This window comes from Variovorax sp. 01T432 (genome assembly GCF_056398605.1).
Genome location: NZ_JBFTPS010000011.1, coordinates 112,786 through 159,028 on the forward strand (window position 1 = coordinate 112,786; position 46,243 = coordinate 159,028).

49 protein-coding genes (1 of these 49 cut by a window edge) are annotated in these 46,243 nt (G+C 68.4%); 24 read left to right on the top strand and 25 right to left on the bottom strand.

Annotated features, from left to right (window positions below; translation table 11 throughout):
• The 6 genes from AC1DNF_RS11540 to AC1DNF_RS11565 all read left to right on the top strand — a co-directional run.
• Nucleotides 1-1,643: the 3' portion of a monovalent cation/H+ antiporter subunit D gene (locus AC1DNF_RS11540; RefSeq protein WP_478148718.1), read on the top strand. It extends 58 nt beyond the left edge of the window; the window shows 1,643 of its 1,701 coding nt (coding positions 59-1,701); its start codon lies beyond the left edge, outside the window; it ends in the stop codon at nt 1,641-1,643.
• A complete protein-coding gene (locus AC1DNF_RS11545; RefSeq protein ID WP_478148769.1) occupies nt 1,643-2,134 on the top strand; it encodes a Na+/H+ antiporter subunit E in 492 nt (163 codons plus the stop codon). The genes AC1DNF_RS11540 and AC1DNF_RS11545 overlap by 1 nt, the downstream gene beginning before the upstream one ends.
• Nucleotides 2,131-2,409: a K+/H+ antiporter subunit F gene (locus AC1DNF_RS11550; protein ID WP_478148719.1), complete on the top strand. Its 279-nt coding sequence runs from the start codon at nt 2,131-2,133 to the stop codon at nt 2,407-2,409. Before AC1DNF_RS11545 ends, AC1DNF_RS11550 begins: the two co-directional genes overlap by 4 nt.
• A gap of 16 nt (nt 2,410-2,425) precedes the next feature.
• Complete coding sequence (mnhG, locus tag AC1DNF_RS11555) at nt 2,426-2,770, top strand: monovalent cation/H(+) antiporter subunit G (protein WP_478148720.1); 345 nt, start codon at nt 2,426-2,428, stop codon at nt 2,768-2,770.
• Between the two features lie 333 nt (nt 2,771-3,103).
• On the top strand, nt 3,104-4,549 hold the full coding sequence (locus tag AC1DNF_RS11560; protein ID WP_478148721.1) for an MFS transporter: 1,446 nt from the start codon (nt 3,104-3,106) through the stop codon (nt 4,547-4,549).
• Nucleotides 4,550-4,656: 107 nt separating this feature from the next.
• The gene (locus tag AC1DNF_RS11565) at nt 4,657-4,875 is read left to right on the top strand and encodes a hypothetical protein (protein ID WP_478148722.1); all 219 of its coding nucleotides are present in this window, start codon (nt 4,657-4,659) and stop codon (nt 4,873-4,875) included.
• Between the two features lie 6 nt (nt 4,876-4,881).
• Here the strand turns inward: AC1DNF_RS11565 and AC1DNF_RS11570 are convergent, their stop codons facing one another.
• The 3 genes from AC1DNF_RS11570 to AC1DNF_RS11580 all read right to left on the bottom strand — a co-directional run bounded on the left by AC1DNF_RS11570 (nt 4,882) and on the right by AC1DNF_RS11580 (nt 8,530).
• On the bottom strand, nt 4,882-6,105 hold the full coding sequence (locus AC1DNF_RS11570) for an NAD(P)/FAD-dependent oxidoreductase (RefSeq protein ID WP_478148723.1): 1,224 nt from the start codon (nt 6,103-6,105) through the stop codon (nt 4,882-4,884).
• A gap of 179 nt (nt 6,106-6,284) precedes the next feature.
• A complete protein-coding gene (locus AC1DNF_RS11575; protein WP_478148724.1) occupies nt 6,285-7,613 on the bottom strand; it encodes an L-type lectin family protein in 1,329 nt (442 codons plus the stop codon).
• Nucleotides 7,614-7,678: 65 nt separating this feature from the next.
• A complete protein-coding gene (locus AC1DNF_RS11580; RefSeq protein WP_478148725.1) occupies nt 7,679-8,530 on the bottom strand; it encodes an L-type lectin family protein in 852 nt (283 codons plus the stop codon).
• A 306-nt stretch (nt 8,531-8,836) separates the two neighbouring features.
• On the opposite strand from AC1DNF_RS11580, the gene AC1DNF_RS11585 reads away from it, so the two are divergent.
• Nucleotides 8,837-9,976, top strand: coding sequence for an FAD-dependent monooxygenase (locus AC1DNF_RS11585; RefSeq protein ID WP_478148726.1), 1,140 nt, complete (start codon nt 8,837-8,839; stop codon nt 9,974-9,976).
• A 27-nt stretch (nt 9,977-10,003) separates the two neighbouring features.
• Nucleotides 10,004-11,644: a (2,3-dihydroxybenzoyl)adenylate synthase gene (locus AC1DNF_RS11590; protein ID WP_478148727.1), complete on the top strand. Its 1,641-nt coding sequence runs from the start codon at nt 10,004-10,006 to the stop codon at nt 11,642-11,644.
• 48 nt (nt 11,645-11,692) lie between these two features.
• Here AC1DNF_RS11590 and AC1DNF_RS11595 read toward each other — a convergent pair whose 3' ends face one another.
• Nucleotides 11,693-12,100, bottom strand: a complete 408-nt coding sequence (locus AC1DNF_RS11595) for an MAPEG family protein (RefSeq protein ID WP_478148728.1) — start codon at nt 12,098-12,100, stop codon at nt 11,693-11,695.
• Between the two features lie 213 nt (nt 12,101-12,313).
• Here AC1DNF_RS11595 and AC1DNF_RS11600 point away from each other — a divergent pair, with 213 nt between their 5' ends.
• Nucleotides 12,314-13,210: a hypothetical protein gene (locus AC1DNF_RS11600; RefSeq protein WP_478148729.1), complete on the top strand. Its 897-nt coding sequence runs from the start codon at nt 12,314-12,316 to the stop codon at nt 13,208-13,210.
• Between the two features lie 43 nt (nt 13,211-13,253).
• Nucleotides 13,254-14,147, top strand: coding sequence for a RibD family protein (locus AC1DNF_RS11605; RefSeq protein WP_478148730.1), 894 nt, complete (start codon nt 13,254-13,256; stop codon nt 14,145-14,147).
• A gap of 119 nt (nt 14,148-14,266) precedes the next feature.
• Here AC1DNF_RS11605 and AC1DNF_RS11610 read toward each other — a convergent pair whose 3' ends face one another.
• Genes AC1DNF_RS11610 through AC1DNF_RS11625 form a run of 4 tightly spaced genes read right to left on the bottom strand, consistent with a single transcriptional unit; the run spans nt 14,267 to nt 17,665 of the window.
• The gene (locus AC1DNF_RS11610; protein WP_478148731.1) at nt 14,267-15,154 is read right to left on the bottom strand and encodes a class I SAM-dependent methyltransferase; all 888 of its coding nucleotides are present in this window, start codon (nt 15,152-15,154) and stop codon (nt 14,267-14,269) included.
• Nucleotides 15,151-16,215: a glycosyltransferase family 4 protein gene (locus AC1DNF_RS11615; protein ID WP_478148732.1), complete on the bottom strand. Its 1,065-nt coding sequence runs from the start codon at nt 16,213-16,215 to the stop codon at nt 15,151-15,153. Before AC1DNF_RS11615 ends, AC1DNF_RS11610 begins: the two co-directional genes overlap by 4 nt.
• Nucleotides 16,215-16,628: a 6-pyruvoyl trahydropterin synthase family protein gene (locus AC1DNF_RS11620; RefSeq protein WP_478148733.1), complete on the bottom strand. Its 414-nt coding sequence runs from the start codon at nt 16,626-16,628 to the stop codon at nt 16,215-16,217. The genes AC1DNF_RS11615 and AC1DNF_RS11620 overlap by 1 nt, the downstream gene beginning before the upstream one ends.
• Nucleotides 16,629-16,666: 38 nt before the next feature.
• On the bottom strand, nt 16,667-17,665 hold the full coding sequence (locus AC1DNF_RS11625) for a zinc-dependent alcohol dehydrogenase (RefSeq protein ID WP_478148734.1): 999 nt from the start codon (nt 17,663-17,665) through the stop codon (nt 16,667-16,669).
• A 43-nt stretch (nt 17,666-17,708) separates the two neighbouring features.
• On the opposite strand from AC1DNF_RS11625, the gene AC1DNF_RS11630 reads away from it, so the two are divergent.
• The 4 genes from AC1DNF_RS11630 to AC1DNF_RS11645 all read left to right on the top strand — a co-directional run bounded on the left by AC1DNF_RS11630 (nt 17,709) and on the right by AC1DNF_RS11645 (nt 21,032).
• Complete coding sequence (locus AC1DNF_RS11630) at nt 17,709-18,491, top strand: CDP-alcohol phosphatidyltransferase family protein (protein WP_478148735.1); 783 nt, start codon at nt 17,709-17,711, stop codon at nt 18,489-18,491.
• On the top strand, nt 18,488-19,084 hold the full coding sequence (locus AC1DNF_RS11635; protein ID WP_478148736.1) for a YceI family protein: 597 nt from the start codon (nt 18,488-18,490) through the stop codon (nt 19,082-19,084). The genes AC1DNF_RS11630 and AC1DNF_RS11635 overlap by 4 nt, the downstream gene beginning before the upstream one ends.
• Nucleotides 19,085-19,089: 5 nt before the next feature.
• Nucleotides 19,090-20,751, top strand: a complete 1,662-nt coding sequence (locus AC1DNF_RS11640; protein ID WP_478148737.1) for a sulfatase-like hydrolase/transferase — start codon at nt 19,090-19,092, stop codon at nt 20,749-20,751.
• 62 nt (nt 20,752-20,813) lie between these two features.
• On the top strand, nt 20,814-21,032 hold the full coding sequence (locus tag AC1DNF_RS11645) for a hypothetical protein (protein WP_478148738.1): 219 nt from the start codon (nt 20,814-20,816) through the stop codon (nt 21,030-21,032).
• 35 nt (nt 21,033-21,067) lie between these two features.
• Here AC1DNF_RS11645 and AC1DNF_RS11650 read toward each other — a convergent pair whose 3' ends face one another.
• The 8 genes from AC1DNF_RS11650 to AC1DNF_RS11685 form a co-directional block, all read right to left on the bottom strand.
• Entirely contained in the window at nt 21,068-22,048 is a 981-nt protein-coding gene (locus AC1DNF_RS11650; RefSeq protein ID WP_478148739.1) for a hypothetical protein, read from the bottom strand.
• Nucleotides 22,049-22,157: 109 nt separating this feature from the next.
• Nucleotides 22,158-23,165: an XdhC family protein gene (locus AC1DNF_RS11655; RefSeq protein ID WP_478148740.1), complete on the bottom strand. Its 1,008-nt coding sequence runs from the start codon at nt 23,163-23,165 to the stop codon at nt 22,158-22,160.
• Between the two features lie 3 nt (nt 23,166-23,168).
• Nucleotides 23,169-23,747: a CoxG family protein gene (locus tag AC1DNF_RS11660; RefSeq protein ID WP_478148741.1), complete on the bottom strand. Its 579-nt coding sequence runs from the start codon at nt 23,745-23,747 to the stop codon at nt 23,169-23,171.
• Nucleotides 23,748-23,793: 46 nt separating this feature from the next.
• Nucleotides 23,794-24,942 (bottom strand): vWA domain-containing protein, encoded by a 1,149-nt coding sequence (locus AC1DNF_RS11665; RefSeq protein WP_478148770.1) that lies wholly within the window; start codon nt 24,940-24,942, stop codon nt 23,794-23,796.
• Nucleotides 24,943-25,001: 59 nt separating this feature from the next.
• Complete coding sequence (locus tag AC1DNF_RS11670; RefSeq protein WP_478148742.1) at nt 25,002-25,931, bottom strand: AAA family ATPase; 930 nt, start codon at nt 25,929-25,931, stop codon at nt 25,002-25,004.
• Between the two features lie 9 nt (nt 25,932-25,940).
• A complete protein-coding gene (locus AC1DNF_RS11675) occupies nt 25,941-26,732 on the bottom strand; it encodes an FAD binding domain-containing protein (protein ID WP_478148743.1) in 792 nt (263 codons plus the stop codon).
• A gap of 20 nt (nt 26,733-26,752) precedes the next feature.
• Entirely contained in the window at nt 26,753-29,182 is a 2,430-nt protein-coding gene (locus tag AC1DNF_RS11680) for a xanthine dehydrogenase family protein molybdopterin-binding subunit (protein WP_478148744.1), read from the bottom strand.
• A gap of 10 nt (nt 29,183-29,192) precedes the next feature.
• Nucleotides 29,193-29,687: a (2Fe-2S)-binding protein gene (locus tag AC1DNF_RS11685; RefSeq protein WP_478148745.1), complete on the bottom strand. Its 495-nt coding sequence runs from the start codon at nt 29,685-29,687 to the stop codon at nt 29,193-29,195.
• A 131-nt stretch (nt 29,688-29,818) separates the two neighbouring features.
• On the opposite strand from AC1DNF_RS11685, the gene AC1DNF_RS11690 reads away from it, so the two are divergent.
• The 3 genes from AC1DNF_RS11690 to AC1DNF_RS11700 all read left to right on the top strand — a co-directional run bounded on the left by AC1DNF_RS11690 (nt 29,819) and on the right by AC1DNF_RS11700 (nt 32,644).
• Nucleotides 29,819-30,952: a helix-turn-helix domain-containing protein gene (locus tag AC1DNF_RS11690; protein WP_478148746.1), complete on the top strand. Its 1,134-nt coding sequence runs from the start codon at nt 29,819-29,821 to the stop codon at nt 30,950-30,952.
• A 165-nt stretch (nt 30,953-31,117) separates the two neighbouring features.
• Nucleotides 31,118-32,278 (top strand): ABC transporter substrate-binding protein, encoded by a 1,161-nt coding sequence (locus AC1DNF_RS11695; RefSeq protein ID WP_478148747.1) that lies wholly within the window; start codon nt 31,118-31,120, stop codon nt 32,276-32,278.
• Between the two features lie 45 nt (nt 32,279-32,323).
• Nucleotides 32,324-32,644, top strand: a complete 321-nt coding sequence (locus tag AC1DNF_RS11700) for a thioredoxin family protein (protein WP_478148748.1) — start codon at nt 32,324-32,326, stop codon at nt 32,642-32,644.
• 7 nt (nt 32,645-32,651) lie between these two features.
• Here AC1DNF_RS11700 and AC1DNF_RS11705 read toward each other — a convergent pair whose 3' ends face one another.
• Nucleotides 32,652-33,233 carry a TetR/AcrR family transcriptional regulator gene (locus tag AC1DNF_RS11705; protein ID WP_478148749.1) on the bottom strand — a complete coding sequence of 194 codons (582 nt, stop codon included), beginning with the start codon at nt 33,231-33,233 and terminating at the stop codon, nt 32,652-32,654.
• Nucleotides 33,234-33,342: 109 nt separating this feature from the next.
• Between AC1DNF_RS11705 and AC1DNF_RS11710 the strand changes: the two genes are divergently transcribed.
• Nucleotides 33,343-33,810, top strand: a complete 468-nt coding sequence (locus AC1DNF_RS11710; RefSeq protein ID WP_478148750.1) for a nuclear transport factor 2 family protein — start codon at nt 33,343-33,345, stop codon at nt 33,808-33,810.
• Between the two features lie 20 nt (nt 33,811-33,830).
• On the opposite strand, the gene AC1DNF_RS11715 is transcribed toward AC1DNF_RS11710, so the two are convergent.
• On the bottom strand, nt 33,831-34,598 hold the full coding sequence (locus AC1DNF_RS11715; RefSeq protein ID WP_478148751.1) for a TOBE domain-containing protein: 768 nt from the start codon (nt 34,596-34,598) through the stop codon (nt 33,831-33,833).
• 73 nt (nt 34,599-34,671) lie between these two features.
• On the opposite strand from AC1DNF_RS11715, the gene modA reads away from it, so the two are divergent.
• The 3 genes from modA to modC are packed head-to-tail and all read left to right on the top strand — an operon-like array spanning nt 34,672 to nt 37,233.
• Complete coding sequence (gene modA, locus AC1DNF_RS11720; protein ID WP_478148752.1) at nt 34,672-35,442, top strand: molybdate ABC transporter substrate-binding protein; 771 nt, start codon at nt 34,672-34,674, stop codon at nt 35,440-35,442.
• A 16-nt stretch (nt 35,443-35,458) separates the two neighbouring features.
• Nucleotides 35,459-36,133, top strand: coding sequence for a molybdate ABC transporter permease subunit (gene modB, locus AC1DNF_RS11725; RefSeq protein WP_478148753.1), 675 nt, complete (start codon nt 35,459-35,461; stop codon nt 36,131-36,133).
• Between the two features lie 5 nt (nt 36,134-36,138).
• The gene (gene modC / locus AC1DNF_RS11730; RefSeq protein ID WP_478148771.1) at nt 36,139-37,233 is read left to right on the top strand and encodes a molybdenum ABC transporter ATP-binding protein; all 1,095 of its coding nucleotides are present in this window, start codon (nt 36,139-36,141) and stop codon (nt 37,231-37,233) included.
• A 37-nt stretch (nt 37,234-37,270) separates the two neighbouring features.
• Here the strand turns inward: modC and AC1DNF_RS11735 are convergent, their stop codons facing one another.
• The 6 genes from AC1DNF_RS11735 to AC1DNF_RS11760 form a co-directional block, all read right to left on the bottom strand.
• Nucleotides 37,271-37,648 carry a nuclear transport factor 2 family protein gene (locus tag AC1DNF_RS11735; protein WP_478148754.1) on the bottom strand — a complete coding sequence of 126 codons (378 nt, stop codon included), beginning with the start codon at nt 37,646-37,648 and terminating at the stop codon, nt 37,271-37,273.
• 177 nt (nt 37,649-37,825) lie between these two features.
• Nucleotides 37,826-38,449, bottom strand: coding sequence for a substrate-binding domain-containing protein (locus AC1DNF_RS11740; protein WP_478148772.1), 624 nt, complete (start codon nt 38,447-38,449; stop codon nt 37,826-37,828).
• Between the two features lie 3 nt (nt 38,450-38,452).
• Complete coding sequence (locus AC1DNF_RS11745; RefSeq protein ID WP_478148755.1) at nt 38,453-38,626, bottom strand: hypothetical protein; 174 nt, start codon at nt 38,624-38,626, stop codon at nt 38,453-38,455.
• Nucleotides 38,627-38,630: 4 nt separating this feature from the next.
• Nucleotides 38,631-39,425: an ABC transporter substrate-binding protein gene (locus AC1DNF_RS11750; protein ID WP_478148773.1), complete on the bottom strand. Its 795-nt coding sequence runs from the start codon at nt 39,423-39,425 to the stop codon at nt 38,631-38,633.
• Nucleotides 39,426-39,454: 29 nt separating this feature from the next.
• Complete coding sequence (locus tag AC1DNF_RS11755) at nt 39,455-40,150, bottom strand: ABC transporter ATP-binding protein (protein WP_478148756.1); 696 nt, start codon at nt 40,148-40,150, stop codon at nt 39,455-39,457.
• Entirely contained in the window at nt 40,147-40,899 is a 753-nt protein-coding gene (locus AC1DNF_RS11760) for an ABC transporter permease (RefSeq protein ID WP_478148757.1), read from the bottom strand. The genes AC1DNF_RS11755 and AC1DNF_RS11760 overlap by 4 nt, the downstream gene beginning before the upstream one ends.
• Nucleotides 40,900-41,030: 131 nt before the next feature.
• Here AC1DNF_RS11760 and AC1DNF_RS11765 point away from each other — a divergent pair, with 131 nt between their 5' ends.
• Entirely contained in the window at nt 41,031-42,134 is a 1,104-nt protein-coding gene (locus tag AC1DNF_RS11765) for a substrate-binding domain-containing protein (protein ID WP_478148758.1), read from the top strand.
• A 3-nt stretch (nt 42,135-42,137) separates the two neighbouring features.
• On the opposite strand, the gene AC1DNF_RS11770 is transcribed toward AC1DNF_RS11765, so the two are convergent.
• On the bottom strand, nt 42,138-43,430 hold the full coding sequence (locus AC1DNF_RS11770) for an SUMF1/EgtB/PvdO family nonheme iron enzyme (protein ID WP_478148759.1): 1,293 nt from the start codon (nt 43,428-43,430) through the stop codon (nt 42,138-42,140).
• Between the two features lie 184 nt (nt 43,431-43,614).
• Between AC1DNF_RS11770 and AC1DNF_RS11775 the strand changes: the two genes are divergently transcribed.
• Both AC1DNF_RS11775 and AC1DNF_RS11780 read left to right on the top strand, forming a co-directional pair.
• On the top strand, nt 43,615-44,220 hold the full coding sequence (locus AC1DNF_RS11775) for a TRAP transporter small permease subunit (protein WP_478148760.1): 606 nt from the start codon (nt 43,615-43,617) through the stop codon (nt 44,218-44,220).
• Between the two features lie 13 nt (nt 44,221-44,233).
• Nucleotides 44,234-46,030, top strand: coding sequence for a TRAP transporter large permease (locus AC1DNF_RS11780; protein WP_478148761.1), 1,797 nt, complete (start codon nt 44,234-44,236; stop codon nt 46,028-46,030).
• The last annotated feature ends 213 nt before the right edge of the window (nt 46,031-46,243 follow it).

A 46,243-nucleotide genomic window follows, 5' to 3' on the forward strand; every position in this document is an offset into this window, starting at 1 on the left:
TCGCGGTACCGATCCTGGTGCCGATGCTGACGGCCGCGCTGATGCTCCTGCTGGGCGAGCATCGCCGCCGCCTCAAGTCGGCCCTGAGCGTGATCTCCGGGCTGGTCGGCCTCCTGGCCGCGCTCGCGCTGCTGCGCTGGGTCAACGCGGTCGATACCGGCGGCGGACCGGGCTCCATCGGCGTCTACCTGCCGGGCAACTGGCGCGCACCCTTCGGCATCGTGCTGGTCGCCGACCGGCTGTCGACGCTGATGCTCGTGCTGACCGGCGTCATCGCCCTTGCCGCCTCGATCTATTCCACCTCGCGCTGGGACCGCGCGGGCGTTCACTTCCACCCACTGCTCCAGCTTCAGCTGATGGGGCTCAACGGCGCCTTCCTGACCGGCGACCTGTTCAACCTCTTCGTCTTCTTCGAGGTCATGCTCGCCGCGTCCTACGGCCTGCTATTGCACGGCTCCGGCCGCTTGCGCGTGCAGGCCGGCCTGCACTACGTCGCGATCAACCTCGCCGCGTCTTCGCTGTTCCTGATCGGTGCGGCCCTGCTCTACGGCGTGACCGGCACGCTCAACATGGCGGACCTGGGCATTCGCATCGCGCAGCTCGCCCCGGCCGATCGTGGCCTCGTGCACGCGGCGGCCGCCATCCTCGCGACCGCCTTCTTCGCGAAGGCCGGCGCATGGCCCCTCAACTTCTGGCTGGTACCCGCCTACAGCGCCGCGGTGTCGCCGGTGGGCGCCGTGTTCGCGCTCCTGACCAAACTCGGCATCTACACCGTGCTGCGCCTCTGGACCGTTCTGTTCGGGCCCGACAGCGGCGACTCCGCGCAATTCGGCCAGGCGGTGCTGACGGGCGTCGGCCTCGCCACGCTCTTCGTCGGCGCGCTCGGCATCGTCGGCACGCAACGGCTTTCGAATCTTGCGGGATTCAGCATGCTGGTTTCCGCCGGCACCCTGCTGGCAGCCGTCGGACTCGGGCAGCCGGCCGTGTGGGCCGGCGCGCTCTACTACCTGCTGACCTCGACACTGGCCGCGAGCGCCTTCTTCCTGCTGATCGACATGATCGAACGCTGGCGCAACGCCGGCATGAGCATCGCGCCACACGAGGCGGCCGGCAGCGCGCCTTTCCTCTCGGCGGACCTGCGCCGCCTCGACGACGTGAACCTCGACGACGAAGCGCAGGCACTCTACGGCCGCGCCATCCCCGCGGGCGTGGCCTTTCTCGGCCTCAGCTTCGTCATCTGCACGCTGCTCCTGGCCGGCCTGCCTCCGCTGTCGGGCTTCGTCGCCAAGTTCGCGATGCTCAAGGGCTTGCTCGATGCCGGGCACATCACGGCGAGTGCGTGGACCTTCACGGCGCTGCTGATCCTTTCGGGCTTCTTCTCGCTGATCGCGTTGAGCCGCACCGGCATCCGCCATTTCTGGACCCAGCCGCACGCGACCCTGCCTTCGTTGCCCGCCCTCGAGGTGCTCCCGGTTGCCGCGCTGCTGGCGGCATGCCTCGCCCTCACCGTGATGGCCGAACCCGTGATGCAGCACGCGGCAGCCACGGCCGAGGACCTGCGCTCGCCCGCCGCCTACCGTGACGCCGTGCTGCGCGCGCGGCAGGTGCCCAGCCCCGGAGCGCCATCTGGAGCCGCCCAATGATGAAACGCTGGATTCCCTCTCCGCCGCTGTCGCTCGCGCTCTTCGTCGTCTGGCTGCTGCTGAACCAGTCGCTGGACGCAGCGAGCCTGCTGCTCGCGGCCATCCTCGCGCTCGCCGTGCCCGTGCTGACACAGGGACTGCGGCCCGCCACGGTGCGGATGCGCCGGCCGGGGCTGGCCTTGCGCCTGGCCGGCGTGATCGCCTTCGACCTCGTCCAGTCGGCGTTGACTGTGGCCCGCCTGCTGTTGACCCGGCGCGGCGCCGGCATGAAGCCAAGCTTCGTGCGCGTGCCGCTCGAGCTTCGCGACCCCAATGCGCTGGCCGTGCTCGCGATGATTCTCTGCCTCACGCCCGGCACCGCCTGGGGCGAGATCAGCTTCGACCGCACGATCTTGCTGATCCACGTCTTCGACGTGGAGGACGAACAAGCATTCATCGCGCTGGTCAAGTCGCGCTACGAACACCCGCTGATGGAGATCTTCGAATCATGACCACGGTTCTCTTCTGGGCACTCAAGCTCGCTCTTCTCCTGTTGGCCGTGGCAATGTTGTGCGCGCTCGCGCGGCTGCTCATCGGACCCACGGCGCAGGACCGCGTGATGGCGCTCGATTGCCTCTACATCAACGGCATGCTCATGATGCTGGTGCTCGGCATCGTCTATGCCAGCAATGTCTATTTCGAGGCGGCGATGCTGATCGCGCTGTTCGGCTTCGTCGGATCGACTGCGATGGCGAAGTTCCTGCTGCGCGGCGAGGTCATCGAATGAATTGGAGAGCATCGTCATGACCGACTTCATCAACGGCCCGCTGCCGCTGTGGGCGGAGATCCTCACCGCCGGGTTCGCCGTGCTCGGCGCCGCGTTCGCCGCCATCGGCTCGTTCGGCCTCGTGCGGCTTCCCACCTTCTTCCGCCGCATTCATGCGCCCACGCTCGGCGCCACGGTGGGTGTGTGGTGCATGACGCTGGCCACCGTCATCTATTTCTCGGTGCAAGGCTTCAGCCTGTTCCTGCATGCGGTGCTGATCGCGCTGTTCGTCGCCCTCACGGCGCCGATCACGACGATCTTCCTCATGCGCGCGGCGCTGTTCCGCGAGCGACAGAAGGGCGGCGACGTACCGCCGGCCTGAGACGGGTCAGACGCGGGCGAGGTACCTCAGACAAACGCCGACCGCGACCGCCACCGCCATGATGAACAGCATCCGGCCCCAGCGAACCACGGGCTGACTCGGACGCTGTCGGTACTCCATGCGCTGAAGTCCCGAAAACGTGGTGTCAGGCTTCTCCCTGGCCCAATCGTGAAAGTTATCTCTTTCAGTGTTCATGTAGTAAATTCTAACTACATTTACATCCGCAAGCATAGTCCCCGACGAGTCCACTGCGCATGTGGACGCCGTTCATTCAGTCTGCTAAGGTTTGTGGATGGCGTACACAAACACTGCGCTCCGACGATGAAAGAACACATGGATAGCCGCAAGCGCTGGCTGGCGCTCATGGTCTTGTGCCTGGGCGTGCTCATGATCGTGCTCGACACCACGATCGTCAACGTCGCCCTGCCGTCGATCCGCGAGGATCTCGGCTTTTCCGAGACCTCGTTGGTCTGGGTGGTCAATGCATACATGCTGAGCTTCGGCGGCTTCCTGTTGCTGGGCGGAAGGCTGGGCGACCTTTACGGCCACCGGCGGCTCTTCCTGCTGGGCATCACGCTGTTCACAGTCGCCTCCCTGGCTTGCGGGCTTTCGAACTCGCAGGCGCTGCTGGTCGCCGCACGCGCGGTGCAGGGCCTGGGCGGCGCGGTGGTCTCGGCCGTCGCGCTCTCGTTGATCATGAATCTTTTCACCGAGCCGGCCGAACGCGCCAAGGCGATGGGCGTCTACGGCTTCGTCTGCGCGGGCGGAGGCAGCATCGGCGTGCTGCTGGGCGGCCTCCTGACCGACCTTCTGAGCTGGCACTGGATCTTCCTGGTCAACCTGCCCATAGGCGTGGCGGTCTACGCGCTCTGCACGAGCCTGCTGCCGGACGTGCGCGGTCAGGCGGCCGGCGAAAGACTGGACATCGGCGGCGCTGTGACGGTGACGAGCGCACTGATGCTCGCCGTCTTCGCGATTGTCAACGGCAACGAGGCCGGCTGGACCTCCGCACGGACCCTGGCGCTGCTTGCAACGGCAGCGGCACTGCTTGCCGTCTTCCTCCTCATCGAGTCGCGCGTGCAGCATCCGCTCATGCCGCTTCGCCTCTTCGGGCTGCGCAACGTGGCAACCGCCAATGTCGTCGGCGTGCTGTGGGCCGCGGCGATGTTCGCGTGGTTCTTCATCTCCGCCCTCTATCTGCAGTTGGTGCAAGGCAAGAGCCCAATGCATGTCGGGCTTGCCTTCCTGCCGGCCAATCTCATCATGGCTGCCTTTTCGCTCGGGCTCTCGGCCAGACTGGTGATGCGTTTCGGCCAGCGGGCGCCGCTCGCGCTCGGCCTGCTGCTGGCAGCCATCGGGCTGGCCCTGTTCGCCCGCGCGCCAGTGGATGGCAGCTTCCTCGCGGACGTCCTGCCCGGCATGACACTGCTCGGCATCGGTGCCGGCATGGCACTGAATCCCCTGCTGCTGGTCGCGATGAGCGACGTCGAACCGGGCGAATCCGGCCTAGCCTCGGGCGTCGTCAACACGGCCTTCATGATGGGTGGCGCGCTCGGCCTGGCGGTGCTCGCCAGCCTCGCCGCGGCGCGCACCGAGCGGCTTATAGGCGCCGGCGCAACGCCGCTCGCGGCGCTCAACGCGGGCTACCATGTCGCCTTCCTCATGGGTGCCGCCTTTGCTGCCGCGGCGGCCGCCCTCGGCGCGATGCTGCTGCGAAGCCCTGCCCCTGCAGGCGCGCCGCCAGAAAAGCAAGGCATGCGCCCGGCGCGAGGCCGTTGAACAGGCCCTGCGCAGGCAGCGGACGCGGAAGATCCGACGCACAAGGCACGACCGAACATCGGCGTTGACCTACAGAAAATCCGGGCCGGCGCGCTCACCATGAACGCATGAAGAACCCGATCAAACTCGTCATCGATGAGCAGGCGCCCGGATCGTTTGTCTGGACGCTGTTGGAAACGGACACCAGCGGCGATCCGCGCAAGGTGCTGAAAGCGGCGGAGTACGGCGCCGACTCTTACGAGGCCGCACTGGCCGCGGGCACCCGCGTGATGGACGCCGAGATCCGCCATGCCCACGCGCCGCAACGCGGCCAGGTCACGCACTGATCCGGATCAGGCCAGGTGCGTTTTCAGCGGCACGGCCGGATCGGCCGCGACCGCCGGTTCGGGGCTGCGCCCGGCCTCGAGGAGCTTGCGGCTCATCATGTGATCGACCGGCGCATTGACCGATTCGACGCAGCGCAGCTGGCCGTCCACATAGTGCAGCAGCGAGAAGGATGAGGGATTGGCACCCGGGCGCCGCACCGTGTGCGCGCCGGCCGTGCCTTCCGCGGGCACCAGCCCCGCCATTTGCAGACGCATGCTGCCTTGATCCGACCAGAACCACGGCACCGCGTCGTGCGGGCGCTTGGCCCCGGTCAGTGTGGCGACCGCCGTGCGCGCCTGATCATTCGCGTTCTGCACCGACTCCAGGCGCAACGCCTGCCCAGCCCGACGGTCCGGAAAGCGAGTGCAATCGCCGATGGCGAGCACGGCTTCATCGCTCGTCTGCATGTAGGCATCGACCACGATGCCGTCGGCGCATTCGAGCCCCGCGGCTTGCGCCAGCGCCGTCTCCGGAACGGCGCCGATGCCGAGCAGCATCAGGTCGACCGGCAGCACTTCCCCGTCCACGTCGATTGCCGCAAGGCGCCGCCCTTCCGTCCGCCATTCGCAACTGCCCACCGCGATCCTGATGTCCATTCCGGCGGCACGGTGCGTCGCCAGCACATGCTCCGACAGGGCCGGCGACACCGCGCGGCTAAGCAGTCGCGGCGCGCTCTCGATCACCGTGACGGACTTGCCCATCGCCAACGCCGTCGCCGCCACTTCAAGCCCGATGAAGCCACCGCCGAGCACAGTGATCTTCTGCGCCGTGGCGAGCAAGGTACGAAGCTGCGCGGCCTCGTCCGCAGCACGCAGCAGGGCGACGTTCACAAGGCCCACCAGTGCGGGCAGGCGCCGCGCGCGCGTGCCGGTTGCCAGAACGAGCTTTTCCCAGCCAAGCACAAGGCCGGAGCGCAGCGTGACCGTGCGTGCCTTGCGATCGATGGCAAGCGCCGGGTCGCCAAGATGCAGCGTGATGCCGGCCTCGCCATACCAGGCCTCGGCGCGATGAAGTTGCGGCGTTTCGTCCACGCTCTTCAGGAAAGTCTTGGACAACGGTGGACGGTGATAGGGGATGGCGGTCTCCTCGCAGACCAGGTGCACGCGGGCACCCTCCCCCGCCTCGGCAAGGCCGGCGCAAAGTTGCGCCGCGGCATGGCCGCCACCGACGATGACGATGTTCGAATTCATGGATTCCTTCTCGGGCGACGCTGGATCGCGCGGGGTGATTCTCGTGCAATCGCACACCCCTTTCGGGCCTGAAGGCTCCGCCATGCAAAAAGCCCGGACCCCCACGACATGGGGATCCGGGCCCGGGTGCTCATGGAGCTTCCGGCTTCATGCTCGAACATGCATGAAGTCGTCAGGCATCACCGGTTGAAGACTTCGAGTTCGACGATCGACGGCGATCGTCCGCTACCCGCTGACCTCTCGACCAGTACCTCGAGATTCGAGATCCACTTCGCCGGAAACGAGAGGGTCCGCTTGACCAGATTGTTCCCACTGACGCGAGCGATCTCTTCCCAATGCGTCTTGCCCTGTTCGATCCCCAGGACGACGAAATCGGCGGCGCCATACTGCGTGAACACGCTCGAATCCGAGGGCTCTTGCTGAACGCTGTCGTCCTGGCGCGAATACACGGTCACCGTGTTGATCAAGACCGGGCCCTTGGCTGCGGGAGTAGCGCACGGCCCATCCCTGTCCTGGCAAGCCGCGCCGGAGAAGTCGAGACCGTAGGAGACATTGGCGCCGATCCATGAGCCCGACCACTTCCCGGTGCCGTCCCAGCCTTTCTGAACGCGATCACCGTCGTTGAGCACCGGGTAGGCGACGACGTTGTTGTGCCCCGCCTCGCCGAGATACGCCGGCACGCCGTGCGCTGGATTCTCAGGTTCGGCGCACACGTCACCGAATGCCTCGACCTGCAGATTTCGGATCTCGTGGTGAGCGCCACCGGGGCCGCCATTCGATCCCGCGATACCAAGTCTCATCGTCGCCGGTGCCGCATAGGGATAGTCGGCGCCGCTGACCACCATCTGGCCGTTGATCGACAGATTGACGCTGTAACCAGGACCGGATTTCTTGGGAATCAGGTCCGCGACCACTCTCTTGACGCCCCTGGTGCCGCCAAGGTCAATGGCCTGCTGACGCGTGGTGCAGGACTGACCCTTGCAGGCCAGGCCCGTCTTGGCCGGGAAGGTGCCCCCCAACGCATAAGCCCGTGCCTGCGAGCCTCGGATGACGATGGTATCGGTACCCGGCATATTGTTCTGGCGACGGTTCTCGCACCAGGTCGAGGCGAAGGTGCCGTATTCATCCAAGCCAATACCCAAGTAGGCGCCGCCAAGTTGGCAATAGCCCAGGGCGCCGCCGACGCCACCTCCGGTTCCGGCCCCGGCCAAGCTCGCGTCGAACAGGTACAGCGAGAGACCATCTCCGCTCTGCTCGTTGCCGCCCCAACTGAGGTAGTCGAACTCGACATGGATGGTCTCGCCCGGGGTGAAGATCCTCTTCGATTGCAGATTGGACATCGTGGCCCGTTCGTGGGCTCGCGTCAGACTCAGCCATTCGGCATCCGCCTGCACCACACCCGGAGAAAAGACCCATTCCTGCTGCGAAATCGGCGTGGCCGAAGCGATCGAGGGCAGTGCGAGCCCCGCGCACATCGACAGCGCGATTGCCATTTTCTTAAAGTTCATTGTTTGCTGCTTCAAATCAATAGATGAATTTCAATACGTCAAATAGATCTGCGCGACAGCTCTCTTCAACGCGCGCATTGGCGACCGCCGTTGATCTGCAGATTGCGGATCTCGTGATGGTTCGTGTAGGTTCCCGTGGACGCCGAGATCCCGACTTTCATCAGCGACGGCGCGGCGTACGGATAGTCCGCGCCACTGATGATGGTCCGTCCGTTGATCGACAGATTGACGCTGTACCCCGGGCCGGATTTCTTGGGAATTAGATAGGCGAGCACGTGCTTGACACCATCGACGGAAGCGACGGCCTGCGCGCGAGTCTGGCAATTCGATGCGTCGCAGTCGAGCGAAGCCTCGATCGGGAAGTTCTTGACGAACTTGTACCCCGTATTCTGCGGACCGCGGATGGTTGCGCTGTTTGGAACGCTGGGCCCCTCATGCACAGCACCCTCGCAGCTGGAAGAGAAATTCCCGTATTCATCCAGACCGATGCCGATATAGCCACCGGCGATGCGGCAATAGCCGAGCGCGCTGAAGTAATAGCCGCCGGTTCCCGCGTACGGCGCGCTCGCGTCGAACAGATAGATGGCCAATCCGTCGGCACCAACCTCACGGCCGCCCCAGCTGATGTAGTCGAATTCGATCTTGATCGGATCCGTGGGACTGAAGGTTTTCTTGGATTGAACATTGGCCGTGCTGGCGCTCTCGCCCGCTCTCGTCAGGCTCAGCCATTCCGAGCCCGTCTGCATCACTCCCTGGGAAAATGTCCAATCCTGCTCGGAAACGGGTGCTGCCGCTCGAAGCGCTGGCACTGCTCCGTCTTGAGGCGCCGCCCCTGGATAGGACGTTGCGGACGCGGTGGAAGCCAGCCCCAATCCCGCGCACAGCGACAGTACGATTGCTGAATTCTTAAAAAACATCACTCTGACAATTCCATTGAATACATAATTCGCCCATTTTTGAAAATGCGAATGGGCATGCGCAACAATATCATTTCTGGCGGATCTCTAAATGGATAGTTTTGGGAAAATAATTCTCTCAACAAAAACATACGGCGTTATGTTTTCGACAGAATTCTCGACATTTGGAACTTCCGGAATTAATCTATTTCCATTGAATGCGCCGCGTGCGCCGCCACCGAATCCGCTGGAGGCGACCCACGGCCAGTCGCTTAGGATGGGGGGCCGGGCACCTTGCTTGCCGCCAGGCGGGAGAGAGACGAAGAAATGAAGATACGCATCATTGGTGGCGGCCCCGCGGGCCTTTTCTTCGCGTACCTGATGAAGCGCGACGACCCCGCGCACGACATCCGCGTCTACGAACGCGACGCCGAAAGCGCCACTTACGGCTGGGGCGTCGTGTTCTCCGACGTCGCCCTTGCCTTCGTGCGCGAACTCGCGCCCGAGCTTTACGACGCCATGACCGGGAACCAGGAAGTGTTCGACGAAATGGCCGTCGTGCATCAGGGGCAGCACGTCACGCTGGCGCACAACACCTTCCATCGCATGGCGCGCATCGACCTGCTCAAGGCCCTGCACGTGCACTGCCGCAGGGTCGGCGTGGCGATCGAATTCGAGCGCCGCGTCGACGAAGTCACGGCCTTCGCCGATGCCGACCTGATCGTCGCGGCCGACGGCGCCAACAGCGCCATTCGCACGCGCCACGCGGCGCATTTCGGGCCCACGCTCGACGAGCGGCCGAACCTGCTGGCCTGGTACGGCACCACGCAGCTCTTCGATCCGCTCTCGCTCATCTTCCGGCAGTGCCCCGACGGCCTGGCGATCGCCCATACCTACCGCTACAGCCGCACGCACAGCACCTTCCTGGTCGAGGTCGATCCCCAGACATTCCACCGGTCGGGGCTCGACCGGATGAGCGAACAGGACAGCCTCGCCTGGTGCGAGAAGGTCTTTGCCGAAGACCTGCAGGGCCACAAGCTGTTGTCCAACAAGTCGAACTGGTTCCGCTACACGATCGTCAAGAACCGGAACTGGCACTACCGCAACATCGTGCTCATCGGCGACGCGCTGCGCACTGGGCACCCTTCTGTCGGCTCCGGCACGCGCCTGGCGATGCAGGATTCGATCGCGCTTTTCGACGCCTTCAAGACCTGCGGCCCCGATGTGCCGAAGATGCTCGACGAATTCGTGCGCATCCGCCAACCCGGCTCCGACGCGCTGCAGAAGGCCGCCATCAGGAGCACCGAGTGGTACGAGAATCTGGGGCCCAAGCTGCAGCTCGACCCGATCTCCTTCGCCTACGACTACGTCACGCGCAGCGGCCGTGTGGACCATGCCGAGGTGCGCAAGCGCGATCCCGAGCTCGCCGCCGCCTACGAAAAGCTTCATCCCGAAATCGCGTTCTGAATCGTTCCGGACGCAAGGAGACTCCACATGCTCGAAGGCTGCATCCCCTGGCCCGCCGAACTCGCGGAAAGCTACCGCCGCGCCGGCCTGTGGGAAGGTCTCACGGTGGCCGAGATGGTCGAGCGCGCGATGCATGCCGCGCCCTCCAAGGACGCTTTGGTCTTCAACGAACGCCGCGTCAGCTACAGCGAGCTTGTGCGCAGTTCGAGGCGCCTGGCCGTGGCGCTGCTCGACCTCGGCCTGCGGCCGCGCGACCGCGTGGTCGTGCAGTTGCCGAACGTGCCGGAGTTCGTCATCGCCTATCTCGCGCTCAGCTGGATAGGCGCCATTCCCGTCATGGCACTGCGCGCGCACCGGCATGCCGAGGTGCGCCATTTCATCCGCGCATCGGGCGCCAGCGCCTACATGGTGCCGGACCTCACCGGCAAGTTCGACTATCGGCCGATGGCCGCAGAGATGGTCGCCGAATTTCCCTCCCTGCGCCATGTGATCGTCGCGGGCGAGCCGGCGCCGGGCCAGCGCGCCCTCGACCCCTTGATCGGCACCGACGAGCCGGAAGACGACGCGACCATCGCCAGCCGCTTGCGCGAGGTCCGCCCCTCGCCCGACGAGGTGTCGACCATGCTGCTGTCCGGGGGCACGACCTCGATGTCGAAACTGATCCCCCGCACGCATAACGACTATGTGCTGAACGCCCGCCTCTGCGCGCAAGCCGCGGGCTTCGACGGCAACACGGTCTTCATGGCCATCCTGCCGCTGGGCCACAACTACAACCTCGCTTCGCCTGGGCTGCTCGGCACCTTCTACGCGGGCGGCACGGTGGTGATCGCGCCCGGCACCGACATCGAGAGCATCTTCACCGCGGTCGAGCGCGAGCGCGTCTCGACCATCGCCAGCGTCGTTCCCCTCATTTCCAACTGGCTCGACAGCGACGCGCCGACGCGCTTCGACCTTTCTTCCCTGACGGTGGTACAAAACGGCGGCGCTCGGCTGCCGCCCGAGTTGCGCGCCCGCCTGCGCGAGCGCTTCGGCTGCATTCCGCAGGAGATCTACGGCACGGCCGAAGGCCTCATCAACATGACGCGCCTGGACGACCCCGACGAGCTCCTGCTCGAGAGTTCCGGCGCGCCCGTGAGCGAACTCGACGAAATCAGGGTGCTGGACGACCAGGACCGCGAAGTGCCCGACGGCGAGCCCGGCGAACTGGTGACGCGCGGGCCCTACACCATCCGTGGCTACTACAACGCACCGGAGAAGAACGCCGAGGCCTTCACGGCCGAGGGCTTCTACCGCATGGGCGACATCGTGCGAAAGCGCGGCCGCCACGTGTTCGCCGAAGGCCGCCGCAAGGACGTGATCAACCGCGGCGGCGAGAAGATCAGCTGCGACGAAATCGAGAGCCTCATCTTCGGGCTGCCGCAAGTGAGGGTGGTCGCGCTGGTCGGCCTGCCCGATCCGGTCTTCGGGGAGAAGGCCTGCGCCTGCGTCGTCCTGCAGCCCGGCACCACGCTGGGCTTCGACGAACTCATTGCCTATCTGCGCCAGCAGAAGATCGCATCCTTCAAGCTGCCGGAGCGGCTGGAGATCATGCAGGCGTTTCCCGTGAGCCCGGTGGGCAAGATCCTCAAGCGCGAACTGCGCGATCGGCTGATGGCAAGACCCCGATGACGACTCGGCGCATCGGCGCGGCCATGCCTCGCCAGCCGGAACCAGCGCCTATCGGCCGAGTACGGCATAGAGAATCGACCCGGCCGCACCCACGGTGACGAGCACCGTCAGGCCCGCCCCCGCCTGTCGCGGACTGGTGGGGCCCAGCGAGCGGCTCAGGCCGACGGCACTCAGCAGCCTCGCGACGATCAGCGCGATGCCCAGCACGTGGAGGGGGAGCGCCGGCATGCCGAGCAGCTCGGCGAACGCGATCAGCAGCAAGACCAGCGGCACATGCTCGGCGAAGTTGGCATGCGCGCGGATGGCCTGTGCCATCGCCGGGACGCCGCCGTCGCCCGCGTTCACATGCAGCCGGGCGCGCTGGACGATGACCCTGACCGTCAGCGCGGCGCCGAGCAGGCCGAGCAGAGCGGCGTAGAACGCGGCGATCAAGGGGACGAGGGGTACGAAATGCATGGAAGACTCCTGAAGTTCGCGAACATCGCGATGGGTACTGCCATGACGTGTGCCGCTCCCCGGAATCGACAGCGCTGAGGATCTTTTTTGTGGCGCAGGGCGTGCCCTGGAGCGGGGAGCCGCCGGCAGTAAATCAGCAATTTCCGACAACGACGGCGTCCATCATGAGTCAGACTGGATGCATGGAGGGCAGACGCCCGGACTCGCATGTCGATGGACTTTCACCACCCGCTCTTTCAGAGCCTCGCCCTCCCCTTCGTTCTGGCGTTCGTGGCGACGGGCGCTGTGCGCGGCATCCTGGGCCCCATTGCAGGCACGCGATGGGCGGCCGCCGGCGCGGCGTTCGCGATCTTCGCCGCGTGGGTCTGGGTGCTTGGCCTGCGATCGCAGCCGGGCTCGATCATCGGCGAGCTGCCCTGGATCTGCGCGGCAGGGTGCCTCCTCGGCCTGGCGCTGCAGGCAGTCCGAGCAAGTCCGAGCTTCGCATGGCTCGCTGCTTGCGCGCTCTGGGCGCTGATGCTCACCGACCTCGGCACGCCGACATTGAGGGCGGGGGCCGCTCCCTGGCTGATGGGCCTTGTGGTCACCGGTGCCGTGTTGAACGAACCGGCGCAGGAAGCCAGCGCGCCGGCGTCACTCTTCATTGCGAGCCTCGGGCTGGCCGTGGCGGCTCTGATCGCCGGCTCGGCGCTGCTCTTCGAACTGGGGCTGGCGCTGGCATTCGCCGTGGCGGGATGCGCGCTATGGGTCTGGCCTGTCGTTCGAATTCCATTCGGCCCGAGCGGCATCGTGGCAGCGGTCATGGCCTGGCTGGCGCTGGCGCAGACGCAGGCGACCGCCATGCTGTCGCCCGTGCGGCCGATCGTTCTTCTGCTGCTGGCCTGCGCCTTTCTGTCGGGTCCGATCGTGCGCCTGGCAAGCCGGCTGCTGCGCCGCAAGACAGGCGAGGCACCGGAAGCGACGACGCCGCGCCCCGCGTGGCTCAGACCCCTGGTCGTCGCGGCGGTGGCGGCGGTCTGGGTGGCCGGTGCCCTGGTCGTGGCGCTCCAGGGCGGCGCGAACTCGCAGGCGGGAACGCCGGACGATCCTTACTACACGCCTCGCTGGTGAGTGCAGCGGCGCAGCGTCGGCGCAGTTATCCTCCGAGGAACCCATGACGCCAACGCAAACTCATCTTCCCGGCGTCGACGCGCTGTGGGCCGTGTGCCTCGACATCGTCGGCCACCGCCGCATCGGTGCCGCGCCCGAAACCTGGGACGCGCACGCGCCGCTCGCGTGGGATGCGTCGCAGGGCTTTTCGCTGCGCGGCGTCTGGGACCCCGCGGCCATCGAACTCTTCGAGCTGCTCAAGCCCATGCTTGACCAGCCTCTCGATGGCACGACCTGGGCCATCGGCCAGCTCGGCCAGAGTCTCGACGGCTGCGTCGCCACGCACTGCGGGGACTCCAACTACGTGAACGGCCAGGAGGTGCTGCTGCATCTTCACCGGCTGCGCGCGCTGTGCGACGCGGTCATCGTCGGCGCCGGCACCGCGGCCATCGACAACCCGCAGCTCACCACGCGCAGGGTGCGCGGCGCGAATCCCGTGCGCGTGGTGCTCGATCCCGGCTTGCGTCTGTCGCCCGAGCTGCGCATCTTCTCGGACCGCCAGGCGCCCACCCTGCTCGCGTGCGACGCGACACGCCGGGCCGAGGCTGCCGCGCGCGTGGGCGCGCCGCAGGTGCTGGGCGTGCCCGGGCTGCTGGATGCGCAGGGCGCACTGAACCTGCGCGCCTTGCGTGTCGCCCTGCAGGAGCACGGACTGCGCGTGCTCTTCGTCGAAGGCGGGGGCGTCACCGTCTCGCGCTTCATCGCGCAGGGCTGCCTCGACCGGCTGCACCTGAGCGTCGCGCCCGTCATCATCGGCGACGGCCGGCCCGGCTTGCAGTTGCCGCGCAACGATGCGATGCGCGACTGCCTGCGGCCGCCCGGACGCGTGTTTCGCATGGGTGCGGATGTGCTGTGGGATCTGGACCTGCGCGCCGCCGGCCTGAGCGCGAAGGCCTGATTCGGGTCGGCGGGCTGCGCGCTGAGAGGTCGAGGCGATGCCGGCCGTCACATGTGGCGTCGGCGCCGGGGCCTGGCGAGCAGAATCAGTGAGGCCGACCCTGGCCACGCCAGTCGAGGTCAGGGAGGCATCGCCAGCACGTCCTGGTGCCCTACGAGCAACCGCGTCGAATCGACGATCGCCATGCGCCGCGCTATCCATTCATTGACGAGAGCGCCGGCGGACGGGTCCTGTTCAAGCGCGGCGGCGCCGGCGCCTTCCACCATCGCGGAGACCATCGCGAGGGCCTGCGCGCCTTCGCGGGCGTTGATGCGCCAATCACTGGCCGCCACCCTCCACTCGCAACCCGCCGCCGCGAACAGGTGGGTGAGGACGTCGACCGCCTTCCCGCCAAGCGCCTCGCCGAAGCCCTTGTCCCGCCGCTGATGCGCGGCGAACAAACGGTCGATGTCAGCATCGCCCGGCACGCCCGGCTCCCATGCGACGCGCCCGTCGACCGTCAATGCGAAGAGCAAGGCGGCCTTCTCTTCCAGGGCCCGCATCAGCAGCATGGCGAGCCATTGGCTGGAGACCAGATCGAGAAGCGCCGACGCGGTGACGAGCTGCGTCCCCGACAGCGGCACGTCGTCGAGCCCGAGGGCGAGGTCGACGCAGAGCGTCCGCACTTGCGCATCCCAATCCCCGCCGGAGATGCGCAAGCCGCCGTGCTCGGCATGCAGAGCGAAACCGCGCGAATGCGCCCAGTCGTGAAGCGCATGCGGCAAGGCGTCGAGCAGCCGCGCATCATGGTCGACCAGAATCCAGCGCTGCGCCCCCCCCAGTCGCGGCGCGAGTTCACGCAGGTTGGCGCCGGTCCCGCAGGCGAGGTCCAGCACCTCCAGGGTGGGGTCGCCACCGCGCATGCGAAGCGCGGCGGCGCGCAAGTCCAGCGAGGCCGCCGCCCCGCCGCGCGCCGCATGGTCGAAGGGCTCGCGCAGCGCGAGCCAATCGGCGCTGAAGCCCGTCATGCGCCATTCCTCCGCTGGAATTCCGAGAGCGCCGAGGCAAAGCGCGCGGCGCTGTCAGCCCAGGTCGGCAGACGCTGCCTCGCGGCACGCGCACCCGCCGCCAATGCGGCACGCCACGCGGCATCGTCCAGCACGCGCTGCAAGGCCAGGCGCAGAGCGGCACCATCGCCCGGCGGCACCAACACGCCCGCATCGGCGGGCACGGTGTCAGGGATGGCGCCAGCGCGGGTGCTGATCACCGGCAGGCCATGGGCCAGCGCCTCGGCCAGCGCCATGCCATAGCCCTCGTGAAAGGAGGGCAGCACGAAGGCGTCGGCGCTCAGGTAGAGCGCGCGCAGGCCCGCCTCGTCGAGCTCGCCGTGCAGCACGATGCGCTCGCCCAGCCCATGGCGGCCGATGGCCTGCGCGAGTTCCGCGGCGCACGCGGGGTCCATGGCAAGGCTGCCCGCGCAATGCAGCGTCCAGCGCCGGTCCTGCAATCCGGCCAGTGCCTCGACCAACAGCAGGTGGCCCTTGCGGGGCGTGATGGTCGCCACGCACAGGAGCTTCGGCGCTTCGTCGCCCGATCCGCTCGCCAGCGGCGCCGGGTCGGTCCCCGGCTCCGCCACCGCAATGCGCGGCGCCGCGACGCCGAACGCGGCCAGCGCACGCGCGGTGGAAGCACTGGTGACGATCACGCCGCGCGCACTGGCGAGCGCGCGGCGCTCGCTCTGAAACAGCGCGCGCTGGCGCTGCGGCGCGAGGCCCGTCTCCAGCGACAACGGGTGATGCACCAACGCCACCCAGCGGATGCGCCGCGCATGGTGCTCGGCCACCTCGGGCATCGCGCCGAATGCCAGCCCGTCGACTACGGCCAGCGCGCCGTCGGGCAAGGCCTCGATCACCTCGCGCGTCAAGGCTCGCGCCGCCGCGTCGGGCGCGGGATAGCCTTCGCCCAGCGACCGCACATCCACCTGCCATTGCCGGGCGCGCAGCCCCTCGATGATGCGGCGGTCGTAGGCATAGCCGCCGGTCCGGGTGCCGAGATCGCCCGGCACGAGGAAGCTGCATTGCGCTGGCATCAGCCCCGGCTCGCCGGCAGCGCGCCTTCGTAGGCGGCCCAGGCCACGTGCGATTCGTTCAGCCTCACGCGCAAGGCAGACAGGCCGCCGGCATGAGGCCCCAGCTCGCCGGTGGCGATGCGCGCGGCGATCCGATCGAAGATTGCGCGCGCCAGAAATTCGGTGGTCGTGTTCTTTCCCTTGAAGGCCGCTTCGTCATCGAGGTTGCGCAGATTGAGCTCGCCCAGCACGACGCGCAGCACCTCGGTCGCCCGGGCGATGTCGACCACCATGCCATCGGCGTCCAGTTCGGCGCGGCGGAATTCGAGATCGACCACGTAGGTCGCGCCATGCAGGCGCTGCGCAGGGCCGAAGGCCTCGCCCCGGAAGCTGTGGGCGATCATGAAATGGTCGCGGACGTTGACGCTGTACATGCGGTTCTTTCAAGGAAGGAAGGAAGTCGAAGAAGGGTTCAGGAATAGTCGATGCGCTGGCACAGGGTGTCGGTCGCGCCCGCGGCCAGCCTTTGCAGCACCGAGGGCAGTTCCTCGAAGGGGGCGGCGTCGGTGACCAGCGCATCCAGCGCGGGGTCGCGCAACAGCGACAGGGCCAGCCCGAGCCGCCTTCCATGGCTCCACCGCGCGCGCTGGGCCGTGGCCACGTGGCCGACTTGCGAACTCCTGAGCGTGAGCCGCCGCGAATGAAAGGCTTCGCCCAGCGGGAGCGTGACGGCGCGCTGCCCGTACCAGCTCAGTTCAAGGACCGTCGCCTCGAAGGCCGCCAGGCGCAGCGCGGTGGCGAGACCTTGCGGGCTGCCGCTCGCGTGCACCACCAGGTCGGCATCCGGCGCCGCGCCTTGCGGGCTTGCGAATGCGACGCCCAGGCTTTCCGCCACGGGCCGGCGCGCGGGATGGACATCGATCACTTCCACCACGCAACCGGGCATGCGCCCGGCAAGCCATGCCACCAGCAGCCCGACCACGCCGGCGCCGACCACCGCGATGCGGTCGCCGAGGCGCGGCGCGGCATCCCACAGCGCGTTGATGGCCGTCTCCATATTGGCAGCCAGCACCGCCCGCGCGGGCGGCAGGCCGTCGGGCAGCGGATGCACGGCCTCGACCGGCACGACGTAGCGGGTCTGGTGGGGATACAGGCAGAAGACATGGCGGCCGACGAGCGCCTCGGGCCCCTGCTCGACCACGCCCACGCTGGCGTAGCCGTATTTCACCGGCGCGGGAAATGCGCCCGCCTGGAAAGGCGCGCGCATGCGCTCGAACTCGCTGGAGGGCACCTCGCCGCGGAACACCAGCATCTCGGTGCCCCGGCTGACCCCGCTGTGCAGGGTGCGGACCCGCACCTCATGCGTGCCCGGCGTGCCGATGGTTTCGGGGCGGATGCCGGCGCGGCCGGGCGCCTCGATCCAGCAAGCCCATGACTCGGCGGAAGCAACGCGGGACGGATATGCTGGCATGCTGCTTTCTGTTGTTCAACCCATTGGCGACCGACTTTAGACGATGACTGCGCACTCCCGGGCCGACGGCCATGCGCTCGCTTCGGGTCCGCTCGCGGCGCTGCGGCGCGACGCCTGGCGCGAAGCGCTCAACTGCTTCTTGCTGCTCGCCCTGCTGGCCGCCGGCGCAGGTGCGCTGGGCGGGCTCAGCCACTGGTTTCACTTGAAGACCGCGGCGGTGTTCGCCCTGGCCTTCGCCCTGGTATTGCGCGGCCTGCCGTCGCACGCGCCGAACATGCGCTTCGGTTGCGCCAACCGCGTGACGCTCGGCCGCCTGGCGCTGGTCGCCCTGCTCGCGGCCGGCATCGGCGAAGCGGGGACGAACGCGGCTTCGATGGCATGGGGCGTCATCGCCGTCGCCACCGCGGCCGCGCTGCTGGACGCGCTCGACGGCCCCTTGGCCCGGTCCAACGGACTGGCGAGCGAATTCGGCGCACGCTTCGACATGGAGACCGATGCCCTGCTGGTACTGGTGCTGTGCCTGCTGGTCATCCAGTTCGACAAGGCGGGCCCCTGGATCCTCGCCGCCGGCCTGATGCGCTATGTCTTCGTGCTGGCGGCCGGACTCTGGCCCTGGATGGCACGCCCCCTGCCGGGCAGCCCGCGGCGCAAGGCCGTGTGCGTGGCGCAGATCGGCAGCCTGATCGTCTGCCTCGGGCCGATCGTTCACCCGCGATGGAGCCAGGCGCTCGCGGCCGCGAGCCTCGCCGCGCTGAGCGGATCCTTCGCGGCCGACGTGGCCTGGCTGGCCCGCCATCGCTATTCAACCGGGGAGCCCGCACCATGAACGCCTTCAACGCACGCCTGCCGCGCGGATTCGTCCTGTGCTGCCTGATGGGGATCGCTGCCTCGGCGCACGCCCAGGCGCCACGCTATGAACTCGACCCCGACCACATCACCATTGCCTTCGTGGTCGACCACCTCGGCTACGCCAAGGTCCTGGGCATGTTCCGCGCGGCGCGCGGCAGCTATGACTTCGACGAGGCCACGGCCACCTTGAGCAATGTCCGCATCGAGGTCGACACGCAGAGCGTCTTCACCAACTACGCCAGGCGCGACCAGCACCTGAAGAGCCCCGACTTCCTCAACGCCGCCGAGTTTCCACGCATGGTCTTCACATCGAGCGGCGCCAGGCGCACCGGCGAGCGAAGCTTCGAGGTCGCCGGCCAGCTCGAACTGGTGGGCCGCTCGCAGCCGCTGACGCTCACGGCCACCTGGAACAAGAGCGGCGCCTCGCCCATCGACCAGACATACACGATGGGCGTGTCGGCACGCGGCAGCTTCAAGCGCAGCAGCTACGGCATGAAATACGGAGTCAGCAACGGCTGGGTCGGCGACGAGATCCCGCTCATCATCGAATTCGAGGCCAAGCGGAAATGAAACCCGTGACCTTCGACCGCCGCGCTCGCGCGCAGCGCTGGCCCGGATGGGGCCGCTGGCTCCTGCGCTTCGGCGCACCCTTCGTGGTGCTCAATGCGCTGCTCGGCATGGAGAACCTTTGGCCCACGCTGTGGCCGCACCCGGCCCCGCGCCTGTCCTTCGAGCTTTGCATGGCGACGCTGGCGCTGATGCTATGGCTCGCGGTGCGCGGCCCCCAGGGCACCAGGCTCGTGCGCCCCCTGGCGCTGCTCACCGCCTTCTGGATCGTGAGCCGCTACATCGAGGTCACCGTGTCGGCGGTCTTCGGCCGCCAGATCAACCTGTACTGGGACGGCCGGCACGCGCTGGACGTGGTGCGAATGGACAATTCGGCCGGCTGGCAGATCGGCCTGGCCGCCCTCGCCGCCGTGGCGCTGCTCTGCCTCGTCTACGCGCTCGCACGCTGGTGCTGGGCCGCCATCGCGCGCGAACTGGCATGGCAGCGGCCGCGCCCGGCCATCGGCCTGATCGGCGTGCTGCTGCTCGCGAGCTTCGCGGCGCAAGGCATTGGCGGGCGCGACACGCGCTGGTTCTTCTCGATGCCGGTCGCGCCCATCATCGCGCGCCAGGCCGCGCTGCTGGCGAACCAACTGCTGCCCGGCGAGGCCGCGGCGCAGCTCTCGCCCAGCCCGGCCTTCGGCGCCACGAACCTGCTCGGGCTCGATGGCGCGGACGTGCTGCTGATCTTCGCCGAGTCCTACGGCGTCAGCACACTGGACAATCCGGCCCAGGCGGAATGGCTCGCGCCGTACCGCGCGCGCCTCGCGCAGGCGCTGCTCGCAGGGGGGCGGCAAGCCGTGTCGGCGCGGGTGCGCTCGCCGACCTTCGGCGGCGCGTCCTGGCTGGCGCACGCGGCGCTCCTGAGCGGCGTCGACACGCACGACCCTGGCAACTATGAGTTGCTCCTCGCCACCGAGCGGCCGACCCTGGTGCGTCTCTTCAAGGCGAACGGCTACCGCACAGTGAACTGGGCGCCCGGCCTGCAGAAGCCCTGGCCCGAAGGCAGCTTCTATGGCTTCGACCGCTATGCCGACGCGAACGGCATCGGCTACCGCGGCCCGGCCTTCGGCCACTGGCGCATTCCCGACCAGGCCTCGCTGGCGCTGATGCAGGCGCAGGAGCTGGCCGAGCCGCAAGGCCAGCGCGCGCCGCGCCTGATCGTGTTTCCGACGCTGGCGAGCCACGCGCCCTTCCGCCCGGTCGCACCCTATGTGGCCGACTGGGACCGGCTCCTGCGCGCCGATGCCTATACGCCGGACCAGGTCGCCCAGGCGCTGGCAAAGCCGGTGTCATGGCTGGCGCCGGTGCCCGCCTACCTGGAGTCGCTGGCCTACACCTTCCAGTGGCTGGGCGACTACCTGTCGGCTCGCGCGCCGCACAAGCTGGTGACGATCGTGATCGGCGACCACCAGCCGATGGCGAGCGTCAGCGGCCGGGATGCTTCATGGGACGTGCCGGTCCATGTCATCAGCGACGACGCGCGGCTGCTCGAGCGCCTGCAGGCGCACGGCTTCACGCCGGGCCTGTTGCCGATGCGACCCGCATTGGGCCCCATGCAGGCCCTCACCCCTGTGCTGATGGATGCCTTCGACGGCCCGGCCGGCGGCCACGTCGGCGCGGCGCAATAGCGAAGGCGTTCCGCGCACTAATTCACGCTCGCGCCGAGCCCTTCCCTGATAGCCTGTTCTCCATGCGTGCCACCATCCTCTTCGTCAACATCTGCGTCGTCGCACTCGCCTACTGGCTGGGATCATTCATGGGGTTGTTGATCGCAGGGGCCTTGTGCCTACTGATCACGGCCGGTGTCTTCGCGCTTTCCATGGCCAGGACCGAGGCCCGCGAATCGAAGGGCATGCAACGCAGCATGGGCCGCAACACGACCTTCCTCGCGCGCCTGCGCGACCACTAGGCCGGAGCGGGATCCAGGAAAAGGCCGCGGGCAACTCAGGCCGCGGTCTGCGCGCCACCCCGCGGCGCCCTCATCCGCTTGGCCAGACGCAACGGCAACCCCAGGCGGGAGATGCCCGAGTACAGGCGCTCGTCCTGCGTTCTCGGATGCGACATCGACAGCGCGCGGATGAAGCGAATCTTCGCCTCATCCACCAGCCGCGATTGGCCGGGCGGGCGCGGATGCAGGCCGAGCTTGCGCAGGAAGAAATTGGCCTGGTAGACGTGCGCCAGATCATCGGTGGCCGGCAGCGTGTAGTACATCGACAGGCTGATCGACACCTGGTCGCCGTTCCTGATGCGGTGCGGCGCCAGCGGCGGATGATGCACGCCAACGCCCGGCGTGAGCCGGTAGCTCGTGCCGGCATTCGCCAACTCATCGCGCCAGCGGCCGGCCACCGGGTTGTGGCGGTAGAAATCCTCGATCTCCGCCTCGGTCAGCACCGAGCGATCGTTCGGATAGAGCCACACCTCCTTCTCGCCACGGATCTGCATCAGGAAGTTGGTCTCATGGTCGAAGTGATAGGGCACGACCAGCCCGGGCGAGTTCAGGAACACCGTGAGGCCGCCCCAGGTGATCTGATCGCGAATCGACGCGCCCGTCAGCGCCTCGACGTCGGTCAGCAATTGCTCGAAGAGGGCCTGGTATTCACGATCCATTTCGTTGACGTTGCGCAACGCCAGCCAGCGCTTCGAACTGCCGATGCCGAGTACGTCCTCGCGCAGCCGGCGCCGCAGTTCAGGCACGCCGAGACGCATCTGCTCCGGCAGGAAGTAGCGGGCGTAGTCGATGCGATCGAACACCTTCTCCGACAGCGCGGCCAGACGGGGGATTTCGAGCAGAGGGTGCCCCGCGAGCCGGTGCCGGAAGGCGAAGGATTCCTTGTCGAGGGCCCGCCATGGCGAGGGATCCTCCAGGTCGATCAAGCCCGGCGCGCGCGCGCGGTCGCACTCGGAAAAGACAGATGCCGCCTGCATGTCCGGTCCCCTTTTGCAAATGGCTCGTTAGAACCAATGACTTAGTTACCAGACGTGACGATCCGCTTGTCTCCTGATTGGCACCTGACCTTTCGTGCCGGCGCCGCGCTCACTCGACGGCCGACTTGGCGACCGCCACCTCCGTCTCGCGCGGCAGCGTGACCGCATTCTTCACCGCCAGGATCTCCGCCATCACGCTCACTGCGATCTCGGGCGGCGTCTTGCTGCCGATGTAGATGCCGATCGGGCCGCGCAGGCGCGCCAGCGATTCGGCCGTCTGATCGAAGTGCTCGATCATGCGTTCGCGCCGCGCCTGCGCGTTGCGGCGCGAGCCGATCGCGCCGACGTAGAAGGCCTCGCTCTGCAAGGCTTCGAGCAGGGCCAGGTCGTCGAGCTTCGGGTCGTGCGTGAGCGCGACCACGCAGGTGCGCCGGTCGGGCCGGAAGGCGGCCACCGCGTCGTCGGGCATCTCGGTGCTCATCGTCACGCCCGGCAGCGACCAGGTCGTGCGGTATTCCGCGCGGGGGTCGCACAGCGTCACCGCGAAGCCGCTGAACTTCGCCATCGTGGCAAGGTACTCGGCCAGCTGGCCGGCGCCGATCAGCAGCATGCGGTATTCGGGTCCGAAGGTGTTGACCAGTTCGGTGTCGTTGATCGAGAGCTCGGCGGGCGAAGACGCCTCGGCCAGCGCGACGGCACCGTCCGCCAGCGAGACCGTGCGCTGCATCAGCCGCCCCTTCTCGAGCTGCGCGACCAATGCTTCCAGCGAGGCCGCGTCGGGGTCGTATTCGAGCAGCAGTTCCAGCGTGCCGCCGCAGGGCAGCCCGAAGCGGTGGGCCTCGTCGGCCGTGATGCCGTACTTCACGAGCGCGGGGGCGCCCGAGGGGATGGTGCCGACCGCGCCGTGGGCGCGGCTGTAGCGCGCGATCAGGTCGTCCTCGATGCAGCCGCCCGAGACCGAGCCGACCACGGCGCCGTCCTCCGCCAGCGCCATGATCGAGCCGATCGGGCGCGGCGAAGAACCCCAGGTACGCACGACCGTCGTCAGCAGCGCCCGGCGCCCGGCCAGCCGCCAATCGCGCAAGGTGCGCAACACCATCACATCCAGGTTTTCCATGGCTTACTCGCTGGTCTTGTCGGCCTTCTTGCCAATGCCGAGCTTCTGCATGAAGCCGGCGACGGCGCCGGTCTTCTCGGCAGGTGCCTCCGCGGCCTGCGCCGCTTCCGCGTCCACCGGCGGCACGCCGTGGCGGCTTTGCATTTCGGCATCGAAGCGCTTGAAGAAATCGTCGGCGGTGGACTTGGCCGCGCCGTCGATCAGCCGCTGGCCGAGTTGCGCGATCTTGCCGCCGACCTGCGCCTGCACGGTGTAGTCGAGCTCGCAGCCGGCGCTTCCGTCGGCCACCGGCTTGAGCGACACGCTCGACGAACCCTTGGCGAAGCCGGCCACGCCGCCCTGCCCTTCGAAGCTCAGCTTGTAGCTGTCCGGCGGGGTGATGTCGGCCAGGGTGACCTTGCCGCTGAACTTGGCCGACACCGGTCCGATCTTGAGGGCGAGGCCGACGGTGTACTGGTTGTCGCCGGTGAGCTCGAACCTGTCGCAGCCGGGGATGCATTTCTTCAGCGTCTCGGGATCGTTGAGCGCATCCCAGGCTTGTTGCTGCGTGACGCCGAGGCGCCGATTGCCGAGCATTTCCATGATGGTGTCCTTCTTGTCTCGTGGGGGGTTCGACCGGGCCCCGCCGCTAGCGGCCGGCCCGCATCAAGGCCGCGAGGCTCGCGGCCAGTTGTTCGAGTGCGCTGAGATTGTGGACCGCGAGCATCGCGTCCGCATGGCGGTGCAACATGGCCGCACCGCGCGCAAGGGGGGCGTAGCCCTCGTAGCGCAGCAGCGGGTTGAGCCAGAGCACCCGCCGCGAATGACGCTTGAGCCACAGCAGCTCGCGCTCCAGGGCTTCGGGTTCGCCGGTATCCAGGCCGTCGCTGATCACCAGCACCAGCGTGCGGCGACCCGTCAGGCGCCGCGCATGGCGGTGGCGCAGTTCGGCCAGCGATTCGCCCAGGCGCGTGCCGCCGGCGAAATCGTCGATGGCCGCGCTCGCTGCTGCCAGCATGGCATCGGTGTCGGCGATCCGGAAGGCGGGCGTGAGGTCGGTCAGCTTGGTGCCGAAGGCGAACACGTCGCGGCGGCCGGAGTGCCGCGTCGACGCGTGCAGGAAGGCCAGCAGCAGGCGCGCATAACGCTCCATCGAGCCTGACACGTCGACCAGCACCAGCAGCGGCAGCGGCTGCTTGCGCCGCGAGAGGCGCGGCAGGCGCAGGATCTCGCCGCCGGTGCGCGAGGCTTCGTGCAGCACGCCCGGCCAGTGCATGCGCGAATGCGGGCTCGCATCGCCGCTCGCGCGCAGCCGGCGTGAAGGCAGCTTGGGCACCGGCAGCGCGATGTCGCGCGCCAGCCGCTCCACCAGCCGGTATTCGGAGGCGCCGAGCGCGTTGAAATCGGCGTGCTGCACCCGCTGCCGATCGCTCGCCGTCATGGCGGCGTCGAAGTCGACTTCGCGGTCCGTCTGCGCGGGCATCACCGCCTGGCGCGGGGGCGCGAGCGCCTCGCGTACGCGCGGGCGGCGCTTGGAGGGCTCGGCCTTGCCTTCGGCGCTCGGAAGCATCTGCGCGAGCAGCTTGTTGGCGAGTTCGGGGTCGCGGAACCAGGCGTCGAAGAGCTCGCGAAAGACCAGGCGGTCCTCCTCGCGGCTGATCATCACGGCCTCCATCGCGGCCGCGAGATCGAGGCGGCTTTCGACGCCCACCAGCGTGGCGGCCTCGGCGGCCAGCGCGATGCGCATGGAGTCGGTGCGCACGCCCGCGCGGCGCAGGGCGCGGCCGAAGCCCATCATGTTGCCCGCCAGCTTGCCTCGGCGCGCGTCGCCGAGCTGCTGCACGGAGCCGGATGCGCTCACGGCGTTGCCTCCTCCTCGGGCTTGAGCAGGTCCGAGGCGAGCTCGCGCGTCAACGCGGCGACGTCGTCGCGCTGCTTGAACAGAATGCCCGCGGTGTCGACCACGATCTCCGGATCGAGCTCCACAGTGTCGAGCGCGATCAACGCCTTCGCCCACTCGACGCTTTCGGCAATGCCCGGCGCGCGCTGGAAGGCGCTGGCAAAAGGCGCGCTGCGCAGGCGGCCGATGAAGGCGGCGACCTGTTCCGACAAGCGCTCGCTGGCTTGCGGCACCTGCGCGCGCACGATGGCCAGTTCGCGCTCGCGCTGCGGGTAGTCGAGCCAGTGGTAGAGGCAGCGGCGCTTGACGGCATCGTTGAGCTCGCGCGTGCGGTTGCTCGTCAGCAGCGTGACGGGCGGCACCAGCGCGTGCACCGTGCCCAGTTCGGGAATGCTGACCTGGTACTCGCCGAGGTATTCGAGCAGGAAGGCCTCGAAGGGCTCGTCGGCGCGGTCGACCTCGTCGATCAGCAGCACCGCCCCGGGCGCGGGTGCCTGCAGCGCCTGCAGCAGCGGCCGGCGGATCAGGTAGCGCGGCTGGTAGACCTCCGACTCGATGTCGCTCGACGCGCCGTGGGCTTCGGCCGCGCGCATGTGCAGCAGTTGCGCGGCGTAGTTCCACTCGTAGAGCGCCTCGCGCTGCTCCAGGCCGTCGTAGCACTGCAGGCGCAGCAGCTCACGCTGCAGCGCGGTCGACAGCGCCTTCGCCAGTTCGGTCTTGCCGACGCCGGGCTCGCCTTCCAGCAGCAGCGGCCGTTGCAGCTTGAGCGCGAGGAACACCGCGGTCGCGAGCCGGCGGTCCGCGTAGTAGCCCGCGCCTTCCAGCGCCTGCATGACCGCGTCGATGGAAGGGAAAGGCGAGGTCGGCGCAGGCGTGAAATCGGTCATTGCCGGAGCTTAGCCGAGCGCCTTGGCGACCGCCCGCTGGGTCAGCACGCTGATCAGGTTGGCGCGGTAGGCCGCCGAGGCATGCAGGTCGGTGTTGAGATCGCTGGAATCGATCTTCACACCGGCCGCCGATTCGGGCGTGAAAGCCTTGTTCAGCGCCGCTTCGAGCCCGGTGTGCCGGAACACGCCGTTGCCCGCGCCGGTGACGGCCACGCGCACGCCGCTGTCGTACTGCGCGAGGAACACGCCCACCAGCGGGAAGTTCGAGGCCTTCTGGCGCAGCTTCTCGTAGACGGCGCGCTTCGGGATCGGGAAGCGGATCGCCTTGATCAGCTCGTTCTCCTCCAGCGCCGTGGTGAATAGGCCCAGGAAGAAATCGTCGGCCGCGATCTCGCGCTCGGTCGTGATGACCGTCGCGCCCGAGCCCAGCACCGCGCTGGGATAGCAGGCCGCCGGGTCGTTGTTGGCCACCGAGCCGCCGATCGTGCCCATCGCGCGCACCTGCCGGTCGCCGATGCGGGAGGCGAGATCGGCCAGTGCCGGAAAGGCCGCCTTGATCTCGGCATTGTTCGCGACATCCAGGTGCCGCGACATGGCGCCGATCACGAAGGCATCGCCTTCCCTGCGGATGCCGGTGAGTTCCTTGACGCCGCTCAGGTCGGCCAGTTTTTCGGGCGCCGACAGGCGCAGCTTCATCGAGGCCAGCAGTGTCTGGCCGCCGGCCAGCGGCTTGGCCCCCGCGGCGGCAAGCTTGACGGCGTCGGCCAGGGTGGTGGGGCGTTCGAGTGTGAAGGCGTACATGATTGGATTTCCTTCGGTGTTCAGGGAGCCGGACGGCCTTGGGTGCTGGCGGTCGCCGTCGTCTGCGGGGTGGCGCTGGCCTTCTGCATCGCTTCCCAGACGCGATGCGGCGAGGCCGGCATGTCGAATTCCTTCACGCCCAGCGGCGCGAGCGCGTCGAGCAGCGCGTTGATGACGGCCGGCGGCGAGCCGATCGCGCCCGCCTCGCCGCAGCCCTTGGTGCCCAGCGGGTTGTGCGTGCAGGGCGTGCACACCGTGCCGAGCTTGAAGTGCGGGAAGTCGTCGGCGCGAGGCATCGCGTAGTCCATGAAGCTGCCGGTGAGCAGCTGGCCGGTCGCGTTGTCGTAGACGCAGTTCTCCATCAGCGCCTGGCCGATGCCCTGCACCAGCCCGCCGTGCACCTGGCCCTCGACGATCATCGGATTGATGATGGTGCCGAAGTCGTCCACCGCGGTGAAGCGGTCGACCTTGACCTCGCCGGTCTGGCGGTCGACCTCCACCTCGCAGATGTAGGTGCCGCCCGGGAAGGTGAAGTTGGTCGGGTCGTAGAACGCGGTTTCGTTCAGCCCCGGCTCCAGCTTGTCGAGCGGATAGTTGTGCGGCACGTAGGCCGTGAGCGCGACCTGGCCGAACGGGACCTTCTTGTCGGTGCCCTTGACCGTGAACTCGCCGTTGGCGAATTCGATGTCGGCGTCGCTCGCCTCCATCAGGTGGGCCGCGATCTTCTTGGCCTTGGCCTCGATCTTGTCGAGCGCCTTCATGATCGCCGCGCCGCCCACAGAGATCGAGCGCGAGCCGTAGGTGCCCATGCCGAAGGGCACTCGGCCGGTGTCGCCGTGCACGACGTCGACCGCCTCGACCGCGATGCCCAGGCGCGCCGCCACGACCTGCGCGAAGGTCGTCTCATGCCCCTGACCGTGGCTGTGCGAGCCCGTGAACACGGTCACGCTGCCGGTGGGGTGCACGCGGATCTCGCCGCACTCGAACAGGCCCGCCCGCGCGCCGAGCGCACCGGCGATGTTCGAAGGCGCGATGCCGCAGGCCTCGATGTAGCTGGAGTAGCCGATGCCGCGCAGCTTGCCCTGCGCCTCGCTCGCGGCCTTGCGCTGCGCGAAGCCGGCGACGTCGGCCAGCTCCTTGGACTTGTCCATGCAGGCATGGAAATCGCCCGTGTCGTACTGCAGCGCCACCGGCGTCTGGTAGGGGAAGGTGGTGATGAAGTTGCGCTTGCGGATCTCGTCCTGGCCCAGATTCATCTCCCAGGCGCAGCGCGACACCAGGCGCTCCAGCAGATAGGTGGCCTCGGGCCGGCCGGCGCCGCGGTAGGCGTCGACAGGGGTGGTGTTGGTGAACCAGGCATCGACCTCCACGTAGATCTGCGGCGTCGTGTACTGGCCGGCCAGCAGGGTGGCGTAGAGGATGGTCGGAATCGCCGTGGCGAAGGTCGACAGGTAGGCGCCCAGGTTGGCGTCGGTGTGCACGCGCAGCGCCAGGAACTTCCCATCCTTGTCCATCGCCATCTCGGCGTGGCTCACGTGGTCGCGGCCATGCGCGTCGGACAGGAAGCTCTCGCTGCGCTCGCCGGTCCACTTGATGCTGCGGTTGAGCTGCTTGGCGGCCCAGGTCAGGCACACGTCCTCGGCATAGAGATAGATCTTGGAGCCGAAGCCGCCGCCCACGTCCGGCGCGATCACGCGCACCTTGTGCTCGGGCAGGCCGAGGACGAAGGCCGTCATCAGCAGCCGCTCGACGTGCGGGTTCTGGTTGGAGACGTAGAGCACGTACTCCTCGGTGGCGCGGCTGTAGTTGCCGATGGCCACGCGCGGCTCCATGGCGTTCGGGATCAGGCGGTTGTTGACCAGGTCCAGCCGGGTGACGTGCGCGGCATTGGCGAAGGCCGCGTCCACCGCCGCCTTGTCGCCGAGCGTCCACTTGTAGCACTGGTTGTCGGGCGCCTCGTCGTGGAGCGTGACGCCGCTCTGCTTCTTCGCCGCGTCGGCCACGCTCACCAGCGCGGGGTGGACTTCATAGTCGACGACCACCGCCTCGGCCGCGTTCTTGGCCTGCTCGACCGTCTCGGCCACGACCATTGCGACATGGTCGCCGACGTAGCGCACCTTCTTGATCGCCAGGATCGGGTGCATCGGCTCCTTCATCGGCGTGCCGTCGGGGTTGTTGATGAGCCAGCCGCAAGGCAGGCCGCCCATCTTGCCCTCGATGTCCTTGCCGCTGAAGATGCCGATCACGCCGGGCATCTTCGATGCGGCCGCGATGTCGATCGACTTGATCGTGGCATGCGCATGGGGCGAGCGCACGAAGATCGCGTGGCTCTGGTTGCCCATGGTGATGTCGTCGGTGTACTGGCCGGCGCCGGTCAGGAAGCGGTAGTCTTCCTTGCGCCGGAGTGCCTCGCCGATGTGCGGCAGGTTTGCGAAGTCGGGTGCGCCCATGTCGTGCTCCTCAGGCCGTGGCCGTTGCTTTGGCGGGCGCGGCGGCCATCGCCTCGCCGCCCATCTGCACCGCCTTGACGATGTTCTGATAGCCGGTGCAGCGGCACATGTTGCCGTCGAGGAGTTCGCGAATCTCGGTCTCGCTGGACTTGGGGTGATGGATGCACAGGTCGATCGCGCTCATCACCATGCCCGGCGTGCAGAAGCCGCATTGCAGGCCGTGGCACTCCTTGAAGGCCGCCTGCATCGGATGCATCGTGCCGTCGGGCTGGGCGATGCCTTCGATGGTGGTGATCTCGGCGCCGGCCACCTGGGCCACCAGCACGTTGCACGACTTGACGGCGCGGCCGTTGACGTGGATGGTGCAGGCACCGCACTGGGCGGTGTCGCAGCCGACATGGGTGCCGGTAAGGTGGAGATGTTCGCGGATCGCCTGGACGAGGAAGGTGTTGGGAGGGGCGTCGACCGTGACCTCGCGGCCGTTGACCGTGAATTGAACCTGCATGTGGCTGTCTCCGTTTGAGGTGATGGCTGGAATGGCGAGTGGAATCTTGGACGCCGGCAATGCGCTACATCCTAGGCAAAACCCTTGACGCTTGCGCGTCGCCGCCGAAATTCTCAAAATGAAACAACCCCATGACAAACCACCCCGCTTCGCCCGTGCCTGAGCGCGCCCTGACCATCGCCCAGGCCCGACGCGAATGGATCGACGGCGAAGCGGCCGCGGGCGGCCGCGCCGCGCAAGTCGAGCCGTGGCTGGTGCGTTCATGGCAGCGTTGCCTGGCGGCGGGCCATCGGCCGCAGCAGCGCGTGAGCTTCGACCCGGTATCGAACGAGGCGATACGCCGCGTCGCCGAGCGCAACCATGCGCTGGTCTCGGCCGCCCGACCGGTGCTCGACCGGCTTTCTCGCGCCATCGCCGACACGCGCTACTTCGCGATCCTGACCGATGCCGACGGCATCGTGGTCGATGTCGGCGCCCTGCCGGGCGGCAGCGACCCGGCCGCCCGGCATGCGCGCGACATCGCGCGCATCGGCATCGACCTGTCGGAGCGCGCGGTCGGCACCACCGCCATCGGTGCCGCGCTGGCCGAGCGCGAATCCGTCTGGCTGCACCGCGGCGAGCACTTCTTCGACGACACCAGCGTCTACACCTGCGCCGGCGCACCGCTGTTCGGACCGCAAGGCGATTGCATCGGCATGCTGGACCTGACCGGTGTCCAGGTGGTCGAGCGCCCGGAGCTGCGCCACCTGGCCGCGCTGTCGGCGCGCAGCATCGAGAACGCGCTGGTGCAGCACCACCCGTGCGAGCTGCTGCTGGGCATCGGCTGGCCGGGCTGCGCCGCCGGCGCGGATTCCGAGGGCCTGCTGTGCATCGATGCCGACGGCAACGTCACCGGTGCCAACGCGGCGGCGCGCCACATGCTTCACCGGCCCCTGGTGGCCGGCCCCCGCCTGCACTGCAACGATCTCTTCGCCTTGCCGCCGCAGATGCTGTTCGACGCGGCGCGGCGCGGCGACGCGGTGCTCGAGGTGCCGTTGTGGTCGGGGCTGCGGGTCCAGGTACGGCCGCGGCTGAATGGCCGCCCCGCGCCCGTCGCCATCCCGCCCGAAGCCGCCGGCCGCCCACGGCTGCGCGATGTCGAGACGGCGCTCATCCGCAGCGCCGTCGACGATGCCCGCGGCAACGTGGCGCAAGCCGCGCGCACGCTCGGCATCAGCCGGGCCACCGTCTATCGCAAGCTGGGCGGGAGCCGGCGGTCCCGCTGAAGGGGGCCGGCGAGGCCCCGCACCCCGGGCTGCGCTGGCAATTTGCGTTGTTCGCCACACCTCGCTTTCCTTCGATCCACGACTGACTTACATTTCGTTGCCAATTTGGACCTTTGTGTCCGACAACCTGCGCGCCGATCCGGCGGCTTCTCTGGGACCCTGACCATGACCGCATTCGAGGCCCGTCGGCTTTCCTCGCCCTTGAAGCCCACGAGGCGCCAGGCGATCACCCGCATCACCGGCGTCGCCGCGGCCGCCGGGCTGGGGCTGCCGGCATTCGCCCAGGCCAGGGCCGTTCGCATCGGCGCCAGCTTCGACAACAGCAGCGTGGAAAAGGCCAACGGCACAGGCTTGTTCCTCGGCTCGACCGCGTATTTCAATGCGCTGAACCGCGCCGGCGGCCTCAATGGGGCGAAGGTCGAGCTGGTGATGGCCGACGACCAGTTCAAGCCCGAGCTCGCGAAATCCAACGCCCTGGGCTTCGCGGCCGACGCCTCGGTCCTGGCCATGATCCATCCGCTGGGCACGCGGCAGACGGCGGAGATCAGCGATGCCGTTCCCGGCATGGCCGTGGTCGGCCCCAACACCGGCACGGTGTCCTTGCGCAAGAAGGCCTCGCCAAACACTTTCTGGGTGCGCGCCAACTACGACCAGGAAATCGACAAGCTCATCGCCACGGCGGCCGTGCTCGGCCAGTCGCGCATCGGCATCGTGTACTCGAACGATCCGCTCGGCCAGTCGCTGCTGGGGGGCTTCAAGGCATCGCTGGCCCGGCTCAAGCTCGAACCGGCGGTGATCGCCAGCACGCCCGGCACCACCAGCATGGAGGTGGACCCAGCCGCCAGGCAGGTCGCCGAGGCGGCGCCGCAGATCGTCATCGTCGGCCTGGCGGGCACGGCGCCCGCCTTCGTGCGCGCGCTGCGCGCGGCCGGCGGCAAGAGCAGCGTCTACGGCCTGTCGATCACGGCCGGTTCGCTGGCGGCGCTGGGCGACCTGGCGCGCGGCGTGGGCTTCGCGATCGTCGTGCCATCGCCGCTGTCGACCCGCTTCGAGATCGTGCGCCGCTACCAGGCCGACATGCAGGCCAGCGGCTTCAAGGACTACTCGCTGCCGAGCCTGGAAGGCTACATGGATGCCTGCGTGCTGGCCGAAGGTCTGCGCCGCGCGGGCCCGGCGCCGACGCGAGCCGGGGTCATCGCGGGCCTGGCCGGCATCGAAGCCTACGACCTGGGCGGCGTGAAGATCAACTTCGGCCGCAACAACCGCGAAGGCAACCAGTTCGTGGATGTCGCGGTGATCAGCGCGACCGGCAAGCTGCTCAGCTAGCCGGCGCTCGTGCAGCCGCGCCGGTCCTGCAGCAAAATCTGGCCGATGAACGAATCCTACGCAGCACACGAACCCTCCCGTGCCGAGGTCGACGCTCTCCCCGGCCCCACGCTCGTCGAATTCGGCGCACCCTGGTGCGGCTTCTGCAAGGCGGCGCAGCCGCTGCTCGCGCAGGCCCTGGCCGGAACGCCGGAATTGCGCCACCTGAAAATCGAGGATGCGAGCGGACGGCCGCTCGGGCGCTCCTTCCGAGTCAAGCTCTGGCCGACGCTGGTGTTCATGCGCGACGGCAAGGAGCTGGGCCGCCTGGTCAGGCCTGACAGCGTCGATGCCATGCGCCGCGAAATCGCCCGGCTGGTGGCGTAGCCGCGTCTCAGACCTCGGCCGCCTTCACCAGCTTCACCAGGCGCTCCAGCGGCCTGGATGCCGCGCCCGGCGCCTCTTCGAACTGGGCGTGCACGATCGCGCCATCCACCGCCAGCGAGATCGCCTGGGCATCCTTGGCGCGATGCCTCGATGGCGGCAGCAGCTTCTCGATCTCCGCCGTCATGTCGCCCTTGTGTCCGCGGGCGATCTCGACCACCTCGGGCATCGTGCCGCCGAGCTCGCCGACGCTGTTGAGAAAGGCGCAGCCTCGGTAGCCGGCTTCGCCGAACCATTCGCCCAGCGCGGGAACCAGCGCATCGATGCCCTTGCCGCGGTTCGCGCCATGACGCTGCAAGGCGTCCTTGAACCAGTTCATCCAGCGCGCGTGCCGATAGTTCAGGAAGGCCAGGACCAGGTCGTTCTTGCTCGGGAAGTGACGGTAGAAGGTGACCTTGGCCACGCCCGACTCGGCGATCACACGGTCGATGCCGGTGGCGCGGATGCCCTCGCGATAGAACAGATCGTGCGCGGTCAGCAGAATGCGCTCCCGCGCGGGAAGATCCTTGATATCCATCGTGTCGGTCGGCATGAATCGATTGTAGACAGATCTGTCTACGTCCGCTAGACTGGGCGCCATAGACAGATCTGTCTACCCCTTCGACCCATCCTCTTTCCAACCCTTCACTCGAGGCATCACCATGGAAACCCGCCCCCCTCTCCCCCCTTTCACGCTCGAGACCGCCATCCAGAAGGTGCGCCTGGCCGAAGACGGCTGGAACTCGCGCGACCCCGCCCGCGTGGCGCTCGCCTACAGCGAGGACACGCGCTGGCGCAATCGCGCGGAATTCGTGGTCGGCCGGCCCGCCGCGCAGGCCTTGCTGGAACGCAAGTGGGCGCGCGAACTCGACTACCGGCTGATCAAGGAGCTGTGGGCGTTCGGCGGGCCGCGCATCGCCGTGCGCTTCGCCTACGAATGGCACGATGATTCCGGCCACTGGTTCCGCAGCTACGGCAACGAGAACTGGGAGTTCAACGAGGCGGGCCTGATGACCCATCGCCACGCGAGCATCAACGACGCGCCCATCAAGGAAAGCGAGCGCAAGTTCTTCTGGCCGCTCGGCCGCCGCCCGGACGACCATCCGGGCCTGAGCGATTTCGGCTTCTGAGGGGACGGGCCGCGGGGCCCTCAGCCCGGCAGCGCCACGACGACCGAAGCCTCGTCGACCATGGCCGTGACACGCTGCCGTGTGCGCAACCCGCTCCCGCTCGCCGCGAAGCCGACGAGCTGGAGGCCACCCGCCAGCGCGATATCGATCTCGTCGCCGTCCTCGCCGCGCGCGGCGCTCGACACCAGGCCGGCAAGCTGATTGCCCTTCGGCCGTCGCTGCGCCGATGACGCCCGCTCGACGCGCACGGCCGTCGCCTTGCACAGCGCGATGGCCGCCATGCCTTCGGCCAGTCCGAGCAGCTCCGCGCTCTCCTGCGTGATGCGCGCGGCGATGCGGGCCGTGCCGGGGTGCTCGCCGCCGAGCGCCATGACGACGCGCACCATGCGCCCCGTGGATTCGAGCGCGCTCACGGTCACCGGCAGCTGGTTGCGCATGCTCGTGCGGATCGCCAGCCGCGCGACCGCCGTGCCGGCGCTCGCCGTTCCTGCCCGCGTCTGGACCTCGCGCCGCGCCGTGTCGAGCGCGTCCGCCAGCTCCAGCAGTTGCGTGCCATGCGGGGTCAGCGAGGCCCCGCCGCCACCCGCGCCACCCACCGCGCGCTCCACCAGCGGCACACCCGCCAGATTGGTCAGCGTCGCCACGGCCTGCCAGGCGGCCTTGTAGCTGACGCCCGCATCGCGCGCGGCCTGCGAGATGCTGCCCGTGCGGCCGATGCCGCGCAGGATGTCGATGCGCTTGTCGCTCATGCCGTGGCCGAGCGCGTCGCCGAAACGGGGGAAAGCCATGCGGGGATTGTGCCGCTTGGCCTACACTCCCCGCTATTCCATCGATGAATAGCGCCTCCTCGGCGCCAGCACCATGAACCTTCGAAACGCGTCCCGCCTGCGGATCCTCCCGCTCTTCGCCCTCTTCGCCCTCTTCGCCTCGCTGGCCGTCCACGCGGCGGAAGTGCAGGTCGCGGTGGCCGCCAATTTCGCCGGGCCGATCAAGATCATCGCCGCAGACTTCGAGAAGGCAAGCGGCCACAAGCTGGTGGTCTCCACGGGCGCGACGGGCAAGTTCTACGCACAGATCCAGAGCGGCGCGCCCTTCGACGTCTTCCTCTCGGCCGACGACGAAACCCCGGCAAGGCTCGAGAAGGAAGGCGCCGCGATCGCCGCCAGCCGCTTCACCTATGCCATCGGCAAGCTGGCGCTGTGGTCCGCCAGGCCCGGCTATGTGGATGCCGGCGGCGAGGTCCTCAGGAGCGGCAGCTTCGCGCATATCGCGCTGGCCGCGCCCAAGCTGGCGCCCTACGGCGCGGCCGCCGTCGAAACGCTCGCCAAGCTCGGGCTCCTGAGCCAGCTGGAGCCGAAGTTCGTCCAGGGCGAAAGCATCGCCCAGACCTTCAGCTTCATCTCCACCGGCAACGCGGAACTCGGCTTCGTCGCCCTGTCGCAGGTCTGGGAAGACGGCAGGCTCAAGAGCGGCTCGGCGTGGATCGTGCCCGCGGCGCTGCACAGCCCGATCCGGCAGGACGCGGTGCTGCTGGCCCGCGCCAGGGACAACGCGGCCGCGACCGCCTTCATGAGCTTCCTCAAATCCGACGGCGCGAAGGCCGTGATCCGCGCCTTCGGCTACGACATCTGACAGGCCCGCGCACTTCATGCCCACCGCCGCCGACCTCGGCGCCGTCGCGCTCACGCTGAAGCTGGCGTCGTTCACCACGGTGATCCTGCTTCTGCTGGGCACCCCGCTCGCGTGGTGGCTGGCACGCACGCGCTCGGCCTGGAAGGGGCCCGTCGGCGCGCTGGTGGCGTTGCCGCTGGTGCTGCCGCCGACGGTGCTGGGCTTCTATTTCCTGGTGACCATGGGGCCGCACGGCCCGGTCGGTCAATTGACGCAATGGCTTGGCATCGGCCTGCTTCCCTTCACCTTTGCCGGGCTGGTGGTCGGCTCGGTGGTGTATTCGATGCCCTTCGTGGTGCAGCCGATCCAGAACGCCTTCGAGGCCATCGGCGAGCAGCCGCTGGAGGCGGCGGCGACCTTGCGGGCCTCGCCGATCGACAGCTTCTTCAGCGTCGTGCTGCCGCTCGCGCGGCCGGGCTATCTCACAGCCATCGTGATGGGCTTCGCCCATACGGTGGGCGAATTCGGCGTGGTGCTGATGATGGGCGGCAACATCCCCGACAGGACGCGCGTGATATCGGTGCAGATCTACGACCACGTCGAAGCGCTCGAATACACGCAGGCGCACTGGCTGGCGGCCGCGATGGTGCTGTTCTCCTTCCTGGTGCTGCTGGCGCTGTACGTCCTCAATCCCACGGGACGGCGGCGGTGAGCGCGATGGCGAACACGGGCGTGCAGGCGCGCCTGAAGGTCGACTACCCCGGCTTCTCGCTCGATGTGGCGCTTGCCCTGCCCGGCCGGGGTGTGACCGCGCTCTTCGGCCCTTCCGGCTGCGGCAAGACGACCTGCCTGCGCGCGATCGCCGGGCTGCATCGCGCCGCGGGCGGCCATGTCGAGATCAACGGCGAAGTCTGGCAGCACGGCGGGCAAACCGGCGCAGGCGCGAAGTTCCTGCCCACGCACCGCCGGCCGCTGGGCTATGTGTTCCAGGAGACGCGCCTCTTCGCGCACATGAACGTGCAGCGCAATCTCGAATACGGCATGAAGCGCGTGGCGCCGGGGCAGCGTCGCGTCTCGCTGTCGCTGGCGGTGGAGCTGCTGGGCATCGGCCACCTGCTCGGGCGCCAGCCCGAAACGCTCTCCGGCGGCGAGCGCCAGCGCGTGGGTATCGCGCGCGCGCTGGCCACGAGCCCGAAGCTGCTGCTGATGGACGAGCCCCTGGCTTCGCTGGACATCCAGCGCAAGCGCGAAGTCCTGCCCTACCTCGAACGGCTGCACGCCGAGCTCGACATCCCCGTGCTCTACGTGAGCCATGCGCCCGACGAGGTGGCGCGGCTGGCCGATCACCTCGTTCTGCTCGACGCCGGCCGGGTGCTTGCCAGCGGCCCCACCCATGAACTGCTGACCCGTCTGGACCTGCCGCTCGCCCATGGCGATGCCGCCGGTGCGGTGATCGCCGCGGTGGTCACGGCCTACGATCCGGCCTACAGCCTGACGCAGGTCGCCTTCGCCGGGGGAAGTCTCAGCCTGCCCCACAGCGGCGCCGCTGTGGGCCAGCGGGTACGCGTGCGAATCCAGGCGCGGGATGTGAGTCTGACCCTGCACCACCAGGCCGACACCAGCGTGCTGAACATCCTGCCCGCGACCGTTTCCGATCTGTCCGACGACGGCCCGGCCCAGTGCATGGTGGGCCTGGACGTCGGCGGCACGCGCATGCTGGCTCGCATCACGCGCAAGTCGGCCGAGCTGTTGCGGCTGGCCGTGGGCACGGCCGTGCATGCGCAGGTCAAGGGCGTGGCGATCGTCGAGTGAGGCCGCCGCGCGCGCCGAGCCGAGCGCAAGGCCTGCCTCAGGCGCCGGCAGGCACCTTGTCCAGGAAGCCCGTGACCGCGCGCAGCTTGCCGGCATCGAGCTGGGCGAAATCGGTGCCCTCGATCAGGTCCTCGGCGCCCTTCGGGCCCAGCGTCCACGAGAAGCGCAGATGCTCGCCATGCGCGTCGGCCCGGCCCTTGAGCCTGAAGCGGAAGCCCGGGTAGCGCTGCTGGACCCCGCCGACCAGCGCGCTGATCTGCGTGCGGCCGCTGGCCTGCGCGAGGGGATCGACGTAGCGCGCGTCGGCGGTCCAGTGGCTTTCGAGGAGTGCCGCGCGGCGCTCGGCGTCGGTCTCGTTCCAGACGGCGATGTACTGTTCGGCGACGCGGGTCGCATCGATGGCTGCGGTGTTCATGGCGCTTCCTTTCATTTCATTTCATGGCCCGCAACAGCGCGGGGTGAATGAATGGTCGCCGCGCGAGCGTCGCGGGTCGATGACCTGGGAGGTCATGCGCCGCAAGTCCCACGCGTTCCCTCTGCTTTCTCGATCCGTGCCATGCGTCTCGCGGATCGGCGCCCGGTTGATGTCCCCTCAGGGCGCCAGGAAGCCCGCCTTGCGCAGTGCGCCCTGCCCCGCGCCGCCCACCAGGTCATCGGCAAAGGCCTGCGCTGACGGGGGCGCACCCTTTCGCACGGCGAGCCCGTATTCCGCGCTCACATTGATGGCCGGCGGTACCTCGACGAGTTGCAGCGACCGCTCCTCACCGATGGCGATGACCGCGTTGGTGCAGTAGGTCAGGAACACATCGGCCTGCCCGGTCGCCACCAGCATGCCGTAGACATTGCGGTCCGGCGGCGGCGGCGGCGAGTTCGGGCCGCCCGTGAGCTGCAGCGCCTTGGCCGCCAGCGCCTTGCCCGAGCCCGCGGGCGCGGCGCCGGCGCGCTCGACCTTTTCGAAGAGTTCGAAGGCGTAGTCTCCCGAAGGATCGGCCTTGGGCGTCGAGGTGCCGAGCTTGATGGCGGGGTCGAGCATCGTCCTGACCAGACTGTCGCGCGTGACCGCAAGGCCGGGCCGCGCGAGCGCGCACATCGCGTTGCGCGCGAAGGCACGGGTGGGGCGCCATGCGTCGGCCGCGCTCAACGCCTGCGGATGCGCCATGTTGGCCGAGGCGAACACATCCGCTCTTTCGCCCGCCATGATGCGATCGCGCAGCAGCCCCTAAGCGCCGAAGGTCAGCGCGATGCGCGTGCCGGGATTCGCCTGTTCAAACGCCCGGGCGGCCTGGGTGATCGGGCCGCGCAGGCTGCCGACGGCGAAGACTGACAGCGTCGCTTCCTGCGCGCAAGCCATGCCCGCGGACATTGCCAGACCGATCGCCATGGCGCGCAGCACGCCGCTACCGGCTCGCATTGGGAAAGAACAGCTGCTCGCCACCGATCTTGTAGGACGCGATGGCCGATTGCCCCGCCGGCGAGATCACCCAGTCGACGAACTTCTGCGCCCCCGCGCTGTTGAGCTGCGGAAACTTCGCCGGACTCGGCACCATCACGCCGTACTGGTTGAAGAGGCGCTTGTCGCCCTCCACGAGCACCGCGAGTTCGGCGCGGTTCTTGAAGCTGAGCCAGGTGCCGCGGTCGGCCAGCACGTAGGCGCCGCTCGAAGCCGCGATATTGAGCGCCGGCCCCATGCCGCAGCCGCATTCCCTGTATCCCGAACCCTTCTTCTCGTTCGGCACGGGCTGGCCGGCGTCCGTCAGGCCGGCCTGCGCCCAGAGCCGCCGCTCGGCGGCGTCGGTGCCGCTCTTGTCGCCGCGCGAGACGAAGGGCGCGTTGGCCGCCGCGATCTTGCGCAGCGCGGCGACGATGTCCGCGCCCTGAATGCCGGCCGGGTCATTCTTCGGGCCGATGAGGACGAAGTCGTTGTACATCACCGGGTAGCGCTTGGCCGCATAGCCTTCGGCGACGAACTTCTCCTCGGCGGCCGTGTCGTGGACGAAGAGCACGTCGGCATCGCCGCGCCGGGCCATGTCGATCGCCTGGCCGGTGCCGACCGCGACCACTTTGACGTCGATGTTGCTGGCCTGCTTGAAGGCGGGCAGCAGATGAGAAAAAAGGCCCGACTGTTCGGTCGAGGTAGTCGACGCCATGGTGATCGTCTCCGCATGGACGGCCAGCGCGCACGCCCACACCATCAAAGCGGCCGCGCAACGATTCAAATACTTCATACCAGTTCTCCTTTGACAAACAGATGCGCCTCCTCGGGCAGCGGCCCGCTGAAGAATTCGCGGACCGGGAGGTCGGCCAGCACCCGGCCGTGCTCCATGTAGACCACGCGGGTTGCGAGCCGCTTCACCTGGCCGAGGTTGTGGCTGGCGAAGACCAGGGTGCGGCCTTTCGCGGCGTCGGCGATCAGGGCCTCGACCTCGCGCTTGGCCGTGGGATCGAGGCTGGCGGTCGGCTCGTCGAGCAGCAGGACTTCAGGCCTCAGCGCCCAGGCACGTGCCAGCGCCATGCGCTGCTGCTGGCCGCCCGACAGCGTGCGCGCATTGCGCTCGGCGAGCGACAGCAGGCCCACGCGGCCGAGCGCGGCCAGGGCCTCGCGCTGCGCGTTCGCCCACGGAACGCCGCGCAGCCAGAGCGCAAGCGCGACGTTGGTGCGCACGCGCGCGCGCAGCATGTGCGGCCGCTGGAACAGCATCGCCTGGGCGCGCCGCGGCACTCCGCTCACGAAGATGCCGGCCGCATGCGGCACCAGGCCGTGCAGCACGCGCAGCAGCGTGCTCTTGCCGCTGCCGTTGGCACCGATCAGCGCCACGCGCTCGCCCGCACCGATCGACAGCGAAACGCCCAGAAGCGCCTGCACGCGGCCAAAGCGCACGTCGATATCGTGAAGACTGAACAGGGGCTCCGAACTCACGAGACCACCTCCACGTGCCGGGTGGTTCCCAGCGCGTCGGCCGCGCCGCCGTCGATGCGCTCGCGCCAGCCGCGCAGCGCCGCGATCGCGAGGTTCAACACCAGCACCACGCCCAGCAGCACGAGCCCGAGGGCGAGCGCGAGAGGCAGGTCGCCCTTGCTGGTTTCCAGCGCGATGGCGGTCGTCATCACGCGCGTGAAGCCATCGATGTTGCCGCCGACGATCATCACCGCGCCGACCTCCGACACCGCCCGGCCGAAGGCGGCGATCAGGACCGTGACGAGTGCGTAGCGCTCGTCCCACACGAGGAGCAGGCCCCGCGCGAAGGTGCCCGCGCCGAGCGAGCGCAGCTGTTCGCCGTGAGCGCGGTCGGCGTCCTCGACGGTCTGGCGCGTGAGGGCCATGACCACCGGTAGCACCAGGAGGGTCTGGGCCAGCACCATCGCCTTGAACGAGAAGAGCCAGCCCAGGAAGCCGAGCGGGCCCGAGCGCGACAGCAGCAGATAGATCACCAGCCCGACGACCACCGACGGCAGCGCCAGCAGCGTATTGAGCAGCGTCAGCAGCAGGCCGCGCCCCTGAAAGCGCGACACGGCGATCCAGGCGCCCAGCAGCAGCCCGAAGCCGCAGGCCAGCGCGCAGGCCGTGGCGCTGACCGCCAGCGAGCGGCCCACGATGGCCATCAGCACGGGGTCGCCCGAGACGAGGAGGCGGGCGGCGGCGACGGCGCTGTCGGCGAAGGTATTCATGCGTGCGGTGAAATGGGGAGCGGGGGCAGTATGCGGCAGGCCTGCCCACCCACCCTATGCAATGCCTTGCATAAGTAAGGACCCGAGGCGCCCCCTCTGCATAATCCCTCGCACCCCCTTCTTCTCCCCTCGTGCAACAGATCGAACTCTCCTACGCCATCGCCCCGCGCCGCCACGGCCGCGGATTGATCCGCAATCCGCTCATGGAACTGCTGCACGCCGTGCGCGAGCACGGCTCCATCTCCGGGGCGGCGCGCGCGGTCGGCCTGTCCTATCGCCACGTCTGGGGCGAACTCAGGCGCTGGGAGCAGACCTTCGGCCACCCGCTGGTCACGAGCGAGCAGGGCCGCTCCGCCCAGCTCTCCGAACTGGGGGACAAGCTGCTGTGGGCCGAGCGTCAGGCGCAGGCCCGGCTGGCGCCGCAGATCGAGGCGCTGCATGCGGACCTCGAACGGGCCTTCGCGCTCGCCTTCGACGACAGCACGCATGTGCTGAGCCTGCAGGCAAGCCATGACGACGCGCTGGTCCTGCTGCGCGCCCACGCGGCCGAGAAGGCGCGGCTTCAGCTCGACATCCATTTCACCGGCAGCGTCGACGCGATCAGCGCGCTGAACCAGGGGCGCTGCGTGATGGCGGGCTTCCACACCCTGGAGCAGCCGCCCGTCGGCTCCCTGGCGCAGCGCACCTACAAGCCGCTGCTCCAGCCGGGGCTGCACAAGATCATCGGCTTCGCGCGGCGCACGCAGGGGCTGATCGTCGCGCCCGACAACCCGCTCGGCCTGCGCGGCCTCGCCGACGTGGCCAGCCGGCGCGCGCGGTACGTGAACCGCGCCATCGGCACCGGCACCCGCGTCGTGCTCGACGAACTGCTGCAGCGCGCCGGGCTCGATGCCGCCGCGCTCGACGGCTATGCGCGCAGCGAGCCCTCGCATACCGCGGTCGCGCATGCCGTGGCGGCCGGCCAGGCCGATGCGGGGCTCGGGCTCGAATCGGCGGCGCGCAGCGCCGGACTCGGCTTCGTGCCGCTGGTCCATGAGCGCTACAACCTGGCCTGCCTTCGATCAGCGCTCGACCAGCCCGCCATTCAGGCACTGCTCACCCTGCTGCGCGGCGCGGCATGGCAGCACCAGCTCGGCACATTGCCGGGCTACGAGAGCGCGAACAGCGGAGAAGTGCAGTCGCTCAGCGCCCTGCTGCCGTGGTGGAAATTCAAGCAGCCGAAAAAGACCCGCTGACGCTCAAAGCGCGCAGGTCCTGAAGCCGAAGAAGCCGTCATCGCGCCCCGGCAGCGCGAAGCCCCGGTGCTTCGGCGAGCGCAGCCGCGCCCGGGTGGCGAAGGAGGCGCCCCGCAGCACACGCGCGTGCCCGAAGGCGGGCTGCGGATCGAAGGGCGTGCCGGCGCTCCATGGATCCGCCGCGAAGCCGGGCCAGGACTGCAGCGTGCCCGCGGTCCACTCGTGGACATCCGCCCATCGGAAGCCGCGCCGCGCGGCGGTGTGCGCGGCGATCTCCCACTCGACTTCGGTGGCCAGGCGTCGCCCCGCCCAGCGCGCCCAGGCGTCGGCTTCCCACCACGACACATGCACGGCGCTCTGGTTGCCGGCCGCGCGCACGGTCCGGCCGAAGTGCTGCTGAAGGACCGAGCCGCCCGTGCCATGCCGCGCCGCGCCGATCTGCTCGACATACCGCGGTCCGCGCCGCCCTTCGAACTGGTGCCACAGCCAGTCGCGGCCGCCCGGCTGCCAGAATTCGTCGCGATCGTAGCCGCCGTCATCCACGAACTCGACGTACTGGCTCCAGGTCACCGGCTGGGCGTCGATCTCGAATTCCGGCACATCCAGGCGCAGCTGGCCCCGGTCCTGCGCGAAGGCGAAGCCCGTGCCGGCCATGCCCAGCTCCCAGGACGTCGCCGGCAGCAGCAGCGGCTCGCGCGTGACGGCGGCGGGCTGCGTCTCGACGCCCAGCGCCAGGCCGAGCGTTTGCGCCATCACCATCAGCTGCTCGCCGCGCAGGTCTTCATGGAACAGCGCGAGCCGGTAGAAGTAGAGGCCGGCGTCCGTCTCGGCCGCGTGCTCCAGCAATTCGAGCGTGCTTTCCAGCGTGTCGAGCATGTAGGCCTTGGTCTGCGCGAGATCGGGCAGCGCGGGCGACCACCGGTCCGGCGGGGCGGCCTGCGCCGGGTTCCAGCAGGCATCGGCCTGCGGCTCGATCGCGGCCAGCCGCGTGGGCCGCACCGGGCAGTCGGCGCCGAAGGCGCGCTGCGTATTGCGCCCGATCCACCATTCCGCGAACCACCCGATGTGGCCCGCCAGCCACAGCGGCGGGTCGATGTCATCCCGCCGGGGCACGGCGAGCGTCGCCGTGCCGAGCGCCTCCTCGCAGAGAGAGAGGAGATGCAGCGTGTGGTTGCGCGCGTCGATCAGCGCCAGCGACAGCAGTTCACGGCCCGCGCGGCACATGTCCGGCGAGTCGATCGAATGCGGCAGGCCGGGTGTGCCGAACGGCGTCGAAGACGGCGGGCTCGAGGGCATGGCGGGATTATGGCGACGATGCGCGGGCGAGCTCCCGCGCCTAGGGAATACACCATCCTGTTGCGCCCCGGAAGGGCCTACTCGCCCCCCTAAAATCCCGCGTCCGTGAGCGCCCGTGGCCACGTCGGCATGACCGGCGGCCCGGGCGATTTCATATTCGGCGTTCATTCATTTGGGGGGGAGCATGAACAGCTTGCTCAGGTTTTCGCGTGCCATCGACTGGCTCAATGGCCAGATCGGCAAGTACGTCATCTGGTTGATCCTGGCCTCGACGGTCATCAGCGGCATCAATGCCGTGGTGCGCAAAGCGTTCAACATGAGTTCGAACGCGTTCCTCGAAGTGCAGTGGTACTTCTTCGCGGCGTCCTTCCTCATCGCCGCGGGCTACACGCTGCTCAACCAGGAGCACGTGAAGATCGACGTGATATCGAGCCGACTGTCGAAATCCAAGCAGATCTGGATCGACATCATCGGCTTTACTTTCTTTCTCACCCCCATCTGCCTGGCCATCCTCTGGTATGGCATTCCGTTCTTCCTCCAGGGCTACCGCTCGGGCGAAATGTCGAACAACGCGGGCGGCCTGATCCGCTGGCCGGTGTACGCCATGATCCCGATCGGGTTCACGCTGCTGCTGCTCCAGGGCTGGTCCGAACTCATCAAGCGCATCGCGTTCCTGCAAGGCCGCATCGACGACCCGACCCAGAAGCGCGCGGAGAAGACGGCCGAAGAAGAACTGGCCGAAGAGATCCTTCGCCTCGCCGAGGCCAAGGCCAAGGCCAACGCAGGCTGATCCCGGAGTACCCATGGAATTTCTGACCCAGAACTACGCCCCGATCATGTTCGCGGGGCTGATCATCTTCCTGCTGTTCGGCTTTCCCGTGGCCTTCAGCCTCGGCGCCTGCGGCCTCTTCTTCGGCTTCGTCGGCATCGAGCTCGGCCTCCTGCCGCAGGCGCTCATGCAGGCGCTGCCGCTGCGCCTGTTCGGCATCATGCAGAACGACACGCTGCTGGCGATTCCCTTCTTCACCTTGATGGGGCTGATCCTCGAGCGCAGCGGCATGGCGGAGGACCTGCTCGACACCATCGGCCAGCTCTTCGGCCCGGTGCGCGGCGGCCTGGCGCTGGCGGTGATCTTCGTCGGCGCGCTGCTCGCGGCCACGACCGGTGTGGTCGCCGCCTCGGTCATCTCGATGGGCCTGATCTCGCTGCCCATCATGCTGCGCTACGGTTACGACCGGCGCCTGGCCTCGGGGGTCATTGCCGCATCGGGCACGCTGGCGCAGATCATCCCGCCGTCGCTGGTGCTCATCATCATGGCCGACCAGCTCGGCCGCAGCGTCGGCGACATGTACAAGGGCGCCTTCGTGCCGGGCTTCATGCTGACGGCGATGTACGCGCTCTACGTGATCCTGATGGCGATCTTCAAGCCCACCTGGGTGCCGGCCCTGCCGCTGGAGGCCCGCACCTTCCGCGAAAAGAACGGCAGCAGCGGGCTGCCCTCGCTCCTGGTCGTCACACTCCTTGCGACCGGCGCGGCCGTCTTCTTCGGCCAGCACATCGCCGACGTGCACACCTGGTGGAGCGGCGAGACGGTGACTTCGGTGCCGACCGATGAAACCATCGTCGTCTCCATGTGCGTGGGCGTCATCCTGGCGTTCCTCATCGCGGTGGTCAACCGCGTCACGCGCCTGAACCTGCTGTCGCGCATCGCCGAGCGCGTGACCTTCGTCCTGATCCCGCCGCTGCTGCTGATCTTCCTCGTGCTCGGCACCATCTTCCTGGGCGTCGCGACGCCGACCGAGGGCGGCGCGATGGGTGCGCTCGGCGCCTCCATCATGGCGATCACGCGCGGGCGGCTGAGCATGTCGCTGATGAAGCAGGCGCTCAACACGACCACCAAGCTGTCCTGCTTCGTGGTGTTCATCCTGATCGGCTCGACCATCTTCAGCCTTGTCTTCCAGGGCATCGACGGGCCGCGCTGGGTCGAGCACCTGCTCACGGGCATGCCCGGCGGGCAGCTGGGCTTCCTGATCCTGGTCAACCTGCTGATCTTCTTCCTGGCCTTCTTCCTGGACTTCTTCGAGCTCTCCTTCATCGTCGTGCCGCTGCTCGCGCCCGTGGCGCAGAAGCTCGGCATCGACCTGATCTGGTTCGGGGTGCTGCTGGCGGTCAACATGCAGACCTCCTTCATGCATCCACCCTTCGGCTTCGCGCTCTTCTACTTGCGCAGCGTCGCGCCGACCAACGAGTACACCGACAAGCTGACCAAGAAACGCATCCAGCCCGTCACGACCATGCAGATCTACTGGGGCGCCGTGCCCTTCGTGCTGATCCAGATCATCATGGTCGGGCTCATCATCGCCTTCCCGGGCATCGTCTCCAGCGGCCTCGACAAGGAAGTGAAGATCGACCTGGACAAGATCGGCGCCCAGATGCAGGCCGACATGCCCTCGGAAGAACCCGCCGCACCGACGCCGCAACCGGACGGTTCGGCCCCCGCTCCGGCGACAGGCGCCGAACCTTCCGCCCCGGCGGCGCCTGCCGCGGAGGACGATCCCATGAAGGCGATGGAAGAGTCCCTGAGCAAGGAAAAGAAATAGCGCGCGGGTGCACCCGGTCCTGCCCCGGCAGGCCGGTGCATCCGGCCCGCGAAGCAGCTCCCCGCCATCGGGATAGGGGGCAGTCTTCCTAGACTGCGCCCCTCCCACACCACCCGGCATGCGGGTCCGCACCGGGCGGTTCGAGAGTTTTAGGTCATGAGAGTCTGGGTAGTCCCATACGGTCAAACCAGGCGATGTTCAGCACGCTGTTGA

Bases quoted from the DNA above. Each gene is read 5' to 3' on its own strand.
- AC1DNF_RS11545 (WP_478148769.1), top strand. From the start codon at position 1,643: ATGAAACGCTGGATTCCCTCTCCGCCGCTGTCGCTCGCGCTCTTCGTC.
- AC1DNF_RS11550 (WP_478148719.1), top strand. From the start codon at position 2,131: ATGACCACGGTTCTCTTCTGGGCACTCAAGCTCGCTCTTCTCCTGTTG.
- mnhG (WP_478148720.1), top strand. From the start codon at position 2,426: ATGACCGACTTCATCAACGGCCCGCTGCCGCTGTGGGCGGAGATCCTC.
- AC1DNF_RS11560 (WP_478148721.1), top strand. From the start codon at position 3,104: ATGGATAGCCGCAAGCGCTGGCTGGCGCTCATGGTCTTGTGCCTGGGC.
- AC1DNF_RS11565 (WP_478148722.1), top strand. From the start codon at position 4,657: ATGAAGAACCCGATCAAACTCGTCATCGATGAGCAGGCGCCCGGATCG.
- AC1DNF_RS11570 (WP_478148723.1), bottom strand. From the start codon at position 6,105: ATGAATTCGAACATCGTCATCGTCGGTGGCGGCCATGCCGCGGCGCAA.
- AC1DNF_RS11575 (WP_478148724.1), bottom strand. From the start codon at position 7,613: ATGAACTTTAAGAAAATGGCAATCGCGCTGTCGATGTGCGCGGGGCTC.
- AC1DNF_RS11580 (WP_478148725.1), bottom strand. From the start codon at position 8,530: ATGTTTTTTAAGAATTCAGCAATCGTACTGTCGCTGTGCGCGGGATTG.
- AC1DNF_RS11585 (WP_478148726.1), top strand. From the start codon at position 8,837: ATGAAGATACGCATCATTGGTGGCGGCCCCGCGGGCCTTTTCTTCGCG.
- AC1DNF_RS11590 (WP_478148727.1), top strand. From the start codon at position 10,004: ATGCTCGAAGGCTGCATCCCCTGGCCCGCCGAACTCGCGGAAAGCTAC.
- AC1DNF_RS11595 (WP_478148728.1), bottom strand. From the start codon at position 12,100: ATGCATTTCGTACCCCTCGTCCCCTTGATCGCCGCGTTCTACGCCGCT.
- AC1DNF_RS11600 (WP_478148729.1), top strand. From the start codon at position 12,314: ATGGACTTTCACCACCCGCTCTTTCAGAGCCTCGCCCTCCCCTTCGTT.
- AC1DNF_RS11605 (WP_478148730.1), top strand. From the start codon at position 13,254: ATGACGCCAACGCAAACTCATCTTCCCGGCGTCGACGCGCTGTGGGCC.
- AC1DNF_RS11610 (WP_478148731.1), bottom strand. From the start codon at position 15,154: ATGACGGGCTTCAGCGCCGATTGGCTCGCGCTGCGCGAGCCCTTCGAC.
- AC1DNF_RS11615 (WP_478148732.1), bottom strand. From the start codon at position 16,215: ATGCCAGCGCAATGCAGCTTCCTCGTGCCGGGCGATCTCGGCACCCGG.
- AC1DNF_RS11620 (WP_478148733.1), bottom strand. From the start codon at position 16,628: ATGTACAGCGTCAACGTCCGCGACCATTTCATGATCGCCCACAGCTTC.
- AC1DNF_RS11625 (WP_478148734.1), bottom strand. From the start codon at position 17,665: ATGCCAGCATATCCGTCCCGCGTTGCTTCCGCCGAGTCATGGGCTTGC.
- AC1DNF_RS11630 (WP_478148735.1), top strand. From the start codon at position 17,709: ATGACTGCGCACTCCCGGGCCGACGGCCATGCGCTCGCTTCGGGTCCG.
- AC1DNF_RS11635 (WP_478148736.1), top strand. From the start codon at position 18,488: ATGAACGCCTTCAACGCACGCCTGCCGCGCGGATTCGTCCTGTGCTGC.
- AC1DNF_RS11645 (WP_478148738.1), top strand. From the start codon at position 20,814: ATGCGTGCCACCATCCTCTTCGTCAACATCTGCGTCGTCGCACTCGCC.
- AC1DNF_RS11650 (WP_478148739.1), bottom strand. From the start codon at position 22,048: ATGCAGGCGGCATCTGTCTTTTCCGAGTGCGACCGCGCGCGCGCGCCG.
- AC1DNF_RS11655 (WP_478148740.1), bottom strand. From the start codon at position 23,165: ATGGAAAACCTGGATGTGATGGTGTTGCGCACCTTGCGCGATTGGCGG.
- AC1DNF_RS11660 (WP_478148741.1), bottom strand. From the start codon at position 23,747: ATGGAAATGCTCGGCAATCGGCGCCTCGGCGTCACGCAGCAACAAGCC.
- AC1DNF_RS11665 (WP_478148770.1), bottom strand. From the start codon at position 24,942: ATGATGGGCTTCGGCCGCGCCCTGCGCCGCGCGGGCGTGCGCACCGAC.
- AC1DNF_RS11670 (WP_478148742.1), bottom strand. From the start codon at position 25,931: ATGACCGATTTCACGCCTGCGCCGACCTCGCCTTTCCCTTCCATCGAC.
- AC1DNF_RS11675 (WP_478148743.1), bottom strand. From the start codon at position 26,732: ATGTACGCCTTCACACTCGAACGCCCCACCACCCTGGCCGACGCCGTC.
- AC1DNF_RS11680 (WP_478148744.1), bottom strand. From the start codon at position 29,182: ATGGGCGCACCCGACTTCGCAAACCTGCCGCACATCGGCGAGGCACTC.
- AC1DNF_RS11685 (WP_478148745.1), bottom strand. From the start codon at position 29,687: ATGCAGGTTCAATTCACGGTCAACGGCCGCGAGGTCACGGTCGACGCC.
- AC1DNF_RS11690 (WP_478148746.1), top strand. From the start codon at position 29,819: ATGACAAACCACCCCGCTTCGCCCGTGCCTGAGCGCGCCCTGACCATC.
- AC1DNF_RS11695 (WP_478148747.1), top strand. From the start codon at position 31,118: ATGACCGCATTCGAGGCCCGTCGGCTTTCCTCGCCCTTGAAGCCCACG.
- AC1DNF_RS11700 (WP_478148748.1), top strand. From the start codon at position 32,324: ATGAACGAATCCTACGCAGCACACGAACCCTCCCGTGCCGAGGTCGAC.
- AC1DNF_RS11705 (WP_478148749.1), bottom strand. From the start codon at position 33,233: ATGCCGACCGACACGATGGATATCAAGGATCTTCCCGCGCGGGAGCGC.
- AC1DNF_RS11710 (WP_478148750.1), top strand. From the start codon at position 33,343: ATGGAAACCCGCCCCCCTCTCCCCCCTTTCACGCTCGAGACCGCCATC.
- AC1DNF_RS11715 (WP_478148751.1), bottom strand. From the start codon at position 34,598: ATGGCTTTCCCCCGTTTCGGCGACGCGCTCGGCCACGGCATGAGCGAC.
- modA (WP_478148752.1), top strand. From the start codon at position 34,672: ATGAACCTTCGAAACGCGTCCCGCCTGCGGATCCTCCCGCTCTTCGCC.
- modB (WP_478148753.1), top strand. From the start codon at position 35,459: ATGCCCACCGCCGCCGACCTCGGCGCCGTCGCGCTCACGCTGAAGCTG.
- modC (WP_478148771.1), top strand. From the start codon at position 36,139: ATGGCGAACACGGGCGTGCAGGCGCGCCTGAAGGTCGACTACCCCGGC.
- AC1DNF_RS11735 (WP_478148754.1), bottom strand. From the start codon at position 37,648: ATGAACACCGCAGCCATCGATGCGACCCGCGTCGCCGAACAGTACATC.
- AC1DNF_RS11750 (WP_478148773.1), bottom strand. From the start codon at position 39,425: ATGGTGTGGGCGTGCGCGCTGGCCGTCCATGCGGAGACGATCACCATG.
- AC1DNF_RS11760 (WP_478148757.1), bottom strand. From the start codon at position 40,899: ATGAATACCTTCGCCGACAGCGCCGTCGCCGCCGCCCGCCTCCTCGTC.
- AC1DNF_RS11770 (WP_478148759.1), bottom strand. From the start codon at position 43,430: ATGCCCTCGAGCCCGCCGTCTTCGACGCCGTTCGGCACACCCGGCCTG.
- AC1DNF_RS11775 (WP_478148760.1), top strand. From the start codon at position 43,615: ATGAACAGCTTGCTCAGGTTTTCGCGTGCCATCGACTGGCTCAATGGC.
- AC1DNF_RS11780 (WP_478148761.1), top strand. From the start codon at position 44,234: ATGGAATTTCTGACCCAGAACTACGCCCCGATCATGTTCGCGGGGCTG.